Origin of the sequence: Streptomyces oceani (assembly GCF_001751245.1) — a bacterium.
GTDB lineage: Bacteria > Actinomycetota > Actinomycetes > Streptomycetales > Streptomycetaceae > Streptomyces > Streptomyces oceani.
Map to the genome: position 1 here is coordinate 301,530 of NZ_LJGU01000127.1, position 57,671 is coordinate 359,200.

Annotated in this window: 44 protein-coding genes, 2 tRNA genes and 3 pseudogenes (1 of these 49 only partly in view); 14 read left to right on the plus strand and 35 right to left on the minus strand. The window is 69.9% G+C overall.

Translation table 11 applies throughout. From position 1 onward, the window contains the following. Nucleotides 1–309: 309 nt before the first annotated feature. The gene (locus tag AN216_RS14725) at nt 310–789 is read right to left on the minus strand and encodes a hypothetical protein (RefSeq protein ID WP_420855737.1); all 480 of its coding nucleotides are present in this window, start codon (nt 787–789) and stop codon (nt 310–312) included. Between the two features lie 344 nt (nt 790–1,133). Continuing rightward, nucleotides 1,134–2,276 (minus strand): glutamate 5-kinase, encoded by a 1,143-nt coding sequence (gene proB, locus AN216_RS14730; protein ID WP_070197118.1) that lies wholly within the window; start codon nt 2,274–2,276, stop codon nt 1,134–1,136. A 445-nt stretch (nt 2,277–2,721) separates the two neighbouring features. Here proB and AN216_RS14735 point away from each other — a divergent pair, with 445 nt between their 5' ends. Next, on the plus strand, nt 2,722–5,013 hold the full coding sequence (locus AN216_RS14735; RefSeq protein WP_244502465.1) for a hypothetical protein: 2,292 nt from the start codon (nt 2,722–2,724) through the stop codon (nt 5,011–5,013). 26 nt (nt 5,014–5,039) lie between these two features. Here the strand turns inward: AN216_RS14735 and AN216_RS14740 are convergent, their stop codons facing one another. The 3 genes from AN216_RS14740 to AN216_RS14750 form a co-directional block, all read right to left on the minus strand. Then, the gene (locus AN216_RS14740; protein ID WP_070197119.1) at nt 5,040–5,831 is read right to left on the minus strand and encodes a trimeric intracellular cation channel family protein; all 792 of its coding nucleotides are present in this window, start codon (nt 5,829–5,831) and stop codon (nt 5,040–5,042) included. Nucleotides 5,832–5,950: 119 nt separating this feature from the next. Continuing rightward, entirely contained in the window at nt 5,951–6,142 is a 192-nt protein-coding gene (locus AN216_RS14745; protein ID WP_070197120.1) for a DUF397 domain-containing protein, read from the minus strand. Between the two features lie 34 nt (nt 6,143–6,176). Next, the gene (locus AN216_RS14750) at nt 6,177–7,031 is read right to left on the minus strand and encodes a helix-turn-helix domain-containing protein (protein WP_070197121.1); all 855 of its coding nucleotides are present in this window, start codon (nt 7,029–7,031) and stop codon (nt 6,177–6,179) included. Nucleotides 7,032–7,129: 98 nt separating this feature from the next. Between AN216_RS14750 and AN216_RS14755 the strand changes: the two genes are divergently transcribed. Further along, on the plus strand, nt 7,130–7,531 hold the full coding sequence (locus tag AN216_RS14755; RefSeq protein ID WP_070197122.1) for an ATP-binding protein: 402 nt from the start codon (nt 7,130–7,132) through the stop codon (nt 7,529–7,531). A gap of 27 nt (nt 7,532–7,558) precedes the next feature. On the opposite strand, the gene AN216_RS14760 is transcribed toward AN216_RS14755, so the two are convergent. Both AN216_RS14760 and AN216_RS14765 read right to left on the minus strand, forming a co-directional pair. Next, on the minus strand, nt 7,559–8,398 hold the full coding sequence (locus AN216_RS14760) for a putative protein N(5)-glutamine methyltransferase (RefSeq protein WP_070197123.1): 840 nt from the start codon (nt 8,396–8,398) through the stop codon (nt 7,559–7,561). Nucleotides 8,399–8,605: 207 nt separating this feature from the next. Beyond that, nucleotides 8,606–9,277, minus strand: coding sequence for a maleylpyruvate isomerase N-terminal domain-containing protein (locus AN216_RS14765; RefSeq protein ID WP_070197124.1), 672 nt, complete (start codon nt 9,275–9,277; stop codon nt 8,606–8,608). 308 nt (nt 9,278–9,585) lie between these two features. On the opposite strand from AN216_RS14765, the gene AN216_RS14770 reads away from it, so the two are divergent. After that, nucleotides 9,586–11,358, plus strand: a complete 1,773-nt coding sequence (locus AN216_RS14770; RefSeq protein WP_107401988.1) for a sodium:solute symporter family protein — start codon at nt 9,586–9,588, stop codon at nt 11,356–11,358. A gap of 123 nt (nt 11,359–11,481) precedes the next feature. Here the strand turns inward: AN216_RS14770 and obgE are convergent, their stop codons facing one another. From obgE to AN216_RS14800, 7 genes and pseudogenes are all read right to left on the minus strand, one after another. Further along, complete coding sequence (gene obgE / locus AN216_RS14775; RefSeq protein ID WP_070197125.1) at nt 11,482–12,924, minus strand: GTPase ObgE; 1,443 nt, start codon at nt 12,922–12,924, stop codon at nt 11,482–11,484. Between the two features lie 387 nt (nt 12,925–13,311). After that, nucleotides 13,312–13,566 carry a 50S ribosomal protein L27 gene (rpmA, locus tag AN216_RS14780; RefSeq protein WP_070197126.1) on the minus strand — a complete coding sequence of 85 codons (255 nt, stop codon included), beginning with the start codon at nt 13,564–13,566 and terminating at the stop codon, nt 13,312–13,314. A 14-nt stretch (nt 13,567–13,580) separates the two neighbouring features. Next, nucleotides 13,581–13,904: a 50S ribosomal protein L21 gene (gene rplU / locus AN216_RS14785; RefSeq protein WP_070197127.1), complete on the minus strand. Its 324-nt coding sequence runs from the start codon at nt 13,902–13,904 to the stop codon at nt 13,581–13,583. A gap of 1,301 nt (nt 13,905–15,205) precedes the next feature. Beyond that, nucleotides 15,206–15,769: pseudogene (locus tag AN216_RS31290) on the minus strand (ribonuclease E/G); the annotation flags it as partial. After that, a pseudogene (locus tag AN216_RS14790) lies at nt 15,744–19,034 on the minus strand (Rne/Rng family ribonuclease); the annotation flags it as partial. The pseudogenes AN216_RS14790 and AN216_RS31290, both read right to left, overlap by 26 nt. 238 nt (nt 19,035–19,272) lie before the next feature. Next, nucleotides 19,273–20,046, minus strand: a complete 774-nt coding sequence (locus AN216_RS14795; RefSeq protein WP_070197129.1) for a TIGR03936 family radical SAM-associated protein — start codon at nt 20,044–20,046, stop codon at nt 19,273–19,275. A 239-nt stretch (nt 20,047–20,285) separates the two neighbouring features. Beyond that, nucleotides 20,286–20,819 carry a GNAT family N-acetyltransferase gene (locus tag AN216_RS14800; protein ID WP_070197130.1) on the minus strand — a complete coding sequence of 178 codons (534 nt, stop codon included), beginning with the start codon at nt 20,817–20,819 and terminating at the stop codon, nt 20,286–20,288. 367 nt (nt 20,820–21,186) lie between these two features. On the opposite strand from AN216_RS14800, the gene AN216_RS14805 reads away from it, so the two are divergent. After that, a complete protein-coding gene (locus AN216_RS14805; protein WP_070197131.1) occupies nt 21,187–21,750 on the plus strand; it encodes an SsgA family sporulation/cell division regulator in 564 nt (187 codons plus the stop codon). Between the two features lie 327 nt (nt 21,751–22,077). Beyond that, nucleotides 22,078–22,527, plus strand: coding sequence for a hypothetical protein (locus AN216_RS14810; RefSeq protein WP_070197132.1), 450 nt, complete (start codon nt 22,078–22,080; stop codon nt 22,525–22,527). A 62-nt stretch (nt 22,528–22,589) separates the two neighbouring features. Here the strand turns inward: AN216_RS14810 and AN216_RS14815 are convergent, their stop codons facing one another. The 10 genes from AN216_RS14815 to AN216_RS14860 all read right to left on the minus strand — a co-directional run bounded on the left by AN216_RS14815 (nt 22,590) and on the right by AN216_RS14860 (nt 36,308). Continuing rightward, nucleotides 22,590–24,524: a TIGR03960 family B12-binding radical SAM protein gene (locus tag AN216_RS14815; RefSeq protein ID WP_070197133.1), complete on the minus strand. Its 1,935-nt coding sequence runs from the start codon at nt 24,522–24,524 to the stop codon at nt 22,590–22,592. A gap of 187 nt (nt 24,525–24,711) precedes the next feature. Further along, nucleotides 24,712–25,908 (minus strand): rod shape-determining protein RodA, encoded by a 1,197-nt coding sequence (rodA, locus tag AN216_RS14820; RefSeq protein ID WP_070197134.1) that lies wholly within the window; start codon nt 25,906–25,908, stop codon nt 24,712–24,714. Beyond that, nucleotides 25,905–28,061, minus strand: a complete 2,157-nt coding sequence (gene mrdA / locus AN216_RS14825) for a penicillin-binding protein 2 (protein WP_079166597.1) — start codon at nt 28,059–28,061, stop codon at nt 25,905–25,907. The genes rodA and mrdA overlap by 4 nt, the downstream gene beginning before the upstream one ends. Continuing rightward, complete coding sequence (gene mreD, locus AN216_RS14830) at nt 28,058–28,762, minus strand: rod shape-determining protein MreD (RefSeq protein WP_070197135.1); 705 nt, start codon at nt 28,760–28,762, stop codon at nt 28,058–28,060. The genes mrdA and mreD overlap by 4 nt, the downstream gene beginning before the upstream one ends. Beyond that, a complete protein-coding gene (mreC, locus tag AN216_RS14835; RefSeq protein WP_070197136.1) occupies nt 28,759–29,745 on the minus strand; it encodes a rod shape-determining protein MreC in 987 nt (328 codons plus the stop codon). The genes mreD and mreC overlap by 4 nt, the downstream gene beginning before the upstream one ends. Before the next feature lie 114 nt (nt 29,746–29,859). After that, entirely contained in the window at nt 29,860–30,876 is a 1,017-nt protein-coding gene (locus AN216_RS14840) for a rod shape-determining protein (protein WP_070197137.1), read from the minus strand. A 306-nt stretch (nt 30,877–31,182) separates the two neighbouring features. Beyond that, nucleotides 31,183–31,596, minus strand: a complete 414-nt coding sequence (gene ndk / locus AN216_RS14845; RefSeq protein ID WP_070197138.1) for a nucleoside-diphosphate kinase — start codon at nt 31,594–31,596, stop codon at nt 31,183–31,185. Between the two features lie 105 nt (nt 31,597–31,701). Next, a complete protein-coding gene (locus tag AN216_RS14850; RefSeq protein WP_070197139.1) occupies nt 31,702–32,046 on the minus strand; it encodes a DUF4233 domain-containing protein in 345 nt (114 codons plus the stop codon). Next, nucleotides 32,046–33,635 carry a bifunctional tetrahydrofolate synthase/dihydrofolate synthase gene (gene folC / locus AN216_RS14855; protein WP_079166598.1) on the minus strand — a complete coding sequence of 530 codons (1,590 nt, stop codon included), beginning with the start codon at nt 33,633–33,635 and terminating at the stop codon, nt 32,046–32,048. The genes AN216_RS14850 and folC overlap by 1 nt, the downstream gene beginning before the upstream one ends. A gap of 27 nt (nt 33,636–33,662) precedes the next feature. After that, nucleotides 33,663–36,308: a valine--tRNA ligase gene (locus AN216_RS14860; RefSeq protein ID WP_070197140.1), complete on the minus strand. Its 2,646-nt coding sequence runs from the start codon at nt 36,306–36,308 to the stop codon at nt 33,663–33,665. 129 nt (nt 36,309–36,437) lie between these two features. Here AN216_RS14860 and AN216_RS29725 point away from each other — a divergent pair, with 129 nt between their 5' ends. Both AN216_RS29725 and AN216_RS14870 read left to right on the plus strand, forming a co-directional pair. Beyond that, the gene (locus AN216_RS29725; protein ID WP_139140927.1) at nt 36,438–37,433 is read left to right on the plus strand and encodes a hypothetical protein; all 996 of its coding nucleotides are present in this window, start codon (nt 36,438–36,440) and stop codon (nt 37,431–37,433) included. Nucleotides 37,434–37,456: 23 nt separating this feature from the next. Further along, nucleotides 37,457–38,362 (plus strand): hypothetical protein, encoded by a 906-nt coding sequence (locus AN216_RS14870; protein WP_070197142.1) that lies wholly within the window; start codon nt 37,457–37,459, stop codon nt 38,360–38,362. 130 nt (nt 38,363–38,492) lie between these two features. Here the strand turns inward: AN216_RS14870 and clpX are convergent, their stop codons facing one another. From clpX to AN216_RS14895, 5 genes are all read right to left on the minus strand, one after another. Beyond that, nucleotides 38,493–39,788 (minus strand): ATP-dependent Clp protease ATP-binding subunit ClpX, encoded by a 1,296-nt coding sequence (clpX, locus tag AN216_RS14875; protein WP_070197309.1) that lies wholly within the window; start codon nt 39,786–39,788, stop codon nt 38,493–38,495. A 164-nt stretch (nt 39,789–39,952) separates the two neighbouring features. Further along, the gene (locus tag AN216_RS14880) at nt 39,953–40,627 is read right to left on the minus strand and encodes an ATP-dependent Clp protease proteolytic subunit (RefSeq protein ID WP_070197143.1); all 675 of its coding nucleotides are present in this window, start codon (nt 40,625–40,627) and stop codon (nt 39,953–39,955) included. 53 nt (nt 40,628–40,680) lie between these two features. Further along, nucleotides 40,681–41,286, minus strand: a complete 606-nt coding sequence (locus tag AN216_RS14885) for an ATP-dependent Clp protease proteolytic subunit (protein WP_107401998.1) — start codon at nt 41,284–41,286, stop codon at nt 40,681–40,683. Between the two features lie 296 nt (nt 41,287–41,582). Then, nucleotides 41,583–43,028, minus strand: coding sequence for a trigger factor (gene tig / locus AN216_RS14890; protein WP_070197145.1), 1,446 nt, complete (start codon nt 43,026–43,028; stop codon nt 41,583–41,585). Between the two features lie 117 nt (nt 43,029–43,145). Continuing rightward, nucleotides 43,146–43,222: transfer RNA gene (locus AN216_RS14895), tRNA-Pro, on the minus strand. Between the two features lie 73 nt (nt 43,223–43,295). Here AN216_RS14895 and AN216_RS14900 point away from each other — a divergent pair. Continuing rightward, nucleotides 43,296–43,366: transfer RNA gene (locus tag AN216_RS14900), tRNA-Gly, on the plus strand. A gap of 127 nt (nt 43,367–43,493) precedes the next feature. Here the strand turns inward: AN216_RS14900 and AN216_RS14905 are convergent. Further along, the gene (locus tag AN216_RS14905; protein WP_070197146.1) at nt 43,494–43,688 is read right to left on the minus strand and encodes a hypothetical protein; all 195 of its coding nucleotides are present in this window, start codon (nt 43,686–43,688) and stop codon (nt 43,494–43,496) included. A 691-nt stretch (nt 43,689–44,379) separates the two neighbouring features. On the opposite strand from AN216_RS14905, the gene AN216_RS14910 reads away from it, so the two are divergent. Further along, nucleotides 44,380–45,600, plus strand: a complete 1,221-nt coding sequence (locus tag AN216_RS14910) for an acyltransferase family protein (RefSeq protein ID WP_244502480.1) — start codon at nt 44,380–44,382, stop codon at nt 45,598–45,600. A gap of 121 nt (nt 45,601–45,721) precedes the next feature. On the opposite strand, the gene AN216_RS14915 is transcribed toward AN216_RS14910, so the two are convergent. Then, nucleotides 45,722–46,879 (minus strand): PP2C family protein-serine/threonine phosphatase, encoded by a 1,158-nt coding sequence (locus tag AN216_RS14915; RefSeq protein ID WP_070197147.1) that lies wholly within the window; start codon nt 46,877–46,879, stop codon nt 45,722–45,724. Nucleotides 46,880–47,060: 181 nt separating this feature from the next. On the opposite strand from AN216_RS14915, the gene AN216_RS14920 reads away from it, so the two are divergent. Beyond that, nucleotides 47,061–48,299, plus strand: coding sequence for a GNAT family N-acetyltransferase (locus AN216_RS14920; RefSeq protein ID WP_070197310.1), 1,239 nt, complete (start codon nt 47,061–47,063; stop codon nt 48,297–48,299). A gap of 113 nt (nt 48,300–48,412) precedes the next feature. Here the strand turns inward: AN216_RS14920 and AN216_RS14925 are convergent, their stop codons facing one another. From AN216_RS14925 to AN216_RS14935, 3 genes are all read right to left on the minus strand, one after another. Next, nucleotides 48,413–49,222 (minus strand): Fpg/Nei family DNA glycosylase, encoded by an 810-nt coding sequence (locus AN216_RS14925; RefSeq protein ID WP_070197148.1) that lies wholly within the window; start codon nt 49,220–49,222, stop codon nt 48,413–48,415. Between the two features lie 7 nt (nt 49,223–49,229). Beyond that, nucleotides 49,230–49,721: a ribose-5-phosphate isomerase gene (locus AN216_RS14930; protein WP_070197149.1), complete on the minus strand. Its 492-nt coding sequence runs from the start codon at nt 49,719–49,721 to the stop codon at nt 49,230–49,232. Nucleotides 49,722–49,878: 157 nt separating this feature from the next. Continuing rightward, nucleotides 49,879–50,478 carry a biotin transporter BioY gene (locus AN216_RS14935; RefSeq protein WP_070197150.1) on the minus strand — a complete coding sequence of 200 codons (600 nt, stop codon included), beginning with the start codon at nt 50,476–50,478 and terminating at the stop codon, nt 49,879–49,881. Between the two features lie 284 nt (nt 50,479–50,762). On the opposite strand from AN216_RS14935, the gene AN216_RS14940 reads away from it, so the two are divergent. Together AN216_RS14940 and AN216_RS14945 are read left to right on the plus strand one after the other, a co-directional pair. Continuing rightward, the gene (locus AN216_RS14940; RefSeq protein ID WP_070197151.1) at nt 50,763–52,163 is read left to right on the plus strand and encodes an amino acid permease; all 1,401 of its coding nucleotides are present in this window, start codon (nt 50,763–50,765) and stop codon (nt 52,161–52,163) included. A gap of 197 nt (nt 52,164–52,360) precedes the next feature. Next, nucleotides 52,361–53,002 (plus strand): annotated as a pseudogene (locus AN216_RS14945) (superoxide dismutase). Between the two features lie 135 nt (nt 53,003–53,137). Here AN216_RS14945 and AN216_RS14950 read toward each other — a convergent pair. Next, a complete protein-coding gene (locus AN216_RS14950) occupies nt 53,138–53,809 on the minus strand; it encodes a mycothiol-dependent nitroreductase Rv2466c family protein (RefSeq protein WP_170843128.1) in 672 nt (223 codons plus the stop codon). 211 nt (nt 53,810–54,020) lie between these two features. Here AN216_RS14950 and pepN point away from each other — a divergent pair, with 211 nt between their 5' ends. Together pepN and AN216_RS14960 are read left to right on the plus strand one after the other, a co-directional pair. Then, nucleotides 54,021–56,627 carry an aminopeptidase N gene (gene pepN / locus AN216_RS14955; RefSeq protein WP_070197311.1) on the plus strand — a complete coding sequence of 869 codons (2,607 nt, stop codon included), beginning with the start codon at nt 54,021–54,023 and terminating at the stop codon, nt 56,625–56,627. Between the two features lie 177 nt (nt 56,628–56,804). Next, nucleotides 56,805–57,671 carry the 5' portion of a hypothetical protein gene (locus tag AN216_RS14960; protein ID WP_070197153.1) on the plus strand. It continues 249 nt past the right edge of the window, so 867 of the gene's 1,116 nt are visible here — the first part of the coding sequence; the start codon lies at nt 56,805–56,807; its stop codon lies beyond the right edge, outside the window.

The window sequence follows — 57,671 nt, forward strand, 5'->3', positions numbered from 1 at the left end:
TGGCGCGTCGGGCGGTCGCGGTCACGGGGGTGTCGTCACGGCGCGCGCCTCCCGGGCGCGTGTCCGTGTGGTGCGGGTCCGCCGGGTGCGCGTCCCGCGTGGTCCGGGGCTCCGGGGCGGTGTCGCCCGGGCCGGCGGTGCTTCGGGCGTCCGAGAGGTCGCTGCTCATACCAGTAGCCTACGGCGGGTGTCATGCCGCCCCTCGCCTGTCCCAGGCTTCGAGACGACGTACGGACGGCCCGGAGGCCCGCGGCATTCGGCGCGGCCGGCCCCGACAGGCCAGCGGGCCATCCGACCGTCCCGGCGCGCTCAGTACGGATGCACTCCGACGGGTGTCACCGGCGCCGGGCCGTGACCCTCCGCGACCCGCTGGCGGTACGTCTCCCGGCCGATGACCTCGAGCCCGACGATCTCCCAGGGCGGTAGCCCGGCCGAGGACCGGTGCTCGCCCCACAGCCGCAACGCCACCGCCGCCGCGTCGTGCAGGTCGCGGGCCTCCTCCCAGTACCTGATCTCGGCGTGGTCGTTGGCGTACCGACTGGTCAGCAGGAACGGGTGGTCGTGCGCGAGCTGTTCCAGCGCCCGCCGCACCTCCCGTAGCGGAGCCTCCGCGCCGGAGACGCTCAGCGTGACGTGCCACATCCGCGCCGTCTCCTCCGGCTCGTGCCCGTCGGTGGTCGCCTCCCCCAACCGCACGGGCCAGGAGCCGGAGCGCTCGACTCCCGGCAGCGTCCCCGCCGCGCCGCCGGAGCTGGGGCCGTCCAACTCGACGCTTGCCAGTCGTCTCACCGGGCCTCCTCCTGAACTGCTGTCGGGTGTTCGCGCGTCTCGTACGCGCGTCGCAGCGTGCCGTTCGGTCTCCCTACGAGCCTTCGTGCCCGCTCCCGCGTCCGTGCCGCTGGTGCGACTCGCTCGCACCACAAAGTTGACCAGTCCGCGCGCGGCGGCGTGGCGCTTTTGCCGAAGGTGTCGGTGGAATGACCAGTCTTTCGCCAAACCCGTACGCAAATGACGGCGCCCGCCCCTCCCCCGCCCCTTCACGGCGCGCGGACAGTCGGCTCTCCCGCCCCGCGCACGCCGGCGCGCACGAACCCGCAGACCGGTACGGCCGCACGCCGTGCGTGCCGCGCGCGCTACGGGCGGCGCAGCACCACCAGGTCGTCCCGGTGCACGATCTCGCGCTCGTACGCCGGCCCCAGCTCCCGCGCCAGCTCCCGGGTGGAGCGGCCCATCAGCTGCGGGATCTCCCGCGCGTCGAAGTTCACCAGCCCGCGCGCGACCGGCTGCCCCCGCACGTCCCGCAACTCGACCGGATCGCCGGCCGAGAAGTCGCCACCCACCTCGACCACCCCCGCCGGCAGCAGCGAACCGCTCCGCTCCACCACCGCCCGTACCGCCCCGTCGTCGAGCGTCAACGCGCCGCGCGGCACCGAGGCGTGCGCCAGCCACAGCATGCGGCCGGTGGCGCGGCGGCCGGTCGGATGGAAGTACGTGCCCGTCTCCCCGCCGGTCAGCGCCTCCGCGGCGTGCACGGTGGAGGTGAGCAGCACCGGGATGCCGGCGGCGGTCGCGATCCGGGCGGCCTCTACTTTGGTGACCATGCCGCCGGTGCCTACACCGGCCTTCCCCGCGCTGCCGATCTCCACGCCGGCCAGGTCCGCGGCCCCGGTGACCTCGGTGATTCGGCTGCTGCCCGAGCTGGCGGGGTCACCGTCGTACAGCCCGTCCACATCGGACAGCAGCACCAGCAGGTCGGCCCGTACGAGATGCGCGACCAGCGCGGCGAGCCGGTCGTTGTCGCCGAAGCGGATCTCGTCGGTGGCGACGGTGTCGTTCTCGTTGACGATCGGTACCGCGCCCATAGCCAGCAGTTGCTCCAGGGTGCGGTAGGCGTTGCGGTAGTGCGCGCGGCGGCTGGTGTCGTCGGAGGTGAGCAGCACCTGCCCGACCCGGCGACCGTACCGGGCGAACGAGGCGGTGTAGCGCGCGACCAGGAGTCCCTGCCCGACGCTGGCCGCGGCCTGTTGTCGGGCCAGGTCCCGGGGGCGACGCTCCAAGCCGAGCGGCGCCAGCCCGGCGGCGATCGCCCCGGAGGAGACCAGGACGATCTCCCGCTCGACCGGCGCACCCGCGCTTTCCCCTCCCTCGGCGGACCCGGCCGGCTCCGCCGGAGCCCGTACGCCCTGCTGGGCCAGCACGTTCACCAGTGCGTCCACCCGATCCGCGTCCAACCCGCCGGCGGCCGTGGTCAGCGAGGAGGAGCCGACCTTGACCACGATCCGGCGCGCGCTCCGTACGCCCGAACGCCGCTGTTCCGTTTGCGCTGACACCTTCGCCCGTTCCCCTTGCCCGGGAGTGTTCTACGGCTCCCGACACCCGCTGATCACCGGTCGGACACGGACCGCGGCCGGCCGCCGCCCCAGCCGAGACGGACGGACCGTCGCGGGCTGGCGGACGCCCGTGGGCGTATCCACCACGCAAACCTATGCGAGCGGCGGGATCGGTGAACTGTCACGTTCGACTCGTGGACAGCGGGTGGAGGGCCGGTGTGCGCGGCCTGGCGCGCGAGCCGGGCCAGATCACGATTTGGGGTGTTTGGCATGCTGTGCGTAACCGCAAATTGTCATCCAGCCGGCCACCGTCATACGGTCAGTGGTCAGCCGACCGGCACCCGCGCCGCAGCCGTGCCCATCCGATCACCTCCTGCCAGGAGCCCATTCCGTGCCCTCTGCCCGACTCTCGTTTCGACGCGTCGTTCAGTTGGCGGCGCTCCTCGCGCTGCTGGTGCTCTACTCCGGGCAGCTGCTCGGCGCCCTGCTGCCGAACGTGCCGCTGCTCGTCGTCTCCTCCGCTGGCGGCCTCGCGCTCGACCTGTACCTGAACCACAAGCAGCCCGGCCTGCTGGCGCTACTCGGCAAGGTCCGGTTCGACCAGGTCACCCGTCAGCTGCTCCGGGACATGCTGGTCGTCATCGGGCTGGTGCGGCTGCCGAAGGTGGAACCGGTCGAGGAGATGGGCGTCGTCCCGCTGATCCTGGGCTGCTACGCCGCGCACTTCGCCTGCCAGGCCGTGGCCGTACTGGTGCGTCGCCGCCGCACGCTGCCCATCGTCACCCGGAACATCGACGCCTCCGCGCTCCGCCTCACGCCCGCGCCGCCCCGGCTGCTGCTGCGGCAGCCGAGCCGCCGGCTGCTGCGCTTCATGATCCCGTCCACCGCCGGGCTGTTGCTGACCGCCATCACCTCGGTGACCGCCTGGGCCCTCGTCGGACTGTCGCTGTCCCTGCTGCTGTCCGTCGGCAGCGCCGCCCATCTGGTGACCTGGCTGCTGCCGAAGAAGCGGCTGCCGAGTGACGAGAAGGTGCTGAAGTGGCTGGACGGTTGGCTGGCCGACTACCAGCCCACCGTCGGCATGTACTTCTCCGGCGGCGCCAGCTCCGCCTACCAGGCGAACATGTGGCTGGGCACGCTCGGCGCGCTGGACGGACGTCCGCTGATCGTCCTGCGGGAACGCTTCATGGTGCAGAAGATCGAGGCGACGGACGTGCCCATCGTCTGCATTCCCAAGGTCGCGCACCTGATGCACCTGGAGCACTCCACGCTGAAGGTCCTGCTGCACCCGGCGAACTCCGGCAAGACCTCGCAGGTGCTGCGAATCCCCACCATCAAGCACGCCTTCACCAACCACGGCGAGAGCGACAAGCTGTCCTCCTGCAACCCGTACGCCAAGGCGTACGACGAGGTATGGGTGGCCGGCCCGGCCGCGCGGGAGCGCTACCAGCTCGCGGACATCGGCGTGGACGACCGGGACGTACGGGAGGTCGGCCGGCCGCAGTTGGCGCCGATCGAGCCGTACTCCGGTCCGCCCGCCGCCGGCGGCTTCACCACGGTGTTGTACGCCCCCACCTGGGAGGGCTGGACGGACGACCCGGGCAACACCTCGGTCATCCTGGCCGGGGAGAACATCGTGCGGGAGCTCCTCGCCGATCCGGCCGTTCGGCTGCTCTACAAGCCGCATCCGATGACCGGCTCCGTCGATCCGCAGGCGGGCGCCGCCGACCGGCGTATCCAGGCGATGATCGCCGAGGCCAACGCGGCACGCTCGGGCAGTCGTCCGGGCCCCGAGGCGGAAGCGGAACTCGCCCGCCGGACAGCCGAGTTGGACAACCTGACCACCACCGCGTTCCGCCAGAGCGCGGACGAGGCCGAGCGAATGCTGCGGCAGTCCAGTCCGGACAGCGAGCAGGCCACGGCCCTGGAGGCGGCGCAGCGGGCCTGGGAGGCGGCGTACTGGGCGTCCCTGCCGGAGTGGGAGCACCAGGTCATCACCGGCCCGCGCCCGGGCATCTACCCCTGCTTCAACCAGGCGGACCTGCTGGTGAGCGATGTCTCCAGCGTCGTCTCGGACTATCTGAGCAGCGAGAAGCCGTACGCGGTCGCCAACACCAGCGGCCGGTCGACGGAAGCCTTCCAGGCCGGCTTCCCGACCGTGCGGGCCGCGACCATCCTCTCCCCGAAGGCGACCGAGGTGCCGGAACTCCTGGCCTCCGTACGGGCTCCGGAGCGGGACGCGCTCGCCGACGAGCGTGCCCGGCTCAAGGTGGAGCTGCTCGGTCCCTCGGACCCGCCCTCACTGGTCCGCTTCAACCAGGCCACGCTCGACCTGTGCGCGGCGGCGGAGGCCCGCAACACGCGCGCCGCCGCCCGTATCGAGCACGAGGGCACCGGCGGGCACGAGGCGGAGCAGGCCGCCGAGGAGAACGAACTGGACCCCGCCGACCGGCCGGTGACCGAGCGTGACCCGGTGACCGACAGGGCCGAGGACGTCGACGACATCGATGACGAAGCTGGCGAGCCCGGTGACGAGGCCACCGACGTGCACGGCCCGGCGTCCGAGTCGGACACCCACGGCGCGGAACTCGCCGAGAGTGCCGACACGGAGAGCCTCGGGGCGGAGGACGCGCCGGGTGCGACTGACGCGGCGGACGTGGCGCCCGGCACCGCGAACCGGTGAACGGTTGACGAGACGGTCGGGACCGCTCACTCCCGCGAGCCCGGACTTTCCTCGGGAGCTTCCTCCCCGGGGCAGTCTGGTTCCGCCTGGCGGTCCTTCCGGCCCCTACGGCCTCCGTGCCGCTTGTCTCCGGCTTCTCGTGGCCGCCGGCGTACCCGCGCGTACGCCGAACTCGGCCTCCAGTCCCGGTCGCTGGGCAGCACCCAGTCCCGGCTCAGCGCCGTAAGCCGCAGGACGGTGCCGACGAGGATGCCCACCACGAGCCCGATGGTCGGCGCGCCCAGCTCCGTGGAGAGCACCAGCACGCCGGCGACGAGCAGCGCGACGGAGGCGTACAGCTGGTTGCCGCCGAAGATCCCCGGCCGACCGGTGAGCAGCAGGTCCCGTACGGCACCACCGCCGACCGCCGTGGTCATGCCGAGCAATAGCGCCGGCAGCCAGCCGAGCCCGGCCTCCAGGGTCTTCTGCGCCCCGGCGACCGCCCAGAAGCTGAGGACCGTGGCATCCAGCAGGTTGAACGTACGGCTGGAAGTGTGCCGGCGCAGATCCAGCACGAAGGCCAGCAGAGTGCCGGCGGTGGCCGTGGGCAGATAGGCGTGGTCCGTGAGGGCGACCGGGGTGCCGTGCTGGAGCAGCACGTCACGGATGATGCCGCCGCCGAGCCCGGAGACGATGCCGATGATCAGGAAGCCGAACAGGTCCAGGTCCCGGCCTCGGGCGAGTACGCCGCCGAGTAGCGCGTTGGCGAAGACCCCGACCAGGTCGAGGTATCGGGTCACCTCCGTCACGGTCTCCGGTGACAGCCAGGACAACGGCATGAGGTCGGCCTCCTTCGCGGCACGTGGTTCCGCGGTGCACTACACCGCGGGCGTGCCCGCGAGATCAGCGGACCCACGCACCGGATTCCACCCTGTGCGGGTGGACGAGTGGTGGCAGCTCAGGGGGCGGCGTGTCGCAGGAACGCCGTGAACGCCGGGGCGGAGACCGTGAGGTGGGGGCTGTCCGGGCGCTTGGAGTCCCGGACGGCCACGGCGCTGGCGAGACGGGCGGTCTCGACGCACGAACCGCCGGTGTCGCTGCTGTGGCTGGACTTGCGCCAGGCCGCCGCGCCCAGCGTCGCGCACTCCACGCACGAACCCCCATCATCACCGCTGTAACTCGACTTACGCCACTGGATCGGGGCCTGGCTCGGGACCGTGCGCATAGCGTTCCTCCATGACGTGGGCGATCAGGCGGGCCGACTCCACCGGGGACAGGGCGGTGGCCCGCAGCAGATCGTAACGGAGCGAACGCGCCCGGACATGCCGTGGATCGGCGGTCGCCCAACCCTCCTCGTAGCCCTCCATATAGGCGATGCTCGCCTGGGCCGGGAAGGAGAAGATATCGAAGGAGCCCTTGAGTCCCGTGTGCTCGCCGGTGGTGAAGGGCAGCACCTGGATCTGTACGTCCTCCCGGTCCTGGTAGCTCAACAGGCGGGCCAGTTGCTCCCGCATCACCTCCCGGCCACCGATCTCCCGATACAGCACCGCCTCGTCCAACACCGTCCACAGCACGGGTGGTTCGACCCGCTCCAGGATGCGCTGCCGATCCAGTCGGGCCTCCACGCTGGCGTCCAGCCCGTTTCCCGGCTGCCGCATGACGCCGAGCACCGCGCGCGCGTACGCCTCCGTCTGCAACAGACCGTGCACCAGCTGTGCCTGGAACACCTGGATCTCCCGCGCCGTCTCCTCCATGTGCGCGGTCTGCTGGAACCACGCGGGCAACCGGCTGCGCTTGGCCGGCTCCCAGGCGCGGAGCAGTGCGCCGTCCGCGCCCAAGGCCGTGTCCAGACGCGGGACGTGCTCCCCCTTCGGAATCCGCACGGCGGTCTCCACCTGCCCGATCATGGAACCGGTCAGATAGACGATGTCGCCGAGCTGTTCCAGCGTGAGGCCGGCGGCCTCACGCAGTCGGCGGAGTTCGGAGCCGAAGTAGTGGAGCGGTGAGGCCCCCGGGTCGAGACGCTTGATGTTGGGCATACGCCGCCCCTCGTACGACGGGCGGCACAGCGCCCGTAGTTGGTTTCACGCCATGGCCCAGCGTAATCGACCCACTACACACTTGCCCCGTGAATCCGATGACCGAGGAACCACTCCCCCAGCCACCACGGCAGTACCGCGTCACGCTGACCGTCGGCGACCACTCGCCACGCCATCTGCGCCGCGTCGCCCGCGCCCACACCCGCGCGTGGGGGCTGGAACAGCTCGCCGACGCGGCGGAGTTGGCGCTGACCGAGCTGACGACGAACGTGCACCGGCACACCCCGGACCGCTGGTGCGTGGTCACCCTCATCCACACCCTGACCGGCCTGCGTATCGAGGTGTACGACCACTCCCCGATCATCCCGGTGCCGCTGCGCGCGGACGAACTGGCGGAGAGCGGGCGGGGGCTGGCCCTGGTCGCCCTGCTCACCGACAAATGGGACGTCACGCTGCACCGGATCGGCAAGACGGTCTGGTGCGAACTGCTGGACGCCTGACCACACCCGACCGTCGTACGCCTGTGCTCAGTCAGGCCGCTCGTCGGAGCCCGGACGCCCCGTGCCATCGGGCCGCAGCCCCAGCACCACCGAGGCCTCCCACTCCTCGTCGACGCGCACCCGAGGCAGCAGCCCGCTCTCCGCGAGGAGGCACACCGCCGTGGCCGCCTGCCGCTCCCCGGTCTCCACCAGCAGCGCGCCACCCGGCGCCAACCAGTCAGGGGCCTCGGCCGCCACCCGGCGCAGCACGTCCAGCCCGTCCGTACCGCCGTCCAGCGCGGTACGCGGCTCGTGGTCCCGGGCTTCCGGCGGCAGCAGGGCGACCTCCTCGCTGGGGACGTACGGCACGTTCGCGGCCAGGATGTCCACGCGACCGCGCAGCCGGTCGGGCAGCGCGGCGTACAGGTCGCCCTCGTACACCCGTCCGCCCGCCGCCGCGAGGTTGTCGCGGGCGCAGCGCACGGCCGCCGGGTCGCTGTCCGAGGCGTGCAGCTCCCGTAGCGGGAGGGCTGCGGCCAGTGCGGCGCCGAGCGCGCCCGTACCGCAGCACAGGTCCACCACGACGGGTGCCGTCGATGCCTCACGGCCGAGCGCGAGGGCCTGCCGCACCAGAAACTCGGTGCGGCGGCGTGGCACGAACACGCCCGGTGCGACGCTGATCCGGCGGCCGTGGAACTCGGCCCAGCCGAGCACCTGCTCCAGCGGGAAGCCGCTGACGCGGCGATCCAGCAGGCGGGCCAGCTCGGTGCGGTTCGCGGCGGCGTCCAGCAGCAGCCGTGCCTCGTCCTCGGCAAAGACGCAACCGGCGGTGCGGAGTCGGGAGACGAGCGTGTCGAAGGGGATCGAAGGTGTCGAGGAAGCCGACATGTGGTGCCTTTCGGGATGCCCGGGGGGCTCCCGAGTCACCGGGAGGCGGCGACCGTACGGCTGTGGGGAGGGAGCCCCTGACCTGCGCTGGCGGTAACGGGACTCACCTCCTCGGACGTCGTCTGTGCGAAGCCGTCACGCTATCGGATCTCGCGGGTGCAGTCACACCCGTCGGTAACCGGGAGCCCGGCTCCGCCTCCGTCCGGACTAGGCGCGTGGCTCGCCGTACCAGCGCCAGTTCTCCCGGTGTCCGTGCCCCGGCAGTGAGATCCGTCCGGTCGCCCACAACAGCGTCGGCCACGGTTCCGCTTCGTCGTACGACACGTCCGGGAACAGCCGTGTCAGGACGCGTGCGCACAGGTCCGCTGGTGGCGACCAGTCAAATTCCAGCCCGAGGGCGAGGTCGTGGGTGTGCACGAGGGTCTCCACGATGCCCATGGCGGCGAAGCCCTCGGCGTCGGAGACCCCCATGGAGTGAAAGGCCCGTATGTGCGGGGGCGTCGCGCCGGCTATGGCGACGAGCAGCGCGCCGCTCCCCTCCAGCAGCCACAGCAGTCCTGGTACGCCGCCCGCCGCCCGGTCCGCGTGCACGGCCTCCTCCGGGCCGCCGTCGCGGCGGCTCGAGCCGGCCAGGGAGACGTAGCTGTCCTCGGGTTTCGAGACCGCGCCGAGCTGCAGGGCGTATCCCAGCAGGTCATCGCACAGGTGTTCGGTGGTCTCCCAGCATGTCCAGGTGAGCGAACCGGCGTCGCTGTCCCAGCGGCTGGGGTCGGTCGGTGCGCTGCGGAGCGCCGTGAGGGCCAGGTGCAGGGCTTGCCGCAGGTCCTCGGACGTGACGGGGCCGGCTGGATACGGCGGGGCTTCGGACGGGTGATCCATGACCGGGACGCTAGCCGGAGCCGGTCGCGTTGTCCGGTGAGTTTTCTCCGGTGAAGGCGTGTGCCTACGAAGCCGCGTCCGCCGTACACGACGCCGACGGGCTCCGCTCCGTGGGCACACGCCTCGGCACGTCGGTGACCGCGCAAGGTTTTCCACAGGCACTTCCGAGGGCTTGGCGCCGCTGTTAGTTTCTGGCTCGCGCGATCCTCATGAGCACCCAGACAGCCCGTTCGCCCCGATGCGAACGGCAACACGCATCATCCCGTCAGGCAGCCGATGCCTTTGGTCACGTACAGGGAGCACAGCCGATGGTGGGACTGGCAAACTCCGGGCTCCGACTGGACGCCACACCGCTCGACTACGCCATTCTCGGGGCGTACTTCGCCGTGGTGCTCGGCATCGGGATCGTGGTGCGCCGACGCGTGCGGAACAGCCTCGACTTCTTCCTCTCCGGCCGCTCGATGCCCGCCTGGATCACCGGCATCGCGTTCGTCATGGCGAACCTCGGCGCGATCGAACTCATCGGCATGACCGCGAACGGCGCACAGTACGGCCTTCCGACGCTGCACTACTACCTCATCGGCGCGATCCCCGCGATGGTCTTCCTGGGGCTCGTCATGATGCCGTTCTACTACGGCTCCAAGGTGCGCAGCGTCCCGGAGTTCCTGCGACGCCGGTTCGGTCCGGGCGCGCACCTGTTCAACGCCCTGAGTTTCACGGTCGCGTCGCTGCTCATCGCGGGGGTCAATCTCTACGCGCTGGCGCTCATCGTGAACGTCCTGCTGGGCTGGCCGATAGCCGTGTCGATCGTGGTGGCGGCGGCACTGGTGCTCAGCTACATCACCCTGGGCGGACTGACGGCCGCCATCTACACCGAGGTGATGCAGTTCTTCGTGCTCCTCGCCGGGCTCGTGCCCATGACGGTGCTGGCGCTGCGCGAGATCGGCGGCTGGCAGGGGCTCGTGGATCGTATCGAGCGGAACCCGGGCAGTTCGGAGCAGTTGAGCGCGTGGCCCGGGACGGAGCTGACCGGCCTGGAGAATCCGGTGCTCAGCGTCATCGGCATCGTCTTCGGGCTCGGCTTCGTGCTCTCCTTCGGGTACTGGACCACGAACTTCGCCGAGGTCCAACGCGCCATGTCGGCCAAGGACATGTCCGCGGCGAAGCGGACCCCGCTCATCGGCGCGTACCCGAAGATCCTGGTGCCCGTGGTGATCGTCCTGCCGGGCATGATCGCCGGGGTGCTGTCCCCGGAGCTGGCGAAGCTGAAGGCGGGTGAGAGCAGCGACCTCACGTACAACGACGCGTTGCCGTACCTCATGGCGGAGTTGCTGCCCACCGGCTTCCTCGGCATCGCGGTCGCCGGTCTGATGGCTTCCTTCATGGCAGGGATGGCGGCGAACATCAGCTCGTTCAACACCGTCTTCACGTACGACCTGTGGCAGGACTACGTCGTCAAGGGCCGGGAGGACGGGTACTACCTCTCGGTCGGCCGCTGGGTGACGGTCATCGGCAGCGTGCTGGCCGTCGGCACGGCCTTCATCGCCGCCGGCTACAGCAACATCATGGACTACATCCAGGCGCTGGCCTCCATCTTCAACGCCCCGCTGTTCGCCACCTTCATCATCGGCATGTTCTGGAAGCGTATGACGCCCGCCGCCGGCTGGAGCGGTCTGGTGGCGGGCACGGCCGCGGCGCTCGCCGTCTATGTGGCCTCCGAGACCGGGGTGCTCGAGCTGCCCGGTCAGGGTGCCAGCTTCCTCGGGGCGTCCCTGGCCTTCGTACTGGACGCGCTGGTCACCGTCCTCGTCACGCTGCGGACCCGGCCGAAGCCGCAGGAGGAACTCGTCGGGCTGGTCTACGGCCTGGGCAAGATACCGGCGGACGGCTCTGGCACGGACCGGATAGCCGGAGCGCCGGAGGCGGCCGCCGTGGAAGCCAGAACGGTCACGGAGGGGGCGGGCGGCACGGAAACGGAGGGAGAGGGCACGACCGGCAAGCCGAGTTGGTATCGCCGCGCGGACGTTCTCGGTGTCAGCGCGCTCGTCCTGGCGGCTCTGTGCTACGTACTGGTGGGCTGACGCGAGTCCGCTCGGCTGACGCGAGTCCGCCCGGTGGAGGGCCGCTCGATCGACTGGTTCACCCGCGTCCGGGCCCCGGACCACCTTCTGACCCTACGGCTCCCGGGCGCGGGCAGCCGTAGCTCAGGCGAACGGGTCGAAGTCGTCGAACTCCCGGGCCACCTCGTCCCGCTGGGCCTCCCGGTCCCGGCGACGGTGCCCCGCGGGCCGTACGGTGTCCATCCGGTGGTCCTCGCCGCGCCGGCCGAGCATCTCAGCGCCGGAGCCCAGCGCGGGCTCCCAGTCGAAGACGACCGCGTCGTCCTCCGGCCCGATGGCGACCCCGTCACCCTCCCGGGCGCCCGCCTTCACCAACTCATCCTCCACGCCAAGCCGATTGAGCCGGTCGGCGAGGTAACCAACGGCCTCGTCGTTGTTGAAATCGGTCTGCCGTACCCAGCGTTCGGGCTTCTCGCCCCGCACGCGGAAGAGTCCGTCCGCCTCCTGGGTCACGGTGAACCCGGTGTCGTCCACCGCCCTCGGACGGATGACGACCCGGGTGGCCTCCTGCGCCGGCCGTGCCGCACGGTCGTCCTCGACGATCCCGCCCATGGCGTACGCCAACGCGTCCAAGCCGCGGTGCGCGACCGCCGACACCTCGAAGACCCGATGGCCACGCGCCTCGATCTCCGGACGGATGATGTCCGCGAGGTCCTGGCCATCCGGGATGTCGACCTTGTTGAGCACCACCAGGCGCGGCCGGTCCGCCAGGCCGGCGCCGTACCGCGCGAGTTCCTCCTCGATGGTGTCCAGGTCGGACAGCGGGTCACGGTCGGACTCGAGTGCCGCGCAGTCCAGCACGTGCACGAGGACCGAGCAGCGCTCCACGTGCCGCAGGAACTCCAGGCCGAGGCCCTTGCCCTCGCTGGCACCGGGGATCAGGCCGGGCACGTCGGCGACGGTGTAGACGGTCGAACCAGCGGTGACCACGCCGAGGTTGGGCACCAGGGTGGTGAACGGATAGTCGGCGATCTTCGGTTTCGCCGCCGAGAGCACGGAGATCAGCGAGGACTTGCCCGCCGACGGATAGCCGACCAGCGCCACATCCGCGACCGTCTTCAGCTCCAGCACGAGGTCCCGGCTCTCGCCGGGCTCGCCCAGCAGCGCGAATCCGGGTGCCTTGCGCCGGGCGGAGGCCAGCGCGGCGTTACCCAGCCCGCCCCGTCCGCCACGCCCGGCGATGAAGGTAGTGCCCTCACCGACCAGGTCGGCCAGCAACCGCCCCTGCCCGTCCAGCACCACGGTGCCGTCCGGTACCGCCAGCGTCAGGTCGTCGCCGTCCTTGCCCGAGCGGTGTCCGCCCTCGCCGGGACGGCCGTTGGTGGCCTTGCGGTGCGGCCGGTGATGGTAGTCGAGCAGGGTGGTCACGCTCTGGTCGACCACCAGGACGATGTCCCCGCCCCGGCCGCCGTTGCCACCGTCCGGGCCGCCCAACGGCTTGAACTTCTCCCGATGCACGGAGGCGCAGCCGTGGCCCCCGTTGCCCGCGGCGACACGCAATTCGACGCGGTCCACGAAGGTGGTCATGACGGTGGCCTCCCGGCGTACTTGTACAGGGATGAGTGCGGATGTGCCGTGCTTGCTGATGCCGTGCTTGTTGATCTCGCGCTTGCTCGTGTCGTACGGACGGTCGGGCGACGGGTGACAACTCCCCGCGGAGCGGCGGGTATCCGCACCGCGCCTCGGACCGGCACCGTGCTCCGATCGCCCGGCGTGCTGCCGTGCCGGAGATGGACAGCCGGCAGTGAAGGCAGCATGCCCGGTACCCGCCGCGCCCCTTACGGACCTTATCCGCCACGACGGGGAAGCAGACCTTCCCCGTGGCCCACCGGCTCGAAACGCACCGAGGGCGGCGCCGCCCCCGTACGGGAACGGCGATCCGCCCTCGGAATGTCTCGCTGACCGGCCGGCTGGTTACTCAGCCGGAACGACGTTCACGACCTTGCGGCCACGCCGGGTGCCGAACTGCACCGCGCCAGCGTCCAGCGCGAACAGCGTGTCGTCGCCGCCACGGCCGACACCCGATCCGGGGTGGAAGTGCGTGCCGCGCTGCCGGACGAGGATCTCGCCCGCCTTGACGACCTGGCCACCGAACCGCTTGACGCCGAGGTACTGCGGGTTGGAGTCGCGACCGTTCCGGGTGGACGATGCGCCCTTCTTGTGTGCCATGTGTTCTCAGTCCCTTACTTCGCGGCGGGGGCGGGGATGCCCGTGATCTTCAGCGCGGTGTGCAGCTGGCGGTGACCGATGCGCTTCTTGTAACCGGTCTTGTTCTTGTACTTCTGAATCCGGATCTTCGGACCCTTGTGGTGGTCCACGACCTCGGCCTGAACCTTCACACCCGCCAGCACCCACGGGTCGCTGGTGACGGTCTCGCCGTCCACGACGAGCAGGGTCGAGAGTTCGACGCTGTCGCCGACCTTGCTCTCGGGCTTGCGGTCTACCTCGATGACGTCGCCCACAGAAACCTTCTGCTGGCGCCCGCCGGTGCGCACGATCGCGTACACGCGGAACTCTCTCTCGCTCGGTTCGGGGCCCCTGATGCCAGCCGCCCGCACGGACGGTGTCCGCGACTGATCCGGTACGGGATTGAGCGGCCTCTCCACGGCGCACGGGATCGTACACACCCAGGAGGGAAGTGCTCAGGAGCATGACGTGCCTGTCCAGACACGCCGAAAGTCAAGATTACGGTGCCGCTGACCTGGTGGTCAAACCAGGTCAGCGGCACCGGCCGTCAGTCCTCTCGCTGCTCAGCCGCCGAGACGTCAGCGGGTGACTCGGGCGACCCCTCGGCTGCCGCTGCGTCCTTCTTCTCAGCCGATTTCGCGGTGGCCTTCTTGGCTGTCTTCTTGACCGCCTTGGCCGGCTCCTTCTTGGCTGTCTTCTTAGCGGCCTTGGCCGGCTCCTTCTTAGCGGCCTTCTTCGTGGCCTTGGCTGTGCCCGCGGCCCCCGACTCCTCGGCAGCCGGTTCACACGCGGCCGGTTCGCCAACTGCCGACCCCGAGCCGGTCTCCGCCGCGGCCACCTTCCTCGCGGCTGCCTTCGTCGCCGTGGTCTTCTTGGCGGCCTTCTTCGCGGCGGCCTTCTTCGCCGGCGCTGAGCCAGTCGGCTCCCCCGCGGCAGCCGGTGCCGGTTCGATCACCGTGCCGTCGCCGCCCGCTTCGCCTCCCGCGGGGGAGCCGGCGGGCGCGGTCACCGTACGCGTGACCCGCCGCCGTGCGCGTACGGGTGCGGCGGTGCCAGCACCTTCGGCCTGTCCCGACTCACTCGCCTGATCCTGCTGCACCCCCTGGGCAGCGTTCTCGGAAGTCCCGGCAGGCGGAACCACGATGGCGGACTCCTCCGTCGCCGCCGGCGAGCCGGCCGGAGCGGTCGCCTTGCGACTGACCCGACGACGCGGACGCGACGTGCCGGACGCAGCGGCCTCCGACGGGCCGTCGGCCGGCCGCGGCGAAGTAGCGGACACTCCGTTGGCGGCGGCTCCGTGGGCGGACGCTTCCGAGCCGGCGGCGTCACCATCGACGGCCGAGGCGTCAGGTGCGCCGTTCACGCTCACCTCGTGGCCACCACCGGTTCCCTCGTCCACGGGCACCGTCACCGCCGTGTCCACCGTCTCGGCCCCCTTCGGGGCGCCAGCGGGCGCACTGGCCTTCCGGCTCGCCCGGCGACGCGTACGCCCCGGATCGCGGTGTTCCACACCCTCCTCGCCGGCCGGCGCGGGCGCGGGCGCGGGTGTCGAAGCTCCGACCGACGGCTCGGTGACGCTTTCCGGCTCCGACTCCTGACGCCGCGGCTGGCTCTCCACGCCAGCCGCCGTACCCGTCTCCTCAGCGTCCGGGGCCACGGGGGCGGGCGATCCCGCCGGGGCACTCGCCCGACGGCTCGCCCGGCGCCGCGAACGGCCTCCACGAGAAGCCGCCCTCTCGGCCTCCGCGGCACTACTGAAAAGGTCCTCATCCGGTACGAACGCGGGCTCGGGAAGCGCCTTCGGTGCCGCGACCTCGGCTTCGACCTCGGCGACCGACTCTGTCTCGCCCTCGGAGGTCGCCCGATCCTCCGACGCGTCGGCCGCGGCCGGCTGCGCCGTGGGAGCGGCGGCCGTCTTCTGCTTGCCGCGCTTGCCCTTCTTGCCCCCGCCGTTTCCACCGTTGCCGCCACCGCCGCCCACGGACTGCGGCTGCTCCATGTGCACCGTCAGGCCACGGCCGTTGCAGTGCGGGCAACTCTCGGAGAACGACTCCAGCAGCCCCTGCCCGACCCGCTTCCGGGTCATCTGCACCAGGCCCAGCGAGGTGACCTCGGCCACCTGGTGCTTCGTACGGTCCCGGCCGAGACTTTCCAACAACCGGCGCAGCACGAGGTNGCGGCTGGCTCTCCACGCCAGCCGCCGTACCCGTCTCCTCAGCGTCCGGGGCCACGGGGGCGGGCGATCCCGCCGGGGCACTCGCCCGACGGCTCGCCCGGCGCCGCGAACGGCCTCCACGAGAAGCCGCCCTCTCGGCCTCCGCGGCACTACTGAAAAGGTCCTCATCCGGTACGAACGCGGGCTCGGGAAGCGCCTTCGGTGCCGCGACCTCGGCTTCGACCTCGGCGACCGACTCTGTCTCGCCCTCGGAGGTCGCCCGATCCTCCGACGCGTCGGCCGCGGCCGGCTGCGCCGTGGGAGCGGCGGCCGTCTTCTGCTTGCCGCGCTTGCCCTTCTTGCCCCCGCCGTTTCCACCGTTGCCGCCACCGCCGCCCACGGACTGCGGCTGCTCCATGTGCACCGTCAGGCCACGGCCGTTGCAGTGCGGGCAACTCTCGGAGAACGACTCCAGCAGCCCCTGCCCGACCCGCTTCCGGGTCATCTGCACCAGGCCCAGCGAGGTGACCTCGGCCACCTGGTGCTTCGTACGGTCCCGGCCGAGACTTTCCAACAACCGGCGCAGCACGAGGTCCCGGTTGGACTCCAGCACCATGTCGATGAAGTCGATCACGATGATGCCGCCCAGGTCGCGCAGCCGGAGTTGACGCACGATCTCCTCGGCCGCCTCCAGGTTGTTCCTGGTGACCGTCTCCTCCAGGTTGCCGCCCTGGCCGGTGAACTTGCCGGTGTTCACGTCGACGACCACCATCGCCTCCGTCCGGTCGATCACCAGCGAACCGCCGCTGGGCAGCCAGACCTTGCGATCCAGCGCCTTCATCAGCTGTTCGTCGATCCGGTAGGTGGCGAAGACGTCCACCTCGGAGGTCCACCGCTGCAGCCGCTCCACCAGGTCGGGCGCCACGTGGGAGACGTAGTCGTGGATCGTCTGCCAAGCCTGCTCGCCACTGACGATGACCTTGGAGAAGTCCTCGTTGAAGATGTCCCGGACGACCCGCACCGTCATGTCCGGCTCGCCGTAGAGCAGCGTGGGGGCGTTGCCCTTGCGCGCCTTGCCCTGGATCTCCTCCCACTGCGCCTGCAGCCGCTCGACGTCGCGGCGCAGCTCGTCCTCGCTGGCGCCCTCGGCCGCGGTCCGTACGATGACGCCGGCGTCCTCCGGGACGACCTTCTTCAGGATCTGCTTGAGGCGGGTGCGCTCGGTGTCCGGGAGCTTCCGGCTGATGCCGGTCATCGAGCCCTCGGGGACGTACACCAGATAGCGACCCGGCAGCGAGACCTGGCTGGTGAGCCGAGCGCCCTTGTGCCCGATCGGGTCCTTGGTGACCTGTACCAGCACCGACTGGCCGGACTTCAGCGCGGTCTCGATCCGCCGTGGACCGCCGGACATGCCCAGCGCCTCGAAGTTCACCTCGCCCGCGTACAGCACGGCGTTGCGTCCCTTGCCGATGTCGACGAACGCCGCCTCCATCGACGGCAGGACGTTCTGCACCTTGCCGAGGTAGACATTGCCGACGTACGAGGTGGTCTGCTCCTTGTTCACGAAGTGCTCCACCAGGACGTCGTCCTCGAGCACCCCGATCTGCGTACGCTCGCCCTGCTCCCGCACGACCATCACCCGCTCGACGGCCTCGCGGCGAGCCAGGAACTCGGCCTCGCTGATGATCGGTACCCGCCGACGGCCCTGCTCGCGTCCCTCACGGCGACGCTGCTTCTTGGCTTCCAGCCGCGTGGAACCCTTGATCGACTGCACCTCGTCGCTGGGCTCGGCGTCCTTCTTCTTGCGCGGTTCCCGGACCTTGACGACCGTACGCTCCGGGTCGTCCTGGTCGGCCGGACCCTCGTTGCTGTCGCCGCTGCGTCGACGGCGCCGTCGACGACGCCGGGAGCTGCTGTGCGAGCCGCTCCCGGACTCCTCCTGGTCGTCCTTGCCCTCCCCGGAGTCCGTGGAGTCGGAGTCCTCATCAGCGTCGCCGGACTCACCGGAGTCAGCCGAGCCGGCCGCCCGGGCCTCGCCGGGCCCAGCGGCGCCCTCCTGACGCCGCCCGCCGGCGGCGCCGTCGCCGGAGTCCTCCGCGCCGTCCGTGCTCTCGCCACGCCGCCGGCGACGACCACCGCGTCGACGGCGGCGGGCGGGGCGCTCCTCGGAGTCCCCGTCCTCACCATCCTCAGCCCGCTCGGCACCCTCGGCGTCCTCGGGCTCAGCGGCGGTGCCGCGCTGTCCGGCGGCGCCGCCATGGTCGGTGCCGGGGGCCTCGTCCACGGACCGCGAGGCCGTCCGCGCCGTCGCGCCGTCCTCACCATCCTCGCCGCCACCGGCACGGCGCCGCCGACGCCCACGCTGCGGCGGCTCCGCGTCCGTCTCGGACTCTCGCGCCGACTGCTCGGAGCGTTCCGCCCCGCCCTCGGTCTCCGCCGACTGCCGCGCCGCCGCTTCTGCCGCCGCGCTCTGCGGGGTCTGGAACATCGGCTCCGTGAAGACCGGAGCCTGGAAAACCGCCATCGGCGGAACCCCACGGGTGCGACCGGGCGGGCCCTCTCGACGGTCCGCGGACCTCCTTCCGGAACTCCCCTCCTGAGCGGTCCCCCCAGCGCCCTCGGCGCTCTCCGCCGGCTCGGCGGGTGCGGGACCCTCAGCCGACGGCCTGCGCACGGCACGCCGTCGGGTACGCCCGCGGGCGGCCTGCTCGCTGTCGCTCCCGGTGTCGGAGTCCGCGTCGCCACCGCCGGCGGCGTCGCCGGAATTCCCAGGTGCGCTCGCCTCGGCCGTGGCCTCCGAGGTGCTGGCAGGCGGCGCGGCACTGGCCGCTGCCTCGCCCTGACCAGCCGCCTCGGCGGATGCGGCGCCGGCACGGGTGCTCGTAACAGCACGGCGGCGAGTACGGCGCGCTGGCTCCGTCGGAGTCTCCGGCTCCGCGGCGCGGGTCCCCCCCGCGGCCGCTTCGGAACCGGCGTCGTCGCTGACCTGTGGAGTCCCCGCCGGCGCCGCGGCGCGACGCCGCGCTCGCCGCTGCGGCGGCCTCACGGCGGAGGCTCCGGTGGCCGCTTCCATCGGTGCTTCGGATGGAGCCTCAGAAGGCTCCTGAGCCGTCGATGTGACAACCGTCTCGGTCGACTGCTCCACTCCGGCGGACGGCGGCCCGGCGGGCCGGGACGCCGCTCGGCGCTTACGCGGCGGCAGGGTGTCACCTGGTCCGCCGGGGTCCGATACGGCTGGCGGTTTCGTGTTGTTCTCGGCGCTCTCCGCGGAAGCGGAGTCCTTGGGCTCGAGCATGCGGGCTGTTCTCCCGTCAGGCTCCCGGGCGCCACGCCGTGTCCGGGCGGCCCGCCTACAGTCCGTGGGCCGCGCCGGGGCGCGGGCGCCGCACGGGAGCTCCTTGTCTCACTCGCCGGTTCCGTCCCGAGGGGCTCGGCTACGGCGAAAGTCTCCTGGTCAGTGCACTCGCCTGCCGGACAGCTACCCGAGTGGCTCTCTGGCGCGTGCGTCGGCGGCGGCGTGTTTGGCGGCGTTCCTACGCGGTGAGCGCCCCTGGGTACTCCGGGGGGACCCCACTCGGCGCCGTCGCGACGTGGGATGCGTCGCGGTCGGGCGCAAGCGGGTCCGTCACCGTGCCGGTCTCCTCATCGAGCGGCCCCTGCGCCAGCCTGGTCACCGCTACCGGGACCGGCGGCGCCAGGTCGGCCACAGCTCGGAGGCCAGACAGGACGTCGTCGGGTCGTACGGCAGGTGTCAGGTGCCGTACCACCAAGCGCAGTATCGCACAGGCCGGCGCCTCAGGCCCATGGCCCTCCGGCTGCTCGGCGGTCAGAGCGATCACCGCGGCCCGTGCGTCGAAGGTTCGGTTTCCTTTCTTGGTCTTCCGGGTGACCTCGATGGACTCGGTCGCCAGGAACGCCGTGACGGCCCGCCGGGCCTCCTCCTCCGGCACTCCCTCCAGCCGCAGCTCCCAGCGGGACGCCTGCAGGCGGTCGGCGAAATCGGATGTACCCGCCTCCACTGCCTCGACGAGGTCGAGCCCGGACGGCATGCACGCGTCGAGCGTCGCCCGCAACTCGTCCGGCGCGCAACGCCGGGTGAGGGCGATCTCCAGGTACTCCGCCTCGCTGCCCGTGCCGGTCGGTGCGGCGTTGGCGTACGAGACCTTCGGGTGCGGGCTGAATCCGGCGGAGTACGCCATGGGCACCTCGGCCCGGCGCAGCGCCCGCTCGAACGCCCGCTGGAAGTCACGATGGCTGGTGAACCGGAGGCGGCCTCGCTTGGTGTAACGCAGACGCATGCGCTGCACCGCGGGTGCGGGCGGCGGGCCTTCGGGCTGTCGCTTGCCCAGTGCTTCTCTCCTCGGTGCAGGGCGGCGCCCGCGGTCGGGCCGACCGCCCGTGGTGTGCGGTTTGCGTAATCGGGCCTCTGCACGAGGCGCCACGGGGGCGGAGATCCACACGCCGCGCTGCCGCATTGTGCGGATGATCCTCCCGCCCAGGGTACGCGTACCGGTCGGGCATACGGCTCAGGGCCGGTACGGCGGGCTCAGTCGGTGGCGATCCAGTACCGCAGCTTGGCACCACGCCGGTCCTCGAGAAGACCACCACAGTTCTCGATCACCCGACGCGAGGCGATGTTGTCGGTGTCGCAGGTGACCAGCACGGAGCCGAGGCCGAGGTACCGGGCGCGGGGCAGCGCGGCACGCAGCATCGCGGTGGCGTGTCCCCGGCGGCGGGCGGCGGGGCGTACGTCGTAGCCGATGTGGCCGCCGTAGTCACGGAGGAAGTCGTTGAGTTCATGCCGGATCGCGATACGGCCGAGGTAGTTCGCCGCCTCGAGATACCACAGCGTGGTGCAGCGCACGAAGCCGTCCCGAGCGGGAGCGCGTGCCTCCGCGCGCAGCTCGGCGACATGGCGAGCGAACACCGCCGGGTCATGCCAGCGCTGGCCGTACGCCCGCAACGCGCTCCCCATACTCGTCCGGTCCGTCGCCGCTCCTCGTCCCTCAGCAGCGAACTCGCCCATGGCGGTGAGGAAGGAGGCGTGTACGTCGGTCGTCGGCTCGGTCAGCTCAGGCATACCCCAGTCTCCCGAAGCACGGCGTCGGGGTCCAGCGGCTTCCAACCCGTGCGGACTTGCCCAACGGCAACGGGCGCGGCCCGCCGACCGGGCGGCGTCGAGGCCGAGTTGAGCCGCGCCGAACCCACGGACCGTCGCAAGGGAGGGCTGATGGCCGGCCACGCGGCGTACACTCCTGTTGTCCGCAGCGCCACTCCTGTCGTCCTCCGAGGACCCGGAGCTTAAGCGAAACACCATCGTCCGCGACCCCGGCGGCGATCTGTCCACGGAACGGCCCGTGACACGCGAGTCACCGCGATTGCCGGTCACCGGCATCAGCACGACGACCAACGGCCGACGACCACCGAGTCGAGAGAGGACACGAGCGATGGGCGATGAGAAGAAGGGATCACACGGCATAGCACACGACGCCCAGCAAGCCCGCCGCGTGTGGCTGGAGCAGCGGCTGGAACTCCGCCTGGTGTTGTCGGAGGAGTGCAAGGTGCCGCTGGACGCCCAGTTCACCTACGCGAGCCACGAACCGTACGCCGTCCGGCTGGTCTTCCACCTGGAGACCCAGGAGCCCGTGCACTGGGTGTTCGCGCGGGACCTCCTCACCGAGGGGATGACCCGGATGACGGGCCACGCTGACGTACGGGTATGGCCCTCCCCGGACGAGTCCACCCTCTGTCTGTTGCTGGAGAGCCAGCAGGGCCGCGCGCTGCTCGAGGCGCCGGCCGCCAACCTGGGCCACTGGCTCGCGCTCACCCACGAAGTCGTCCCAACCGGGCAGGAAGGCCGTTTCCTCGACGTCGACTCCGTGTTGGAGCAGCTTCTGCCCACCCCGGGTGCCTCCGGTCCCGGAGCCCACACGGCGCCGAACGAGCCCGCGGACGGGCCCGAGAGCCCCGGCAACGGCGCGTGGGGACCGGGGAACTCCGAACAGGGCTGATCCGCCGGGTCGAATCGACGGCGCGCCAGCACCGTGTGGAGGCTGGAGTCGCGCCGCGTTCAAGGGCAGTTGGGCAGGCCTCCCGCTGTGCCAGTCGTGGCGTGGTGACGTGTTCGTGGCGGCGTGTCGTACGTGCCCGTGACCGTCGTGGACCCGCCCTGACGAGCCGTCACTGCAGCGAACCAAGGGGGCCGTTCGGTCCCTTTTCCGAGCCAAACGAGTGACCATGAGCGCTGCCGTCGGGGCGAACCGTGGAGAGCCGACAAGACTGCCCGGGCTCCCTTTGGTTGGGAGCTTCCTTTTCGACATCACGAGATTGAGGAACCCATGAAGAACCTCGCGCGCGCCGCGGCCACCGTGGGCGCCATCATCGGCATCGCCGCGTTCGCAGCCCCGGTGGCCTCCGCGGCCTCGACGGCCCCCCAGGCCACCCCGGCCTCGCACGCTCCTGCCGCCGCTCCGCAGCAGACGGCCCCCCAGCAGTCCGCACAGCAGGCGACGCCGCAGAGCGCCCCGCAGGACTCGAAGTCGCACCCCGCGAAGGCGCAGATCGACGACATCACCGTCTACTACGTCCAGGGCGACGCCGTGATGGCGCAGGAGAACGGCCCGGGTGACCAGGCCAACTACCTGACCAAGGACTCCAAGCACGTCTCCCAGCCCGCGCAGAACGAGGCCATCAAGACCGGTGACATCAAGCCGTCGGTCGTGGGCAAGCACAACACGGTGCCCGTCGAGGTCGAGGGCTCCGAGCAGGACCAGGGCCAGGCTTCCTGAAGTCCGCCCCTCCGTCCCGGTGTCCGGGTCACCGGGACGGAGGGACCGCTCCCGCTCCCGTCCTAGGCGGTGTCGTTGACGACCGTCAGTGGCAGCAGCTTCTTGCCCGTCGGCCCCACCTGGATCTCGGTGTCCATCTGCGGACAGACCCCACAGTCGAAGCAGGGGTCCCAGCGGCAGTCGGGCACCTCGGTCTCGTCCAGGGCGTCCTGCCAGTCCTCCCAGAGCCAGTCCTTGTCCAGCCCCGAGTCCAGGTGGTCCCACGGCAGGACCTCCTCGTACGAACGCTCCCGGGTGGTGTACCAGTCGACGTCCACGCCCTGCGGCGGCAGCGCGGTCTGGGCAGCGGCCATCCACAGGTCGTAGCTGAAGTACTCCCGCCAGCCGTCGAACCGGCCACCACGCTCGTACACCTCCCGGATCACCGCGCCGACCCGGCGATCGCCCCGGGAGAGCAGGCCCTCCACCACGCCGGGCTTCCCGTCGTGGTAGCGGAAGCCGATGGAGCGGCCGTACTTCTTGTCGCCGCGAATCCGCTCCCGCAACTTCTCCAGCCGGGCGTCGGTCTCCTCCGCGGACAACTGCGGCGACCACTGGAAGGGAGTGTGCGGCTTGGGCACGAAGCCGCCGATGGACACGGTGCAGCGGATGTCGTTGGAGCCGGCGACCTCCCGGCCCTTGGCGATGACCCGGGTCGCCATGTCGGCGATCTGCAGCACGTCCTCGTCGGTCTCGGTGGGCAGCCCGCACATGAAGTAGAGCTTCACCTGCCGCCAGCCGTTCCCGTAGGCGGTGGCGACCGTGCGGATCAGGTCCTCCTCGGAGACCATCTTGTTGATGACCTTGCGGATACGCTCGCTGCCGCCCTCGGGCGCGAAGGTCAGGCCAGACCGACGGCCGTTCCTGGTCAGCTCGTTCGCCAGGTCGACGTTGAAGGCGTCCACCCGGGTGGAGGGCAGGGACAGGCCGACCTTGTCCTCCTCGTACCGGTCGGCGAGGCCCTTGGCGATGTCGCCGATCTCGCTGTGGTCCGCGGAGGACAGCGACAGCAGGCCGACCTCCTCGAAGCCGGTGTTCTTCAGACCCTTGTCCACCATGTCGCCGATGCCGGTGATGCTCCGCTCCCGCACCGGACGCGTGATCATGCCGGCCTGGCAGAACCGACAGCCGCGCGTACAGCCCCGGAAGATCTCCACGGACATCCGCTCGTGCACGGTCTCCGCGAGCGGCACCAACGGCTGCTTCGGGTACGGCCACTCGTCCAGGTCCATGACGGTGTGCTTGGAGACCCGCCAGGGGACCCCGCTGCGGTTCGGTACGACGCGGGCGATCCGGCCGTCCGGCAGATACTCCACGTCGTAGAACTTCGGCACGTACACCGAGCCCGTGCGGGACAGTCGGAACAGCAGCTCGTCCCGGCCACCCGGACCGCCCTCCGCCTTCCAGGACCGGATGATCTCGGTGACCTCCAGCACCGCCTGCTCGCCGTCCCCGACGACCGCGCAGTCCAGGAAGTCCGCGACCGGCTCCGGGTTGAACGCCGCGTGGCCGCCGGCGATCACCAGCGGGTGGTCCTCCGTACGCTCCCGGGACTCCAGCGGGATACCGGACAGTTCCAGGGCGGTCAGCAGGTTGGTGTAGCCCAGCTCGGTCGCGAACGAGACGCCGAGCACGTCGAACGCGCCGACCGGGTGGTGCCCGTCCACGGTGAACTGCGGGACCTCGTGCTCCCGCATGAGCTTCTCCAGGTCCGGCCAGACGCTGTAGGTGCGCTCCGCCAGGACTCCCTCACGCTCGTTGAGTACCTCGTAGAGGATCATGACGCCTTGGTTCGGCAGTCCCACCTCGTAGGCGTCCGGATACATCAACGCCCACCGGACCTCGGCGGCGTCCCAGTCCTTGCTGGTGGAGTTCAGCTCGCCGCCGACGTACTGGATCGGCTTCTGGACGTGTGGGAGAAGGGCCTCCAGGCGGGGGAAGACCGACTCGACAGACATGGGGTTCCTCGGCTCAGACTCAGGGCTCGGGGCTCTCGTGCAGCGGTGACCCTCCAGCGTACCGTCCGCTGGGCAGGGGTACGGACGGCGGCCAGCCGTGGTACGGAACCGGCAGGACACGACGGACCCCGGCAGGCTCTGTCCAGTTCCGCGCGGGTCACCAGCTCCCCGCCTCACCGCGGAGGGTTCAGGCGGAGACCGGACGCTTCACCTTGATCGACTGCAGGAGCCCCACCGCGATCCAGCTCGCGAACATCGAGGTGCCGCCGTACGAGACGAAGGGCAGCGGCAGTCCGGCCACCGGCATGATGCCCAGCGTCATGCCGATGTTCTCGAAGCTCTGGAAGGCGAACCAGGCGATGACACCGGCCGCCACGATCGTGCCGTACAGCTCCGTGGTCTCCCGGGCGATGCGGCAGGCCCGCCACAGCACGACGCCCATCAGGGCGATGATCGCGGCACCACCGACGAAGCCGAGTTCCTCGCCGGCCACGGTGAAGATGAAGTCGGTCTGCTGCTCCGGCACGAACTGGCCGGTGGTCTGGGTGCCCTCGAAGAGCCCCTTGCCGGACAGTCCGCCCGAACCGATGGCGATACGGGCCTGGTTGGTGTTGTAGCCCACCCCGGACGGGTCGAGCGCCGGGTTGGCGAACGCCGCGAACCGGTTGATCTGGTACTCGTCCAACAGGCCCAGCGTCCACACCGCCACTGCTCCACCCGCGCCCGCGAGGACGAGACCTATGATCCAGCGGTTGGACGCGCCGGACGCCAGCAGCACCCCCAGCACGATGACCACCAGCACCATCACCGAACCCAGGTCGGGCATCAGCATGATCACCAGGATCGGCGCGGTAGCCATCCCGAGGGCCTGGAGCACGGTGCGATGGTCCGGGTGCTTGCGATCACCGGCGTCCACCCGGGCGGCCAGCAGCATGGCCATGCCCAGAATCACCGTGATCTTGGTGAACTCGCCGGGCTGCAGGGACAGCCCGCCACCGAGGTGCAGCCAGGCCCGCTGGCCGTTGACCGTGGCGCCCAGCGGGGTCAGCACCAACAGCGCGAGCAGTAGCGAGAGGCCGTACAGCACCGGCACGGCGCCGCGCAGCCGGCGATGCCCCAGCCACACGGTGCCCACCATCAGCCCCAGTCCGATCCCGAAGGTGAGCAGGTGCTGCCAGAGGTACGACTGCGGGTCGCCCCCGTTGAGATCGGTACGGTTCCGGGTCGCCGACCAGACGAGTAGGGCACCCACACACGACAGCGCTATGCCGGCCAGCAGCAGCGGCCAGTCCAACCGCCAGGCGACGGAGTCTCGGGCGGTCAGCTTCTGCCAGGCTGTACGACGGTTCGCGTAACGGCTGAGTGAGTAGGTGTGGGTGCTCACTCGCCGCCTCCCGGGTCCTTCGAGCCGTCCTCGGCACGCTTGTCGAGGCGCTCGGAGAACTTCTTGTCCCGGTCGGCCGCGATCTGACCGTCGGACCTGATCTCGGGAAGCGAGTCCTGCGGATCGGGCAGCAGCGCCTTCTCCTTGTCGATCTCGCCCTTCTCGTCGACGCCGTAGAGGGCGTTGTAGATGTTGCGTACGGCGGGACCGGAGGCTCCGGAGCCGGTGCCGCCCTGGGAGATCGTCATCACGATCGTGTACTCGTCGGTGTAGGTCGCGAACCACGAGGTGGTCTGTTTGCCCGCTACCTCCGCCGTACCGGTCTTGGCGTGCATCGGGATCTTCTTCTGCGGCCAGCCCTCGAACCGCCAGGCGGCGGTGCCGTCCGTGGCGACTCCCTCCAGCGCCTTGTCGATCTGCTTCAGCCACTTGTCGCTGATCGGCAGCTTGCCGTGCGCCTCCGGCTTGATCTTCCTGATGTCCCGGCCGTCCGGGCTGACCACGGCCTTGCCGATGGAGGGGTCGTAGAGGGTGCCGCCGTTGCTGATGGCGGAGTAGATCGTGGCCATCTGGATCGGGGTGACCATCGTGTCGCCCTGTCCGATGGAGTAGTTGATCGCGTCTCCTGCCCGCATCTTCATACCCGAGACGCAGTTCTCCTTGGCGATCTTCTCGGCGTACGTCTCGGGGTCCTTGACCTTGCACCAGCGGTCCTTGTTGGCCTCCCAGTAGTCCTTCTTCCACTGGCGGTCCGGCACTCGGCCGGGGACCTCGTTGGGGACGTCGATGCCGGTCTTCTCGCCGAGCCCGAATTCGCTGGCGGTCTTGTAGAACCAGTCGTCCGGGTTCTTCTTCGGGTTCGTACCGCCGTCCTTCTTCCACTCCTTGTGGGCCAGGCGGTAGAAGACCGTGTCGCAGGAGACCTCGAGCGCGCGGCGGAGGCCGATGGTGCCGTAGCTCTTCGACTCGTAGTTCTTGAAGGTCTGTCCGCCGACACTGTACGAGGACGAGCACTGGTAGTTCCCGTCGAACGGGTAGCCCGCCCGCAAGGCCGCGGCGGTGGAGACCACCTTGAAGATCGAACCGGGTGCCGCCAGGCTCTGGATGCCGCGGTTGATCAGCGGGTAGTTGGAGTCCTTGCCGGTGAGCCGCTGGTAGTCCTTCGCGGAGATGCCGCCCACCCAGGCGTTCGGGTCGTACTTCGGCTGCGAGGCCATGGAGACCACCCGGCCGGTCTCGGACTCCAGCACCACGACCGCGCCCGCGTCAGCCTCGTAGTTCCGCCCCGTGTTGTCGTCGAACTTCTTGCGGGCCTCCTTCATGGCCTTGTTCAGCTCCCGCTCGGCGACCGCCTGCACCCGGGAGTCGATGCTGGTGACGAGGTCGGAGCCGGGCTCGGCCTCCTCGCTCTGGGTACGACCCATCACCCGGCCCAGTTTGTCCACCTCGTAACGGTTGACACCGGCGTCGCCTCGCAACGCCTTGTTGTAGCTGCGCTCCAGACCGGAGCGACCGATCTGGTCGGACGGCAGGAAGGGCGAGTCGGAGTCCTTGGCCTTCTCGATCTCCTCGTCGGTGACCGGCGACAGGTAGCCCAGCACCTGCGAGGTGTTCGCGTCGTACGGTGCCGGATAGCGGCGTACGGCCTCCGGCTCCGCGTTGATCCCGGGGAAGTCCTCGGCGCGCTCACGGATCTGCAGTGCCTGCTCGGTGGACGCCTCGTCGGTGACCGGGATGGGCTGGTACGGCGAGCCGTTCCAGCAGGGCTGCTTGGTCTCCGCGTCGCAGAGCCGTACGCGCTGCTTGACCTCCTTGGCGGACATGTCCAACACCCCGGCCAGACGCTCGAGCACCGCGGCGCCCTCGTCGGGCATCTTCATCAACTCGGTGCGGGACGCGGTCACCATCAACCGGGTCTCGTTGTCCGCCAGCGGCATCCCGCGCGCGTCCACGATGGAGCCCCGCACCGCGGGCTGTACCACCTGCTGGAGGTGGTTGCCGGCAGCCTGCTTCTCGTACTCGTCGCCGTTGCGGATCTGGAGATACCACAGCCGCCCGCCGAGCGTCAGCAGCAGCGAGAACACCAGGATTTGGATCGTCACCAGCCGGATCGTCACCCGAGGGGTCCGTCCGGTCTCCGGAATGTTGCTCACAGCCGCTTGACCCCCTTGATCCGATCCGCCTTACGCATGGGGCGGCCCAGCAAGCCGTTGCGCTGTCCGCCGATCGCCGACTCGCCGTTCTTTCCCCCACGGCCGGAGCGCAGACTCACCCGCATACCGGTGCCCGAGGTGAGCCCGTTGTACGCGCCGTCCCCGCCACCGTGGCCCGCGGCGTCGGCAGCCAGCAGGTCCCGCGAGGTGCGTCGTGCCAGCGCCATCACCAACGGCACGGTGAACGGCGCCAGCAGCAGGTCGTACAGGGTCGCGGTGAACAACATGCCGACGAAGCCGGAGGTGCCCGTCGCGGAGTCCCCGACGAGCGCGCCCACGCCCGCGTACAACAGCGCCGAACTGATCGCCCCGCTCGCCACGACCAGCATCGGCACCGTCGCCGAACGGTGCTGCCCCTTCTCCGGCTTGGTGAGCCCGGCGGCGTATCCGACAAGGCACAGCACCAGGGCGTAGCGGCCGACGGCGTGGTCGGCGGGCGGTGCGATGTCGGCGAGCAGCCCGGCGGCGAAGCCCACCAGCGCACCGGGAGTGTGCCCGTAGACCATGGCCAGGCCGAGGACGGTCAACAGCAGCAGGTCGGGGACTGCGCCGGGCAGTTGGAGTCGCGCCAGCACGCTGACCTGGACGATCAGCGCCAGCACCACCAGCGCCATGGAGAGGAGGATTCGGTTGGCTCTCACTGGGCACCTCCCGGTTGGTCAGCCTCGGCTTCGGGGGCCTCGGCACCAGGCTGCTCGGCACCGGCTTCCTCGGCTCCGGGAGTCTTCGTCACGGTGACCGTCGGGGTGGGTTCGGGCTTCTTGGGGTCGGGCTTGAGCACCTTGTCCCGTGGGTCCTCGCGGGGTGGCTCGACGACCACACCCACGACGTCGAGTTGGGTGAAGCCGACGAACGGGCGGACCTTCAGGGTCTTCGTCAGGTCGCCGCCCTTCCGCTTCACCTCGGTGACCTCGCCGACCGGGACACCCGGCACGAACGGCTTCTCCTCGTGGGAGCCGAAGGTGACAAGCCGGTCCCCCTCGGAGATCTTGGCCTTGCTGTTCAGCAGCTGCACGTTCATGGAGTTGCCGCCGCGACCGGTGGCGAAGCCGAGTTCGCGGCTGCCCTCCATACGTGTGCCGACGGTGAAGTCGGGGTCGTTGGCGAGCAGGACGGTGGAGGTGGAAGGACCGGCGGTGGTGATCCGACCGACCAGTCCCTCGCCGTTGAGCACGGTCATGTCGCGTTTGAGACCGTCCTCGGTGCCGGCGTCGATGGTGACGGTCCAAGAGAAACCCTGCGTGGCGCCGATCGCGATGACCTCGGCGGGCTTGACGCCGTACCCGCCGGCGCCCGCGGTCTTCAGCAGCTTGTCGAGTTCCGTGGCACGCGCCCGGTTCCGGTCGGTGGACCCGGCCTGCCGCTTGAGTTCGATGATCTCCTGCTCAAGCTCCTTGATCCGACTGTGCCGTTCGTCGGAGTCCCGGACGGCCGCGACCGCTTCGCCGACCGGGTCGACGGCACCGGCCACCCCCTCCTGCACCGGCCCTATTACGGAAGCGGCTCCCTGCCGCGCGCTGTCGAGCGGGGACTGCTCGCCACCTCTGAGGTCCACCGTGATCAGTGCGAACGCGATGGAGATCAACAGGACGAGCAGCAACCGGCTTTCTCGGGTGTCCCTCACGTGCGGCGGCCGTGCCTTTCTCGGTCGGACCGGGTCGTGCTTCGGTATCTTGTCGCCGGTGTTCTGAGTGTCCGCGACCGGAGCCTGCGCGGGCGGGTCACCCGCGGTCGTACGTCATCGCTTCGGCTGCGAGTCGAGAACCTGCTGCAGCGCCTCGAACTCCTCCACGCACTTGCCCGAGCCGAGCGCCACCGAGTCCAGCGGGTCCTCGGCGATGTGGATGGGCATCCCGGTCTCCTGTCGCAGCCGCTCGTCGAGTCCGGTCAGCATGGCGCCGCCGCCGGTGAGCACGATCCCGCGGTCCATCACGTCACCTGACAGCTCCGGCGGGCACTTGTCCAACGTGGTCTTGACCGCGTCGACGATGGCGTTGACCGGCTCCTCGATGGACTTGCGGACCTCCTCAGCCGAGATCACCACGGTCTTGGGCAACCCGCTCACCAGGTCCCGGCCACGGATCTCGGTGTGCTCGTGGTCTACCGGGGACGCCGATCCGATGGTGACCTTGATGCTCTCCGCGGTGCGCTCGCCGAGCAGGAGGTTGTACTCCTTCTTGATGTGCTGAATGATCGCGTTGTCCAGTTCGTCCCCCGCGACTCGGATGGACTGCGCGGTCACGATGCCGCCGAGGGAGATGACCGCGACCTCGGTGGTGCCGCCGCCGATGTCCACGACCATGTTTCCGGTGGCCTCGTGCACCGGCAGGCCCGAGCCGATCGCCGCCGCCATCGGCTCCTCGATGATGTGCACCTGCCGCGCGCCCGCCTGGGTGGACGCCTCGATGACCGCGCGTCGCTCCACTCCAGTGATTCCGGACGGAACACAGATAACGACTCGCGGCCTGGCGAGGTAGCGGCGTTTGTGGATCTTCAGAATGAAATAGCGGAGCATCCGCTCGGTGATCTCGAAGTCGGCGATCACACCGTCCTTCAGGGGACGTACGGCCACGATATTGCCGGGGGTACGGCCGATCATCTTCTTCGCCTCGGAACCGACCGCGAGGATGCCACCGGTATTGGCGTTGATGGCGACGACGGACGGTTCGTTGAGGACGATCCCGCGACCCCTGACGTACACCAGCGTGTTGGCGGTCCCGAGGTCGACAGCCATATCACGACCGATGAACGACATATTGTTCGCCATGAGGATACGTCAGGCCTTCCAACTGGAGCGATGTTGTGTGCGGAGGACAGCAGGAGTTGTGCGCACGGCGCATGGCAAGGTGCGAAGAGACCATCGTAAACGCGACCGTCTGGACACGCTGCGAGGGTTCCGCCGACATTCTCGCCGGATCACCGGCCGTCCCCGGTAATAGTGACGTCGTGTCCGGGTGATGCGTTCCCCCGAACGGCTGGCCCCATACCAACGGATGACCAAAATCATCGTGACTGCCCCAGGTCACAGAGATAACAGAGCTGACGCCATGTCAGCAATCTGTCAGACAAAATCCGGGAAAAACGTCTTCAGCTCTCGCTCAGCGGACTCCTCGGAGTCCGAGGCGTGGATGAGATTCTCCCGCACGATGGTCCCGAAGTCGCCGCGGATCGACCCGGGCGCGGCGGCGATCGGATCCGTCGGGCCGGAAAGCGCGCGCATGCCCTCGATGACCCGCTCGCCCTCCACCACGAGCGCCACCGACGGACCGGACGCCATGAACTCCACCAGCGGCTCGTAGAACGGCCGGCCCTGGTGCTCGGCGTAGTGCTGTTCCAGCGTCGGGCGGTCGAGGTGGCGCAGCTCGAGGGCGCGGATCGTCCAGCCCGCCTTGCTCTCCACCCGGCCGATGATCTCGCCGATCAGGCCACGGCGTACGGCGTCGGGCTTGAGCAGGACAAGGGTGCGCTGGGTCATGGGTGGACTCCTTGAATCACGGGTTCGGCGCCGGGACAGCGCGCCGAAGCCGCGCCGCCGCAGCGGGACGGAGTGCAGAGGCTACACGGGCCCGTCCGGCGCCCCTCACGCAGCGTCAGGCTCAGCCGCGGCACGCGCCGCCTTCGCCTGGTCCACCAATCGACCGAAATGCACCGAGGCCCACCAAAGGCCGGCGAAACAGGCACCGAGGAAGAACATCGTCGGCACGACGAAACCGGTCGCAATCAGCCCCACCTGCAGGGCCCAGCCCAGGTGTACGCCACCGGGCCGGGACAACGCGCCACACAGCAACAGGCAGAGCAGCATGGCCGTACCACTGACCCCCCACACCGTGGCGGTGGACAGCTCGGTGGTCTGCATGGCGACCAGACCGGCGAAGCCGATCACGAAGAACTCCCCGAGCAGCGTGCTCGCACACAGCGTGCGCATCAACGTCCCTTTCCGAGCAGCAGCCGGGCTTCCCCGACCGTGATGACGGAACCGGTGACCAGTACGCCCGCGCCGGAGTACTCGTCCTCCTCCTCGGCCAGCGTGATAGCGACCTCCACGGCGTCGTCCAGGCGTGGCTCGACCTGCACCCGGTCCTCCCCGAAGACCTCCACGGCCAGCGCCGCCAGCTGGTCGACGTCCATGGCACGGTGTGTGGAGTTACGGGTGAGGACGACCTCCGCGAAGATCGGTTCGAACGCCTCCAGTATGCCCCGCACGTCCTTGTCGCCGCTCGGCCCCACCACGCCGATCAGCCGGCTGAAGCCGAACGCCTCGCTCATCGCGGCGGCGGTCGCCTGTGCCCCGGCGGGATTGTGCGCGGCGTCCAGGACGACCGAGGGCGAGGAGCGTACGAGTTCCAACCGGCCCGGTGTGGACACCGAGCCGAATGCCTCCCGTACGACCTCCGTGTTCAGGCTGCGCGAGGGTTCGGAGCCGACGCCGAAGAACGCCTCGACGGCGGCCAGCGCGACCGAGGCGTTATGCGCCATGTGGGCGCCGTGCATCGGCAGGAAGAGGTCCTCGTACTCGCCGCCCAGGCCGCGCAGGGTCAGCAACTGGCCGCCGACCGCCACCTCCCGGGAGACCACCCCGAACTCCATGCCCTCGCGGGCGACCGTGGCGTCCACCTCGACGGCCTTCTTCAGCACCACGGACGCCGCCTCGACCGGCTGCTGGGCCAGCACCACGGTGGCGTCCGGCTTGACGATCCCCGCCTTCTCCCCCGCGATCGCCTCCGGCGTGGCGCCCAGCCGGTCGGTGTGGTCCAGCGAGACGGGCGTGATGACCGCGACCGAGGCGTCGATGACGTTCGTGGCGTCCCAGGTGCCGCCCATGCCCACCTCTACCACCGCGGCGTCCACCGGAGCGTCCGCGAAGTCGGCGTACGCCATGGCGGTGAGCACCTCGAAGAACGACAGGCGGTAGGACTGCTGGGCGTCGACCAGCTCGACGAAGGGCTTGACCTCCTCGTACGTCTCGACGAACCGCTCGGCGGACAACGGGGCGCCGTCCACGCTGATCCGCTCGGTGATCGACTGCACGTGCGGGCTGCTGTACCGACCGGTGCGCAGCTCGAAGGCCCCCAGCAGCGCCTCGATCATGCGGGCCGTGCTGGTCTTGCCGTTCGTGCCGGTGACATGGATCGACGGGTACGTCCGCTGCGGCTCCCCCAGCGCGTCCATCAGCGCGCTGATCCGCACCCGGGACGGCTCCAGCTTCGTCTCGCCCCAACGAGTGGCGAGTTCCGCCTCCACCTCCCGCAACGCCCGGTCGAGCTCGGGGTCCTGCGGACGAGACGGCACGACATCCGCCTGTGGCGTGCCGGACTGCGCGCGCAGCGTCCGGCTGCCCGCCTCGATGACGGCGAGATCGGGATCACGGCCGGTCTCGGCTCCGACGATCTCTTCGAAGGGATCGGAGCCTCGGGACTCCGCGTCGGGCTCGGGTTCCTGGGACTGGTCGCTCACGTCGCCCAGTCTACGGAACAGGTACACGGGGGCGCCGCCCAACCCGTGCGCCCGGACCATCCCGGCCGGGGCGCACGGCGGGCTCGGTCAGCCTCGCGGCAACCGCTCCAGCTGCTCCTGAATCCGGGTGATGTCCTCCTGCGCGGCAACGCGTCGTGCGCGGATCTTGTCCACGACGTCCTCCGGTGCCTTCGCCAGGAAGCCGGCGTTCTCCAGCTTCGCGCCGGTCTGCCGCAGCTCCTTCTCGGCGAGCCCGAGGTCCTTGGTGAGCCGCTTGCGCTCGGCGTCGACGTCGATCGCCCCGGAGAGGTCGAGTTCCACCGTCACGCCCGCCACCGGCAGTGCGGCGGTAGCGGTGAAGTCCTCGCCAGCTGGTTCCAGTCGCAGCAGGGACCGGATGGCCTCCTCGTGCGCGGCCAGCGGCGTACCGGTCAGCGCGAGCCGTCCCGGCACCCGCTGCCCCGGTTGCAGTCCCTGGTCGGCGCGGAACCGGCGGACCTCGGTGATCACCTGCTGGAGCACGGCGACCTCCTGCTCGGCCGGCTCGTCCCGGAATCCGGAGTCGACCGGCCAGTCGGCCACCACCACGGACTCGCGACCGGTCAGCGTGGTCCACAGCGACTCGGTGACGAACGGCACGATCGGGTGCAGCAGCCGCAGCAGCACGTCCAGCACCTCGCCCAGCACCCGCTGCGACACCTCCGCGGCGCGCCCGCCCCGCTGGAACGTCGTCTTCGTCAGCTCGACATACCAGTCGAAGACCTCGTCCCAGGCGAAGTGGTAGAGGGCGTCGCTGAGTCTCGCGAACTGGAAGTCGTCGTAGTAACCGTCGACCTCGGTGACGACCGCGCCGAGGCGGGAGAGGATCCAGCGGTCCTCGGCGGTCATCTCGGCGGGCTCCGGCAGCGGGCCACGCACCGTCGCGCCGTTCATGAGGGCGTAGCGGGTGGCGTTCCAGATCTTGTTGGCGAAGTTGCGGGACGCCTTGACCCAGTCCTCGCCGATCGGCACGTCGGTGCCCGGGTTGGCGCCGCTCGCCAGCGTGAAGCGCAGCGCGTCGGAGCCGTACGCCTCCATCCAGTCCAGCGGGTCGACGACGTTGCCGAAGGACTTGGACATCTTCTTGCCGTGCGCGTCCCGAACCAGACCGGTCAGCGCGATGCTACGGAAGGGTGGCGTCCCGTCCATGGCGTACAGCCCGAACATCATCATCCGAGCCACCCAGAAGAAGATGATGTCGTAGCCGGTCACCAACACGTCGGTGGGATAGAAGCGTCGGAGGTCGGCCGTCTCCTCTGGCCAGCCCAGCGTGGAGAACGGCCACAGACCGGAGGAGAACCAGGTGTCCAGCACGTCGGTGTCCTGGTGCCAGCCCTCCCCGGTCGGGGGCTGCTCGTCCGGTCCCAGACACACGACCTCGCCCTCCGGCCCGTACCAGACCGGAATGCGGTGGCCCCACCACAACTGGCGCGAGATGCACCAGTCGTGCATGTTGTCGACCCACTCGAAGTAGCGGCTGGACAGGTCCGCCGGATGGATCTCGACCCGCCCGTCCCGGACCGCGTCCCCGGCAGCCCGCGCCAACGGGCCCACGCTGACCCACCACTGGAGGGACAGCCTCGGCTCGATGGTCGTGCTGCAACGTGAGCAGTGCCCGACCGAGTGCGTGTACGGCCGCTTCTCCGCCACGATCCGGCCCTGTTCGCGCAGCGCGGCGACGATCGCCGACCTGGCCTCGAAGCGGTCCAGACCCTCGTACGGTCCGTGCGCGGTGATCACTCCGCGCTCGTCCAGGACGGTCAGCGTGGGCAGTTGGTGCCGCTGCCCGATCGCGAAGTCGTTCGGGTCGTGCGCCGGGGTCACCTTGACCGCACCGGTGCCGAACTCCGGGTTCACGTGGACGTCCGGGACCACCGGGATGTCGCGGTCGGTCAGCGGCAGCTTGATCCGCTGGCCGATCAGGTGCGCGTACCGTTCGTCGTCCGGATGCACGGCGACGGCGGTGTCGCCCAGCATCGTCTCGGCCCGGGTGGTCGCGACGACGACGCTGTGCTCGCCCTCGCCGTAGCGGATGGAGACGAGTTCGCCCTCGTCGTCCTGGTAGTCCACCTCGATATCCGAGATGGCGGTGAGGCAGCGGGGGCACCAGTTGATGATGCGTTCCGCCTGGTAGATCAGTTCCTCGTCGTGCATCCGCTTGAAGACGGTCTGCACGGCACGCGAGAGGCCCTCGTCCATGGTGAACCGCTCACGGGTCCAGTCGACCCCGTCACCGAGCCGGCGCATCTGGCCGAGAATCCGACCGCCGTAGTCCTCCTTCCACTGCCAGACCCGCTCGGTGAACTCGGCACGACCCAGGTCCTGTCGGGACTTGCCCTCCTCGGCGAGCTGCTGCTCAACCTTGTTCTGCGTGGCGATGCCGGCGTGGTCCATGCCGGGCAGCCACAACGCCTCGTGTCCCTGCATGCGCTTACGACGGGTGAGCGCGTCCATGAGCGTGTGCTGGAAGGCGTGGCCCAGGTGCAACGAGCCGGTGACGTTCGGTGGCGGGATGACGATGGTGTACGGCGGCTTGTCGCTCTTGGCGTCCGCCTCGAAGTAACCGCGCGCTACCCAGCGTTCGTACAGCTCGCTCTCCACCTCAGCCGGGGCGTACTGAGTCGGCAGGTCTGCGGGGGCTGCTGTGGAGGGCTCGTGGTGATTGTGAGGGCCCTGCTGAGTGTTCTCGGTCACGGCGGCAAGTCTAGGGGTCGCAATGTCATGGTCTCGAATCGGTTTGCATCCCGATGCGGCGCTCAGGCGTTCGGTCCGTCAAGATAGCGGTGCGCATCGAGGTACAAATCAACGGAGGGAACGCGCACCATGAGCCACAACCAGCCGCCGCCCGGCCCGTACGGGCAGCAGCCCCCTCAACCACCGCCCCAGCCGCCCCAGTCCGGCCAGCCGGGACCTTACGGCGCGCCGGCTCCACCACCGCCCGGCGGCCCGAATCCGTACGCGCAGGGTGGCGGCGGCGTGCCGGGACAGCCTGGTTACGGCTACCCACAGCAGCCCGGTCAGCCCTACGGACAGCCCGGCATGCCCGGCGCACCGACCCCGCCCCCCTCGGGCGGCGGCAAGGGCAAGACCATCGGCATCATCGTCGCCGCCCTGGCGCTGGTGGTGGCGGTCGTGGGTGGCGCCGTCTTCTACATGAGCGGCGACGACGACAAGGACGACAAGGCCGACAGCTCCAGCAGCGAGGGCCAGAGCGGCGGAAGCAGCGGGGGCGACGACGGCGGCGACACCAAGGTGGCGCCCTACAAGGTCGTGCCTCCCAAGACGGTACTCGGGGGCGAGTACACCATGGCAGGGTCGCCGAAGAAGGAGGAGGACCTCTCGAACGACCCGAAGGCGTCGAAGCTCGGTGTCGAGAACGGCAAGGGCGCGAACGCCGAATACGCCACCAGCAAGCAGGAGAGGCTGCAGCTGCTCGGTATCTACGGCGAGGTCTCCGACCCGGAGGCAGCCACCGACGCCATGTTCGACCAGGTTCACGAGAACCAGTCCAACGACAGGGCGACCATCGACAACTACCAGGTCGAGACCACGGACGGGCCCGAGGAGTACACCCCGGACGGCTTCGACGGCACCATCCTGAAGTGCGAGACCCGGAAGCAGACCGGCGAGATCAGCGCCAAGCCCGTGGAGCTCGAGTTCGCGACCTGCGTGTGGGCGGACAACTCCGCGGTGGGCGTGGTCTCCCAGACCGGCGCCGTGCCGACGGCCGGCTCCGGCGCGTACGGCAACTCGATGGAGCAGGACGCGCTCGCGGAGGCCACGGCCAAGATCCGCGAATCGTCCAGGCAAGAGATCTGAGACCTAGGAGAAGTGACGGCTCAATGAGCTACAACCAGCCGCCCCCTGGCCCGTACGGCCAGCAGCCTCCCTACGGACAGCAGCCGGGATACGGACAGCAGCCGGGGTACGGCTACCCACAACAGCAGCCCGGATACGGCTACCCACAACAGCCCCCGGGCGGCGTGCCGCCACAGGGGCAGCCCGGGTACGGCTATCCGCAGCAGCCTGGTCAGCCCTACGGACAGCCCGGCGTGCCCGGTCCGCCGATGCCGCCCCCCTCGGGTGGCGGCAAGGGCAAGACCATCGGCATCGTCGTGACCGCGCTGGTGGTCGTCGCGGCGGCCGTCGGCGGCGCCCTCTTCTTCATGGGCGGCGATGACAGCGATGTCGCCGATGACGGGAAGAAGTACAAGCTCAAGGCTCCGGAGAAGCTGCTCCAGGAGTACCAGCGCGCCGGTGGCGAGAACTCCGGTGACGACATGAGCATGGACCAGCAGGCCCAGGACAAGATCGGTATCACCGACGGTACCGGCGTCAGCGGCAGCTACACCACCGCTGACCTCTCCGGTGGCCAGCCGGACCCCTCAGAGATCAACAGCATGAAACGACTCACGTTCATGGGCGTCTACGGCGAGGTGTCCGACCCGGAGGCCTCCGTCGACAAGATGTTTGATCAACTGTCCAGCGAAGGCCGGATCGAGATGCAGGGCAGCCCGGAGAAGCAGGAGCCCGAGGGCTTCGAGTACGGCATCATGAAGTGCCAGGTCGCCAAGCCGAAGGCCGGGGACGCGGGCCAGGGACCCTCTGAGGCGCCGATCTGTATCTGGGGTGACAGCACCACCATCGGCTACGTCACCATAGGCTCGATACAGAGCGCGCCCTCGATGTCGGAACTCGCCAGCGACACCGCGAAGGTCCGTGAGGAGACCCGCGTGGAGATCAGCTGACGCGACGCACCGGCTGTCCGACGGCCATGCGAGAGGGGAGCCTCCGGACGGGGGCTCCCCTCTGTACTGTCCGCTGCTGTCCGGCTGGCGGGCTGAGCCGCCGAAGTCCGCGGGCCGGGCGGCGAGTCGGTCAGGCGCTCTTCTCGTGCGGCCCTTGCTCGGTGTTGCCCTTGCCCCGAGTACGCGGCACCAGGGTCGGGTTGACGCTGGAGTGCACGACGTCCTCAGTGATCACGACCCGTTCGACGTCCTGGCGGGACGGCACCTCGTACATCACCGACTGCAGGACCTCCTCCATGATGGCCCGCAGTCCGCGCGCCCCGGTGCCCCGAAGGATCGCCTGGTCGGCGATGGCCTCCAGTGCCGGACGGTCGAAGTCCAGCTCGACGTTGTCCAGTTCGAACAGCCGCTGGTACTGCTTGACCAGGGCGTTCCGCGGCTCCAGCAGGATCTGCAAGAGCGCTTCGCGGTCGAGGTTGTGCACGTTGGTGATGACCGGCAACCGTCCGATGAACTCCGGGATCATCCCGAACTTCACCAGGTCCTCGGGCATGACCTCCTCGAACTGGTTGCGCTCCTCGATCTCCTTCTTCGACCGGATGTCCGCGCCGAAGCCGATGCCCTTGGCACCGGCCCGGGACTCGATGATCTTCTCCAGGCCGGCGAACGCGCCGCCGACGATGAACAACACGTTCGTCGTGTCGATCTGGATGAACTCCTGGTGCGGATGCTTCCGTCCGCCCTGTGGCGGTACGGAGGCGGTGGCGCCCTCGAGGATCTTCAGCAGCGCCTGCTGCACGCCCTCCCCGGACACGTCCCGGGTGATCGACGGGTTCTCGCTCTTCCGGGCGACCTTGTCGATCTCGTCGATGTAGATGATGCCGGTCTCGGCCTTCTTGACGTCGTAGTCAGCGGCCTGGATCAGCTTCAGCAGGATGTTCTCGACGTCCTCGCCGACGTAACCCGCCTCGGTCAGAGCGGTGGCGTCCGCGAGGGCGAAGGGGACGTTCAGCATCCGGGCCAGTGTCTGTGCCAACAGGGTCTTGCCGGAGCCGGTCGGCCCGAGCAACAGGATGTTGGACTTGGCCAGTTCGATGCCGTCCTCGCGGCCCTGCGTGCTGGCGTTCTCGCCGGCCTGCACCCGCTTGTAGTGGTTGTACACCGCCACCGACAGCGCCTTCTTCGCGGCCTCCTGGCCGACGACGTACCCACCGAGGAACTCGTAGATCTCACGCGGCTTGGGCAGTTCGTCCCAACGCACCTCGGAACTCTCCGCGAGCTCCTCCTCGATGATCTCGTTGCAGAGGTCGATGCACTCGTCGCAGATGTAGACACCAGGCCCCGCGATGAGCTTCTTCACCTGCTTCTGGCTCTTGCCGCAGAACGAGCACTTGAGCAGATCGCCGCCATCACCGATGCGTGCCACGAGGTGCTTCCCCTTCGCCTGGGATCGGCCCACCGGGACGGACCGAGGTACGTGCACTCCGACGGTACCTTGCCGAACCGTCGATATGGTCCCCCCTCGAACCGACCTCATGTGTCCGCCTACCGGGCATCGGACAACCAGGTCGGTCCGAGGGAGCCAGGACTCTACGCGTCGACCGCGCTCTTCCGAGTCGAAACGATCTGATCGATCAGACCGTACTCCAGGGACTCCTCGGCGTTGAGGATCTTGTCCCGCTCGATGTCGTCCCGGATCGTGGCCACGTCCTTGGTGGAGTGGGTCGACAGCAGCGTCTCGAGCTGGTTGCGCATCCGCTCCACCTCCCGGGCCGCGATCTCCAGGTCGGACACCTGGCCACGACCGGTCTCGGTGTACGGCTGGTGGATCAGGATGCGGGCGTTGGGCAGCGCCAGCCGCTTGCCCGGCGTGCCCGCCGCCAACAACACCGCCGCCGCGGACGCCGCCTGGCCCATGCACACCGTCTGGATGTCCGGACGTACGAACTGCATGGTGTCGTAGATGGCGGTGAGCGCGGTGAACGAGCCGCCCGGGCTGTTGATGTAGAGGGAGATGTCCCGGTCCGGATCCATCGACTCCAGGCACAACAGCTGCGCCATGATGTCGTTCGCCGAGGCGTCGTCGACCTGCACCCCGAGGAAGATCACCCGCTCCTCGAAGAGCTTGGCGTACGGGTCGTACTCGCGCACGCCCTGCGAGGTGCGCTCGACGAAGCGCGGCACGATGTACCGGGACTCCGGTGTGGGCCCGGTGTAGCGGGACTGCGGGCCCGCGCTGAGCCCGGCGTCGGTCACGTTGTTCATCCGAGGATTCTCCTGGTGATGGGGGCGGTTGGGTACTACGGAGTCGGCACGCCTCACGCGCCCGTGCCACCGCCGCCCGGGACCTGCGCCGCGGCGCCGTACACCTCGTCGATCAGGCCGTAGTCCTTGGCCTCCTGGGCACTGAACCAACGGTCCCGGTCACTGTCCTCGATCCACCGCTCCACGCTCTGCCCGGTGTGGTACGAGGACAGCTCGGCCATCTTCCGCTTGGTGCGCAGCAACTGCTCCGAGTGGATCTTGATGTCCGAGGCGGAACCAGCCAGTCCGGCGGAGGGCTGGTGGATGAGAATCTCGGCGTTCGGCAGCGCGAAACGCTTGCCGTGCGTGCCGGCGCTGAGCAGGAACTGGCCCATGGAGGCGGCGAAGCCCATGGCGATGGTCACCACGTCGTTCTTGATGTACTGCATGGTGTCGTAGATCGCCATGCCGGCGTTGATCGAGCCGCCCGGGCTGTTGATGTAGAGGAAGATGTCCTTGTCCGGGTCAGCGGCGAGAAGCAGCAGCTGCGCGGTGATCTTGTTGGCGATATCGTCGTCAACCGGCTGGCCGAGGAAGATGATCCGCTCGTTGAGCAGCCGGTTGTAGACCTGGTCGCCGAGGCCACCACCGAAGTTGGGCTCAGCGGCGGCGGAAGGCATCGGAAGCGTCACGTGTCCACCTGCTCGTGTCCGGACGGCTGCGACTCGGCGTGGCCGTCACTGGCGTCGTCTTGTGGGGCGCGAAGCGCCAACCGTCCCTTGGCGGGACCGTCCGCGGCACTCTCCACGCCTCGTATCCAACGACCCTAACGCGCTGGTCGGCGGGCGTGATCCCGCATCCGGAACTGTTCGCTGTGAGCGCAGGTTCCGGGCCCCACGGGGAGGTCGGAGCGCCCTCCCGTAGAGCACCACTGGGCGCCCCGACGGGTGCGCCCAGTGTGCCTCGGTCTCGCTGGTCAGCTCTGCTTGTCGTCCCCGGCCGGCTTGTCGCCCTCGGACTCCGAATCCGCGGTGGCTTCGCCGTCCGCGGCGGCCTCAGCGGCCGACTCGTCGGCAGAGGCTGCTTCCTCGCCCTCGCCCGCTTCCTCGTCCTCGTCCTCGAGCTGGACGACCTCGCCGTTCGTGTCCTTGACGGTGGCGGACTCGACGACCAGCGCGAGTGCCTTGCCGCGGGCGACCTCGCCCACCAGCATCGGCACCTGACCGCCTTCCACCACGGCCTGGGCGAACTGGTCGGGGCTCATGCCGGAGGACTGCGCACGCCGCATGAGGTGCTCCGTCAACTCCTCCTGGCTGACGTTCAACTTCTCCGTGTTGACCAGCTCGTCCAGCACGAACTGGGTCCGGATGCCCTTCTCCGCCTGCTCCTTCAGCTCGGCGTCGAAGTCCTCCTCGGACTTGTCCTGCATCTGCAGGTACGAAGCGAGGTCCAGGCCCATCTGCCCGAGCTGGTGGTTGACCAGGTTGTGCTTGCGCGAGCTGATCTCGTCCTCGAGAAGCTTCTCCGGGACGGGGACCTCGGCCATCTCGATCAGCGCGTCGAGCACCTTCTCCTGAGCCTCGGTGGCCTGCGTCTGCTGCTTGGACTCCACGAGCCGCTTACGGCTGTCCTCGCGCAGCTCGGCGATGGTGTCGAACTCGCTGGCCTGCTCGGCGAACTCGTCGTCCGCCTCCGGCAGCTCACGGCTGGAGACGGTCGCCACGTCGACCTTGATCTCGGCCTCCTGGCCGGCCCCGGAGCCGCCCTTGAGCTCGGAGGTGAAAGTGGTGGAACCGCCCGCCTCCAGGCCGGTGACCGCGTCGTCGATGCCGTCCAGCAGTTCGCCGGAGCCGATGGTGTAGTCGACGCCCTGCGCGACGCCGTCCTCCAGCACCTCGCCGTCGACCCGTGCCTCGAGGTCCACCTTGACGACGTCACCCTCGGCGGCGGGCCGCTCCACGACCGTGGTCGTCGCGAAGCGTTCCCGCAGCTGTTCCACGGCCTCGTCGACGTCCTCGTCGCTGACCTCGGCGGTGTCCACCTCGACCTCGATGGTGGAGTAGTCCGGGATCTCGATCTCGGGACGGACATCGACCTCCGCGGTGAAGGTCAGCAGCTCGTTGTCCTTGAGGTCGGTGATGTCGACCTCGGGCTGCCCGAGCGGATTCAGCTCACCCTCCTCGACCGCGGACTGGTAGAACTTCGGCAGCGCGTCGTTGACGGCCTCCTCAAGCACCGCGCCACGGCCGAAACGCTGGTCGATCAGCCGGTTCGGGATCTTCCCCTTACGGAAGCCCGGCACCGTGACCTGCTCGTTGATCTTCTTGTACGCCGCGTCGAGGCTGTCCTTGAGCTCCTCGAAGGGCACCTCGACAGTGAGCCGAACCCGGGTCGGGTTCAGGTTCTCCACGGCGCTCTTCACGGTCGATCTCCTTGGGGCTGACTGCTTGGGGTCTTCGATGTGCGCCCCGTATACGACACGATGGTTGCGACAAAAATCGCGGACACGACACAGGCACGCGCGTCTGCACATTCTACGTGGTCGGGGTGGCCGGATTCGAACCGACGACCTTCCGCTCCCAAAGCGGACGCGCTACCAAGCTGCGCCACACCCCGTCGGTGCGACACGTAGCGTACATGCCGTAGGATGCTGCTCGTGCCGGCCGGTCGGATTCCGGTGGCGGCGCTCGCGGGCGTAGCTCAATGGTAGAGCCCTGGTCTTCCAAACCAGCTACGCGGGTTCGATTCCCGTCGCCCGCTCCGCACGCGTCGTGGACCCGCTCCGAGGAGCGGGTCCACGACGCGTTTCGCCGTCTGGCCGGGCGGTTACCCGCCCACCGCGGAATGCCCGCTGGCGGCGGCACGGAACTTCCGCCAGCGGGACTGATCAGATCTGGATGTCGTTGATCGCGTTCGCGATGGAACTCATCGTGTCGTTGATGGTCGGCGCCGCGCCGGTGGAGGCGAGGAAGAAGCCGAAGAGCACCGCGACGATCGCCGGGCCGGTCTTCATGGAGCCGTTGCGGATGATCATCACCAGGATGATCCCCAAGAGCAGCACCAAAGACAGTGAAATGGCCACAACTGATCACACCCTTGCGGTCGAAACGCCTCCACTGGCGGGGACTGGGGCCATCACCCCCGCTCAGCACCATCGTGCCACCAACTGAGGTCACCGTGGAGCCAGGTGACGGATCGTCGCGAGACAGCGACCTAGGAAATGTCGCCATCGGTGGTGATTCACACCATATAAAGCGCCACCAGTCGCCGAACCGAACCACGCTCCACGGCCAACCAGTCGGCATGTACCCGTCCGCGCCACCACGTCACACCCGTAGGCGGCGACCGGGCCCGTCCGATCCGACCCGCGCCCCACACACCGCCCGCGCCCGCGTCCGTACGTGAGGGCGTGACCGGCGGCGACGCCGGCATCCGGCATCACCTCCGCTGGCCCGCGACGGTCATGACACCCTCGAGCTCTTCGAGCCCCTCGAACCTCGCCCGCACGTACCGGACTTGGTGCTCGCACCGCGCCGCCCGGGGGTGTCGCGCGGGGGAGGGATGCCGTGGAAGAATCCCCGTCCGCCCGACCGGGGTACGCGGGCGGCGAAAAGCCGGAGTGTGAGTCAGCTAACCCAAATGACGCACTCCGGTGGACACATGGAGCGTTCTCCCCGGACACGCCACACTCAGGCGGACACCGGTTCCGGTTCTCCGGGGCGAGAACCGCTCAAAGTGTCGATCCGAATTTACGATGACGGGACACGGAGGCTATCGTTTCGCAGATGTTGCACGCTCGTTATGAGCGGGCCCCGCTCCCCCCGGCCCGTCCTGACACGCCTTCCGACACGTCCGCGGAGCCGCCGCCGAAGCCCGCCAAGGCGTCCGGGGCTAAGCAACGTGACCCCTTCTTGGACAACGCCAAATTCCTGACCATCGTGCTGGTCGGACTCGGGCACGTCTGGGAACCACTTCGCAGTGACAGCCGCGCCGCGGAAGCGCTGTACTTCGTCGTCTACGCCTTCCACATGCCGGCGTTCATCATCATCTCGGGCTATCTCTCCCGTAGCTTCACGGCGAAGCCGGGACAGATCAAGCGACTGATCACCGGCGTCGCGGTGCCCTATCTGGTCTTCGAGGTCGTCTACACCTTCTTCATGCGTTGGGCGGACAATCCGGACCGGGAGTTCAGCCTGCAGAACCCGGGCTTCGCCCTGTGGTTCCTGATCGCGCTCTTCGTGTGGCGGCTCACCACCCCGCTGTGGCAGTCGATGCGCTGGCCACTGCCCGTATCGCTGGTCATCGCGGTGGCGGCCAGTGTGACGCCGACCATCGACGGCGACCTGAGCCTGATGCGGGTCTGCCAGTACCTGCCGTTCTTCGTGCTGGGCCTGCAACTGCGCCCCGAGCACTTCGAGTGGGCGAAGCGCAGGGAACTGCGTACGGCGGCCGTCCCGATGCTGGGGCTGGTGCTGCTGTTCGCCTACTGGGCGGTGCCGCGGATGGACAAGACCTGGTTCCTGCACGACAGGCCGGCGCAGGAGATGGGGGTCCCCGCCTGGGTCGGCGGCACCATGTACCTCGCGCTGTTCGGCTGTGCCCTCGTCCTGACCGTGTGCTTCCTCGCCCTGGTACCGCGCCGGCACACCTGGTTCACGGCGCTCGGCGCCGGCACGCTCTACGCGTATCTGCTGCACGTGTACCCGGTCAAGGTGTCGCGCGAGTTCGACTGGTACGACATGGACTGGGTGGACCACCCGGCCAGCCGGGTGTTCATCACGCTGCTCGCGGTCGTGATGATGACGGTCCTCTGCACGAAGCCGGTGACCCGGATCTTCCGCATCGCCATGGAGCCGAAGATGGCATGGTTCTTCAAGGAGGACGCGGTCACCAAGGCGCACGAACGCAAGAGCGACAAGCCCGGCACTCCGGACCACCAGGCCACGGACCAGCAGCGGGCGACGGAGCGCCAGCCGGTCAGCAGTTCCCCCTGAACTGGGCCCCTGTCGTCCCGTGGCGGGACCGCGGGCTCGCTGAGGCCCAGCCCACCCGAACGGGGTCGTACGTCCTACGAGGGTCATACGGCCCCGTTGGCGCGGGCCGTACGCTTCGGCCTCAGTCTCGGCTGATCACCAGCAGCGCCCGATCGTCGTTGACGTCCCGGGCGACCGCCTCGATCAGATGCCAGGCCACTCCGCGGAAACCGGCGCCCAGATGCCGGTCGGCCTCGCCGGTGAGCCGGTCGACACCCTCGGCGATGTCCCGCTCTGCGGTCTCCACCAGGCCGTCGGTGAAGAGCATCAGCACGTCCCCCGACTGCAGGGTCCCCTTTACCGGGTCGAACTGCCCGCCGTCGTAGACGCCGAGCAACGGCCCCTCACCGGCCTTCTCCTCCCACTTCCCGCTGCCGGCGGCCCGGTGCACGGCGGGCACGTGGCCCGCCGAGAACAGCTCGTAGTCCCCGGAGTCCAGGTCCAGCACCAGGTGTACCGAGGTGGCGAAGCCCTCCTCCCAGTCCTGCCGCAGCAGGTAGCCGTTGGCGGCGGGCAGGAAGGCGTGGGGTGGCAGCGAACCCAGCAGTCCGCCGAAGGCACCGGACAGCAGCAGCGCTCGGGAGCCCGCGTCCATCCCCTTGCCGGAGACGTCGGTGAGCACCACCTCGAAGGTGCGGTTGTCCGGCCCGGTCCGCGCGGCCACCACGAAGTCGCCGGAGAAGGACTGGCCGCCGGCCGGCCGCAGCGACATCTCCCGATGCCAACCGCGCGGCAGCGTCGGCAGCTTGCTCTGTACGCGAATGCGCTCGCGCAGGTCGAACAGCATCGTCCCGCCACGCCGCCACGGCACCCCCACCCGGCTGCGGAACTGTGCGACCAGTAGTCCGGAGAGGCCCACCGCGGCCACCACCAGCACAGTGCCGGGAGTCACCCGGCCCGCGCCGTCGCCGTACGGACCGAGCACTGTGGCCTCGACCATCAGGCCCACCGCGGCTGCGGTGTACAGCGCCAGCAGACTCGCCGGGCGCAGCAGCAGGCCGCCCGCGATGATCGGCAGTACGAGGATCTCCGGCGGGCACCACACCGGGTAGCTGATCGTGCCCCAGGTGAGCAGCGGCACTGTGAGCAGTAGCACGCCGAAGGCAAGCCAGTCCGGGCCGCCACCACGGAAGTAGTCGACGGCCGAACGGCGCAGGGCTGTCCGTGCCCGGTGCCCCGCCTTGTACGCCCGGTGCAGCCGGGCCGTCGCATGCGCGGTGTCCGCTCGACGTGCCGCCATGTCCCGGACCCTACCGAGCCGCTGGTGACGCGTCGATTCCCCGGGGCGGACGTGGTGCGCTTCCGGCGCACACCAGGAGTGCGTCCGCCGGGTCGTCGTCGCTCAGGCGCCCACGTGCCCCGGTCCCAGGGCCGGCCGCGAAGGGTTCGACGGGCGCCGCCGGGGTTGCTAGACAATGCGGATGTCGATCGAACTACGTCAACTGGACGGTTCCGAGCTGGATCGCTTCTTCGAAACGCTCGCCCACGCCTTCGGCCAGGGTCCGCCGTTCCCCGCTGAGATGGAGGAGCTGTGGCGCTCGCTGCTCGAGTTGAAGCGCACCGTCTCGGCCTGGGACGGGGAGCAACTGGTCGGTACCGCCAGTACGTTCGACTTCCGAGTGACCGTGCCGGGCGGTGGCTCGCTGCCGGCCGCGGGGGTGACGGCGGTCGGTGTCAGGCCCACTCATCGGCGACGTGGCGTCCTGCGCTCGATGATGCGCCGGCAGCTCGACGAACTGCACGCCTGGGGCGAACCGCTGGCCCTGCTCACCGCCTCCGAACCAGAGATATACGGACGTTTCGGTTACGGCGTCGCCAGCGAGGAACTCACCGCCCGGATCGACACGTCGCGGGTCCGCCTCACCCTCCCCGAGGGGGCGGACGAGCTCTCCCTGCGTCTGGTCGACCCGCGGGACCCGGAAGTGCTGGCACGGTGCGAGGAACTGTACGCGCGCCGGGTGCCGGTGCGTCCCGGCATGCTGGAGCGACGCCCTGGCTGGCAATGGGTGCCTCTGCGCGACCCGGCCGAGAAGCGGGACGGCGCGTCCCCGATGATCTGTGTACTGGCCGAGTCGGATGGGGAACTGCGCGGTTACGCGCGTTACGCCGTGCGCCCCCGTTGGGACACCGGCAGTCCGCACGGCCAGGTGCTGCTACACAACATGGAGGCGCTGGACCCGGCGGCGCACGGGGCGCTGCTGCGCTATCTGTGTGACCTCGACCTCACCACCGAACTGGACGTGCGCAGCCGCCCGACGGATGATCCACTGCTGCACATGGTGTCCGACACCCGTCGCTGCCACGTTCGTCCCCTGGACCAACTGCACCTGCGGCTGGTGGAGGTGGACGCGGCGCTGGCCGGTCGTACGTACGCCGCCCCGGTGGACGTGGTCTTCGAGGTGGCGGACGCCTTCTGTCCCTGGAACGAGGGACGTTGGCGACTCACCGGAGACGCCCATGGCGCCCGCTGCGTACGGACCGACGAGACGCCGGAACTGGCGCTGTCCGTACGCGAGCTGGCCAGTGGCTATCTCGGCGGTACCTCGCTGAGTGCCCTGGCCGACGCGGGGCTGGTACGGGAGCTTCGCTCCGGGGCCCTGGCCGAGGCGACCACGGCGTTCCGCGGCGCGCTCGCGCCGTGGGCACCGCACGGCTTCTGAGCGAGTCCCGCTGGGCACGTCCCGTCGCCGGGCAAGTCCTCCCGCCGGGCGCACGGCCCGCGAACGGCGGTCGCGGCCGCGGGCCGGGGACCGGGGGCCGTACGGCGGTCGGTTCAGCGAGGTTGACAGGCCGGGCACCAGAAGAGGTTGCGGGCGGCGAGGGTGGCGCCGCGGATCTCGCCCCCGCAGACGAGACACGGCTGCCCGGCGCGCCGATAGACGTACACCTCACCACCGTGGTCGTCGACCCTGGGCGGGCGACCCATCGCCTCCGGCTCGTGCGCGGGGCGCACGGTGTCGATGCGTCCCGCCCGTACGCCGGCGCGCAGCAGCCCGGCGAGGTCGTCCCAGAGCGCGTCCCACTCCCGGCGGGTCAGGTCACGCCCGGGGCGGTACGGGTCTATGCCCTGCCGGAAGAGCGCCTCGGCGCGGTAGACGTTCCCCACTCCCGCGATGACCTGCTGGTCCAGCAGCAACGCGGCGACGGAGCTCCGGCTTCGCGAGACCCGGGCCCAGGCACTGTCCGGTCGGGCGTCCGAGCGCAGCGGATCGGGCCCCAGCCGGGCGGCGACGGCCGCCTTCTCCTCCGGGGTGATCAGCCGGCACTGGGCGGGGCCGCGCAGCTCGGACCAGTCGGCCGGGGTGCTCAGCCGTAGCCGTATCTGCCCGACCGGGGCGGGCACCGGGCCGGTGCCGAACCGGACGGTGCCGTACAGGCCGAGGTGGACGTGCACCCACCCGGTGGCCGCGAAGTCCAGGAAGAGGTGCTTGCCGTGCGCCTCGGCCGCGTGCAGGACCGAGCCGTGGAGCAGCGCGGCGCCGTCCGCGAACTTGCCCTGCGGGCTGGCCGCGCGGACCGGTCGCCCGGCGAAGCGGGTCTGGTGGTCGGCGGCCAGCCGGTGGATGGTGTGGCCCTCCGGCACGGGCCGGTCAGCCGGCCTGTGCGGGGTGGTGCGCGGGGACGGGCGGGAGGGCGCCGGTCTGCTCGTAGGCGCTCAGCATGTCGATCCGCCGGGTGTGCCGCGCGTCGCCGGAGTAGGGGGTGTCGAGGAAGGTCCGCACGAACCCCACGGCCTCGTCCTCCGTGTGCATGCGGGCGCCGACGCTGAGGACGTTCGCGTCGTTGTGCTCACGGGCGAGTGCCGCGGTCTCCTCGCTCCAGGCGAGCGCGCAGCGGATGCCGCGCACCTTGTTCGCGGCGATCTGCTCGCCGTTTCCGGAGCCGCCGATGACGATGCCGAGCGCGCCCTCGTCCGCCGCCGTACGCTCCGCGGCGCGGAGGCAGAAGGGCGGGTAGTCGTCCTGCGCGTCGTAGATGTGCGGCCCGCAGTCGACGGGGTCGTGGCCCACCGACCGGAGCCAGGAGACCAGGTGGTTCTTGAGTTCGTAACCGGCGTGATCGGAGCCGAGGTAGACGCGCATGGCGAGGAGTCTAGGACGTGTGTGGGAAGCGCCGTCGTCCGCCCTCGAAGCGGGTCCCGGGCATGGCGCAGCGTGCACGACGAGCACACGGCGGAGGAGGAGACCGGGAGCGGGGGCGTGCGTGCCACGCCCCCGTGTGCGGCCCAGGCCGCTGGCCTCAGCGTTCGTCGCCGAGCAGCTTCCAGACGGCGGGCAGCGCCCCCATCGCCAGCGCGGCCTTCAGCGCGTCACCGACGAGGAACGGCACCAGCCCCGCGGCGAGCGCCTCACCCGCGGACATGCCGGTGGCCAGCGCCAGGTACGGCACGCCGATCGCGTACGTCACCGCCATTCCCGCCGCCATCGTGCCGGCCGTACGAAGCACGCCCCGGTCTCCACCGCGGCGGGCCAGCGCGCCGACGACCACGGCGGCCAACAGCATGCCCAGGACGTAGCCGAACGAGGACAGCCCCAGGCCGGACTCTCCCTGGGAGAACCACGGCACTCCGGCCACGCCGGCCATCGCGTAGAACGCGAGGGCCAGGAAGCCGCGGCGGGCGCCCAGCGAGGTGCCGACCAGCAGCGCCGCGAAGGTCTGTCCGGTCACCGGCACCGGCGAGCCCGGGACCGGCACGGCGATCTGCGCGGCCACACCGGTCAGGGCCGCTCCGCCGAGTACGAGGGCGGCGTCCCGTACCCGCGCGCGCCCGGCACTACTGGCGGGCAGGACATCGGCGAGGACGGTACCTGGGCGGACGGTGGTGGCGGGGAACGTCATCGGGACTCCGAACGCGGACGAGGAAGCGGACCGTTCGACCGTAGCGGACCGGGCGGGGACTTCCGGCGTGACTTTGACGACATCCGACGCCCCCGCGCGGTGGCCAACCGGCCCACGAACAACGGCGGAACGACCCGTGTACGGCAAATCGACGGAAAATTTCCGTGAAGCTGCGTTGCCCTGTGCGGGCGTCGCGTCGACACTGATCCGAGCAGCGCACCAGCGCGCGCCGCTCCGCCGCACCACCCTCCCCCGTCTCCGTATGAAACGGTCGGTCTGCACCCATGGCAACCACGAATCAGGACCCGCCCGGCACCGGCTCCGACACGTCCCAGAGCACGCTGAGCCAGGGCCTCAAGCAGCGCCATCTGTCGATGATCGCGCTCGGCGGGGTGATCGGCGCCGGGCTGTTCGTCGGCTCCGGTGCGGGCATCGCGGCCGCGGGGCCCTCCATCGTGTTGGCGTACGCGGCCTCCGGCGTGCTGGTGATGCTGGTGATGCGGATGCTCGGCGAGATGTCGGCGGCGCGGCCCGCCTCCGGCTCCTTCTCCGTACACGCCGAACGCGCCATCGGTCCCTGGGCCGGCTTCACCTCCGGCTGGATCTTCTGGGGGCTGCTGTGTGTGGCGATCGCGGTGGAGGCGATCGGCGCCGCGGAGATCATGACCCGCTGGCTGCCGGGCACCGAGTCCTGGATGTGGGTCGCGCTGTTCATGCTGATCTTCTGCGGCACGAACCTCACCAACGTACGCAACTACGGCGAGTACGAGTTCTGGTTCGCCGCCATCAAGGTCGCCGCGATCATCACCTTCCTGGTCCTCGGCTGCCTCGCCATCGTGGGCATGCTGCCCAGCGTCGACGCCCCGGGAAGCAGCAATATCACCGGTAACGGCGGCTTCTTTCCGAACGGCACGGACGGCCTGATAGTGGGCCTGCTGGCCTCCGTGTTCGCGTACGGCGGTCTGGAGACGGTGACGATCGCGGCGGCCGAGTCGGAGGACCCGGTGCGTGGCGTGGCCAAGGCGGTCCGCACCGCCATGTGGCGGATCGCGGTGTTCTACGTGGGTTCGATGGCGGTGATCGTCGCCCTGGTGCCCTGGGACAGCGAGGCCGTCGCGGGTGGTCCGTACGCCGCCACGCTGGACCAGCTGGACATCCCGGCGGCGGCCGACGTGATGGACGTGGTGGTGTTGATCGCGCTGCTGTCCGCCATGAACGCGAACATCTACGGCGCCTCCCGGATGTCGTACTCGCTGGTGGCACGCGGGCAGGGACCGCCGGCCCTGGGCGTGGTGTCCGGGCGGGTGCCGCGCCGCACGGTCGTCGCCTCGTCCTGCTTCGGCTTCTTCGCGGTGCTGCTGAGCTACTGGTGGCCGGACACCGTCTTCACCTGGCTGTTGAACATGGTGGGCGCCGCCGTGCTGGTCGTCTGGGGCTTCATCGCGGTCACGCAGCTGATCACCCGACGTCAGCTGGAGCGGGAGGCGCCGGAGAAGCTGGTGGTGCGGATGTGGTTCTACCCGGTGCTGACCTGGCTGGCGCTGGCGGCCATGGCGGCGGTGCTGTTGTTGATGTTCCGCGAGGAGGAGACCCGGACGCAGCTGTTCTTCACCGGCGGCCTGGCCCTGGCGCTGACAGCGGTGGGCCTGGTGCGGCAGTACGTACTTCCCAAGCGGAAGCAGTAGGGACGGCCGCCGGGCGCCGGCCCGGTACGCGCGATGTCGAGGGGTGGCCCGGCCGGGCCACCCCTCGATGCCGTGCGGCCGCGTTGTCTGCGTACGTGCCCCGTCCTCTACCCGGCACGCTCCGCGTTCGGGCGCACACTCTTGCTGCTAGCCTCCTTTTGCAAGTATCTTGCAATAAGTGCCGGAGGAGAATAAGCATGGCGACCTACTCACTGCCGGAGCTGCCCTACGACTACTCGTCGCTGGAACCGGTGATCAGCGGCGAGATCATCGAGTTGCATCACGACAAGCACCACGCGGCGTACGTGAAGGGGGCCAACGACACACTCGAGCAGTTGGCGGAGGCTCGCGAGACGGACCAGTGGAGCGCGATCAACGGTCTTGAGAAGAGCCTCGCGTTCCATCTCTCCGGACACATCCTGCACAGCATCTACTGGCGGAACATGTCCGGTGACGGAGGCGGCGAGCCACTCGAGAAGGACGGCACCGGGCAACTGGCCGACGCCATCGCCGAGAGCTTCGGCGGCTTCGCCCGGTTCCAGGCCCAGATGACCAAGGCCGCCGCCACCACCCAGGGCTCCGGCTGAGGCGTACTGGCCTACGAGCCGGTGAGCGACCGGCTCGTGGTGGAACAGGTCTACGACCACCAGGGCAACGTGGGTCAGGGCTCCGTGCCACTGCTGGTCTTCGACGCCTGGGAGCACGCCTTCTATCTGCAGTACCGCAACCAGAAGGTCGACTTCGTCGAAGCCATGTGGCGCGTCGTCGACTGGCAGGACGTCTCACGACGGTACGTCGCCGCCAAGGAACGCGCGAACGACCTCCTACTGGCGCCGTAGTCTCCTGCGGCGCGGGCCCCGCCTCGTGATCGTCTTCTCACCGCTCCCGAGGCAGGGCGGGAAAGAGGAGCGGCCCCCGGGTGGACGTGACACCCGGGGGCCGCTTCGCTCCCACTACGACGGGCGGGTGACCGCTCAGTCGAACTGCGGCGCCGCCTCCCGGGTGCGCTTCAGCTCGTAGAACCCGGGCGTCCCGGCCACCAGCAGCGTGCCGTCCCACAGCTTGCCGGCGGCCTCGCCCTTCGGTGCCGGGGTCACCACCGGGCCGAAGAACGCGATCCGTTCGCGGTCCGCTCCCGGTACGGCGATCACCGGGGTGCCGACGTCCTGCCCGACCAGGTCGATGCCCTCCTGGTGCGAGGCGCGCAGCCGGGTGTCGTACTCCGTGGAGTCCGCCGCCTCGGCCAGCTCGACCGGGAGTCCGGCGTCCTCCAACGCGCCGACCACGGACTCCCGCAGCCAGGCCGCGCTCTCCTCCTCGGAGTACTCCTCCGTCTCCCCCGACTTCGCCGCCCCGACGTGCAGGCGGTTGCCGAGCGCGGTGTAGAGCGGTCCGAGGACCTCGCTGCCGTGCCGCTGCTCAGCGGCGACGCACACCCGTACGGGCCCCCAGCCCCGTGTGAGCAGCGCGCGATACCCGTCGGAAAGCTCGTCGATCTTGGGCTCGTTCAGCACCGAGAGGCTCATCACGTGCCAGCGGACCTCGACCTCCCGCACCTCCTGTACCTCGAGCATCCAGCGGGAAGTCAGCCAGGCCCAGGGGCACAGCGGGTCGAACCAGAAGTCGGCCGGGGTCTTCTCAGTCATACTCACGAATCTCCTCACGCGTGCGTACGGTCAGCGCCGATGCTGCCGTGTAGGCGCCTCCAACGCACCCGGAGCGGACGCCATTCCCGCCGCCCCGGCCTCTGGTCCGGCCCGCTGGGCCTGGCGATCCCAAGTCCGACGCACCGGGCGGTTGTCGGCACGTGCGATGCTGGCTGCCTTCGTGTTCGGTATCCGAGACAAGGAGTCCGCTGTGCCCGGTGAGAATCTGACCCGTGACGAGGCCCGGCAACGCGCGGAGTTGCTGGCCGTGGACGGGTACGAGGTGGCGCTGGACCTGCGGTCCGCGCTGGCGCCGGTGCCCGCGGGGGCGGAGCGGACCTTCCGCTCGACCACCACCATCCGCTTCCGCTGCGTACGGCCGGGTGCCTCGACCTTCGTGGACCTGCTGGCACCCACGGTGCACTCGGTGACGCTGAACGGACGCTCGCTGAACGTCGACGCCGCATTCGACGGCAGCCGCATCGCCCTGGACGACCTGGCCGCCGAGAACGAGCTGATCGTCGACGCCCGCTGCGCGTACAGCCGCACGGGAGAGGGGATGCACCACTTCGTCGACCCCGAGGACGGCGAGGTCTACCTCTACACGCAGTACGAACCAGCCGACGCGCGCCGGGTGTTCGCCAACTTCGAGCAACCCGACCTGAAGGCTCCGTTCGACTTCGTGGTGACGGCGCCCGAGGGGTGGACCGTGCTGAGCAACGGCGCGCCGAAGGGCGAGCCGGCACCCACGGATGACGGCGCCGCGCTGTGGCGGTTCACCCGCACCGAGGTCATCGCCACCTACATCACCGCCGTGGTCGCCGGCCCGTACCACCAGGTGCACGACGTGTACAAGCGCACGTTCGAGGACGGCCGGGAACTCGAGATCCCGCTCAGCGCCCTCTGCCGTAGGGGACTCGCCCCGCACTTCGACGCCGAGGACATCTTCCTCGTCACCAAGCAGGGCCTGGACTTCTTCCACGAGCACTTCGACTATCCGTACCCGTTCGGCACGTACGACCAGGCGTTCGTGCCGGAGTACAACATCGGGGCGATGGAGAACCCGGGCTGCGTCACCTTCCGCGAGGAGTTCATCTTCCGCGGCCGGGTGACCGAGGCGTCGTACGAAGGCCGGGCGAACGTCATTCTGCACGAGATGGCGCACATGTGGTTCGGCGACCTGGTCACCATGGAGTGGTGGGACGACCTGTGGCTCAAGGAGTCCTTCGCGGACTACATGGGCGCCCTGGCGCTGGTGGAGGCGACCCGCTTCCAGGACGGCTGGATCACCTTCGCCAACCGGCGCAAGTCCTGGGCGTACCGCGCCGACCAGCTGCCCTCCACCCACCCGATCACGGCGGACATCCACGACCTGGAGGACGCCAAGCTCAACTTCGACGGGATCACCTACGCCAAGGGCGCCTCGGTGCTCAAGCAACTCGTCGCCTACGTCGGCCGGGAGCCCTTCCTCGAGGGAGCACGGCGCTACTTCAAGCGGCACGCCTGGGGCAACACCCGGTTGGGTGACCTGCTGTCCGTGCTGGAGGAGACCTCACGGCGCGACATGACCGCCTGGTCCCAAGCCTGGTTGCAGACAGCCGGCGTCAACGCACTGACGCCGCGGGTGACGTACGACACGGCGGGGCGGATCAGCGAGTTGACGGTGCTGCAGGAAGCCACCGAAAGCCACCCGACGCTGCGCCCGCACCGGGTCGCGATCGGCCTCTACCGGCACGATCCGGCCAGCGACGAGCTGATGCGGTACGCCCGGGTCGAGACGGACGTGGCCGGCCCGCGTACGTCCGTCGGTGAGCTGACCGGAGCCGAGCGGCCGGATCTCGTACTGCTCAATGACGAGGACCTGACGTACTGCAAGGTGCGCTTCGACGAGTCGTCGCTGGCCACCCTGCGGGAGCGGCTGGGCTCACTGACCGACCCGCTGGCCCGGGCACTGTGCTGGACGGCGCTGTGGAACCTGACCCGGGACGGACTCATGCCGGCCCGGGACTTCCTCTCCCTGGTGCTCCGGTTCGCCGGCGAGGAGACGGACGTCGGCGTCCTGCAGATGCTGCACGCCTGGGCGCGTACGGCACTGGTGCGCTATACGGCGCCGGATCGGCGTACGACGGCCGGCGGGGAGCTGGCCGAGGGCGCGCTGGCCCAGCTGCGGAAGGCGGCTCCCGGGAGCGGCCACCAGCTGGCCTGGGCCCGGTTCTTCGCCTCGGTCGCGGAGCGGGCGTCGGACCTGAGGGTGCTGCGGGAGCTGCTCGCCGGTACGGCACGGATCGACGGACTCACCGTCGACCAGGAGCTGCGCTGGACCTTCCTGCTGCCGCTGGCCGCCCACGGCGCGGCCGACGAGGAGACCCTGCGCGTCGAACGGGCTCGGGACGACACCGCCTCCGGCCAGCGCCACCAGGTCCGCTGCCTGGCCGCCCGCCCGGACCCGGGGGTCAAGGCCGAGGCGTGGGCGGCGGTGATGGAGACCGACCGGCTGTCCAACGCGCTCGTGGAAGCCACCCTCGACGGCTTCGCGCAGCCAGGGCAGGAGGAACTGACGGCGCCCTACGTCACGCCGTACTTCGAGGCGTTGGAGAGTGTCTGGCAGAGCCGCTCGATCGAGATCGGGATGGACATCGTCCGGGATCTGTACCCGGCGCTACAGGGCGACCAGGCCACGCTGGACGTCACCGACCGCTGGCTGTCCACCCACCCCGACGCGGCACCGGCGCTGCGCCGGCTGGTACTGGAGGCGCGGGACGACCTGGCGCGCGCGTTGACCGCACGGCGGTGCGACGCCCGTGCCGGGCGGGATTGAACGCCGGGCGCCTCGCCGAAGCGCGTGGATCCGCTGATCAGCCCGCTGGGACAGGGCCGTTCGGGGGAACCTGATCGGCAGTCGAACGTGCGTACTTTAGTACGGGGTTGTCTGGTTTTGTCGACGAGCGTGTAACAGGCGTTGGCTGGCGCCCGTTAATGGGGCATCGAGGAGGTCATGACTCACAACGCCCCGCACTCCGCCAGGCTCCACCACCCGAACCAGGAGGACGGACACGGCCCGGACATCCACGACAGCGTGCTCACCGCCCGGGCGCTCCGCGCGCAGGGGGTGTCCGCGGCCGAGGCCGACCGACGCTGCCGGCCCGGCGGACCCTGGCAACTCCTGTTGCCGGGCGTCTACCTGCTGCGCGCCGGGCCGGCGGTGCCGGCCGAAAGGTTGCGTGCCGGACTGCTCTACGCCGGGCGCCGCACGGTCCCCGCACAGCCGGGACCCGACCGGCACACTCGCACCCCACCGGCCGGAGAGGCCCGAGCCAGCGGAGAAGTCCAGGTCACCGGGGAGGCCCAGGTCACCGGAATGGCCGCGCTCGCCCTGCACGGCTTCCGGGGCGTCCCCGCGCTGCCCCTACTCGAGTGCGTGGACGTCCTGGTGCCCCACACCCGAAGACTGCGCTCTGCCGGGTTCCTCCGCGTCGTGCGTACCCTCTCCCTCCCGGAGCCCGAGGAGATCACCGGCCTGCCGGTGGCCCCCGTGCACCGCGCGCTGACGGACACCGCACGGCGGCTGACCGACGGGGCCGCGCTACGCGAACTGCTGATGGAGGCCGTACACGCCGAGCACTGCGAGGCGACGGCGGTCGTGTCCGAACTGCGCCGCGCCGGCCTGCTGGACCGCCCCGAGGTGGCGGCCTTCGCGCCCCACCTGCTCTCCGAGGGCAGGGCCATCAGCGAGGGCCACCTCTACGGGGCTCTGCGCTGCCAGGGACTTCCGGAGCCGTGCTGGAACGTCGAGCTGCGGCTGCCCGACGGCCCGCCGCTCGGCGGTCTGGACGCGTACTGGCCGGGGCACGCCGTCGCGTTG

What these genes read in the sequence shown, in the direction of transcription:
- AN216_RS14950 (WP_170843128.1), bottom strand. Translation starts at nt 53,809, where the DNA reads ATGACTGAGAAGACCCCGGCCGACTTCTGGTTCGACCCGCTGTGCCCC.
- AN216_RS14840 (WP_070197137.1), bottom strand. Translation starts at nt 30,876, where the DNA reads ATGTCGTTCATCGGTCGTGATATGGCTGTCGACCTCGGGACCGCCAAC.
- AN216_RS14870 (WP_070197142.1), top strand. Translation starts at nt 37,457, where the DNA reads ATGAGCTACAACCAGCCGCCCCCTGGCCCGTACGGCCAGCAGCCTCCC.
- AN216_RS14755 (WP_070197122.1), top strand. Translation starts at nt 7,130, where the DNA reads ATGACCGAGGAACCACTCCCCCAGCCACCACGGCAGTACCGCGTCACG.
- rpmA (WP_070197126.1), bottom strand. Translation starts at nt 13,566, where the DNA reads ATGGCACACAAGAAGGGCGCATCGTCCACCCGGAACGGTCGCGACTCC.
- AN216_RS14800 (WP_070197130.1), bottom strand. Translation starts at nt 20,819, where the DNA reads ATGCCTGAGCTGACCGAGCCGACGACCGACGTACACGCCTCCTTCCTC.
- AN216_RS14765 (WP_070197124.1), bottom strand. Translation starts at nt 9,277, where the DNA reads ATGGATCACCCGTCCGAAGCCCCGCCGTATCCAGCCGGCCCCGTCACG.
- AN216_RS14920 (WP_070197310.1), top strand. Translation starts at nt 47,061, where the DNA reads ATGTCGATCGAACTACGTCAACTGGACGGTTCCGAGCTGGATCGCTTC.
- AN216_RS14815 (WP_070197133.1), bottom strand. Translation starts at nt 24,524, where the DNA reads ATGTCTGTCGAGTCGGTCTTCCCCCGCCTGGAGGCCCTTCTCCCACAC.
- AN216_RS14880 (WP_070197143.1), bottom strand. Translation starts at nt 40,627, where the DNA reads ATGAACAACGTGACCGACGCCGGGCTCAGCGCGGGCCCGCAGTCCCGC.
- obgE (WP_070197125.1), bottom strand. Translation starts at nt 12,924, where the DNA reads ATGACCACCTTCGTGGACCGCGTCGAATTGCGTGTCGCCGCGGGCAAC.
- AN216_RS14760 (WP_070197123.1), bottom strand. Translation starts at nt 8,398, where the DNA reads ATGTCGGCTTCCTCGACACCTTCGATCCCCTTCGACACGCTCGTCTCC.
- AN216_RS14915 (WP_070197147.1), bottom strand. Translation starts at nt 46,879, where the DNA reads ATGGCGGCACGTCGAGCGGACACCGCGCATGCGACGGCCCGGCTGCAC.
- AN216_RS14935 (WP_070197150.1), bottom strand. Translation starts at nt 50,478, where the DNA reads ATGACGTTCCCCGCCACCACCGTCCGCCCAGGTACCGTCCTCGCCGAT.
- AN216_RS14805 (WP_070197131.1), top strand. Translation starts at nt 21,187, where the DNA reads ATGGGCGATGAGAAGAAGGGATCACACGGCATAGCACACGACGCCCAG.
- AN216_RS14810 (WP_070197132.1), top strand. Translation starts at nt 22,078, where the DNA reads ATGAAGAACCTCGCGCGCGCCGCGGCCACCGTGGGCGCCATCATCGGC.
- AN216_RS14750 (WP_070197121.1), bottom strand. Translation starts at nt 7,031, where the DNA reads ATGCCCAACATCAAGCGTCTCGACCCGGGGGCCTCACCGCTCCACTAC.
- AN216_RS29725 (WP_139140927.1), top strand. Translation starts at nt 36,438, where the DNA reads ATGAGCCACAACCAGCCGCCGCCCGGCCCGTACGGGCAGCAGCCCCCT.
- folC (WP_079166598.1), bottom strand. Translation starts at nt 33,635, where the DNA reads ATGGTCCGGGCGCACGGGTTGGGCGGCGCCCCCGTGTACCTGTTCCGT.
- AN216_RS14740 (WP_070197119.1), bottom strand. Translation starts at nt 5,831, where the DNA reads ATGCCGTTGTCCTGGCTGTCACCGGAGACCGTGACGGAGGTGACCCGA.
- AN216_RS14770 (WP_107401988.1), top strand. Translation starts at nt 9,586, where the DNA reads ATGGTGGGACTGGCAAACTCCGGGCTCCGACTGGACGCCACACCGCTC.
- AN216_RS14930 (WP_070197149.1), bottom strand. Translation starts at nt 49,721, where the DNA reads ATGCGCGTCTACCTCGGCTCCGATCACGCCGGTTACGAACTCAAGAAC.
- AN216_RS14940 (WP_070197151.1), top strand. Translation starts at nt 50,763, where the DNA reads ATGGCAACCACGAATCAGGACCCGCCCGGCACCGGCTCCGACACGTCC.
- AN216_RS14850 (WP_070197139.1), bottom strand. Translation starts at nt 32,046, where the DNA reads ATGCGCACGCTGTGTGCGAGCACGCTGCTCGGGGAGTTCTTCGTGATC.
- AN216_RS14885 (WP_107401998.1), bottom strand. Translation starts at nt 41,286, where the DNA reads ATGCCTTCCGCCGCCGCTGAGCCCAACTTCGGTGGTGGCCTCGGCGAC.
- ndk (WP_070197138.1), bottom strand. Translation starts at nt 31,596, where the DNA reads ATGACCCAGCGCACCCTTGTCCTGCTCAAGCCCGACGCCGTACGCCGT.